Raw genomic sequence first — 57671 nt, 5'->3', positions numbered from 1 at the left:
CGGGCTTTTCCACGTAACACCATCAACGCCGGGTGTTTCCTTCCCTTTGTTGGTTGTCACCTTATGGACTGCCAGTACCTTCGCACTGTAGGAATGGGTCAATAACCATTGCAGTGCTCTTACCTTGTTGTATCTTTGTTGCTCCATCGCCTTTACCATACGCATCTGGAGCTTCTTCACCCGTTCTTTATGCTGCTCTATTTCCTTGCCGCTAAACATTGGATGGGAAGGTGCACACACCTTTTTCGTGTCCATTTGCTTTCCTCCCTTGGGAAGTTCCCCTATTGCAGAATTGCAATTTTGCATACTTGCAACGATTCTCTGGTAATCAATCACCTTACGTGAAAGTCAGCACACTTTCGTGTCAGAGCATTCGCTCCTATCCCCACCGCTACAACAGGGCATTCGCTTTTTCCACCATCTCATATCCACACCCCCTTCGGTACATCTTACGACTTCCTACTCCTTACAAGGAGAGCGATTTGGACTTACCACGTTTCCCATAGATGACTTATCAGGATGACTTAGGTTCTGTCTCTCCGCCGGCAGTTCTTCGTCCGTGTGTTCCGAGGATAAAGCAGAACAACCGACTGCATACCTTTTGGTTCAAGCGATTCAGCATCTTGCGCTTGTTCGTAATCACGGCGTTTATCAACAGTTCACATATGTTAACCTTATTATCCCACAACCTAGCTCCCTACCATCCGATGCTGACAGTTACGTCTTGACCTCACGGCTCAACTTAGAGGGATTCATTGTCACAACAGCTTAACGAAAGATTGTCACCAATCCTACATTGTTGCTAGGTTACTCTTGACGGAACAAGAGGTTCATAATATACTGGAATCACCAGTGTTTATCAGTGTTTCAGCATATCCAAACATTCATCTATGCGACCTCGTGTCGCACTTATCCTTTGACGGCTCCCGATGTCATGCCTTCCACAATATATTTCTGCAGACAGAGATATAAAATAACAATGGGCAATACTGTTATCACAAGTGCTGCAAATACATAATTCCAGTCTCTGGAATAAAGTCCGTAGAAATTAAAAATCATCATCGGTATGGTTGTCCGTTCTGAACTGCTCATCAGGTACAGCGGCACCTGGAAGTTATTCCATATTCCAATAGCTGCAATAATCAGGTTTGTAATGGTTATCGGTTTCATAATCGGAAGCAGTATTTTAAAAATCAGTTGAAAAGCATGGCATCCGTCCATGACGGCAGCTTCATCTATTTCTCTTGGAATTCCTTTTACATAACTTGAAAATGTCATTACGGCAAAAGGAAGGTTCACTGCAGCCAGAACCAGAATAACACTGAAGTAGGTTCCATATAAATGTAACTTCAACACTAATGCATATGTAGTAACCATCTGCATTGTAGCGGTAAGCCCGAATACAAAATAGTAATACAGGCCTCTTCCCTTATTATCATCCCGCCTGGAGATAATAATCCCGGTCATTGCGCCAAAGATAATAATCACTGCCACCGCCGTAACAGTAATGATCAGACTGTTGGCATACCCACGTAAAATCCCTCCGGTTTCAATTACATGCTTATAATTTTCAAACTGCAGCTGTTTTGGCAGGCTGAGATTCATTTGAAGCGCTTCTCCCTGTGTTTTAAAGGAACCGAATACCATCATAACAATCGGTATAATATACACGCTGGAAATGAGAAGCAAAATCAGAATTGTCACCATTTTTCCTATCTTTTTCTTTTTCACTAGGTATCCACCTCCCTGGATCTTAAGTATTTATTCAATGCAAACGTAATTCCCACTATGAAAAATGAAAGGATTAAGGCACATGCGCTGGATTTGCCAAGCAATCCCATTCCAAACGCCCGGAAAGTATAGGTGCTCAGCACCTGGGTATCGAATCCGGGTCCCCCTCCGGTAAGGGAGTAAACCAGATCAAATACTTTCAGTCCCCCCGTGATGTTCAAGGTTACCACAACCGTAAAAGACGGTGCCAGCAGAGGAAGCGTAATCCTTTTAAACTGCTGCCATTTTGTTGCTCCGTCTATCTGAGCGCTTTCATAATACTCACCCGGAATTGCCTGCAGCCCCGAGATAAACAGGAACATGGTAAATCCCGCCCACATCCATACTTCAATAATAATAATCCAGAGCATTGCAGTACCATAGCTTCCAAGCCAGTCTCTGGTAAGATCCGCCTGACCGATTGCCGTCAGAAAGTTATTAATCAGTCCGTCCTGCTTAAGTACTCCCGTAAACAAAAGCCCGACAATCATACAGCTGAGAACGCAAGGCAGATAGAACAAGGTTCTGAAAATACTGTTGCCTTTAAACTTCTGCACCACCAGCAGTGCCAGCAGCAGCCCAACCACTGTTTTAAATACAGTCGTGCTCAGTGCAAAGAGCATTGTATTCCAAAGGGAACGCAGAAATACTTCATCCTGGAATAAATTTATCACGTTTCGCAGTCCGATAAATTTGGCATTGTCCATCCGGTCCATGTTCCAATCCGTAAAGGAGTAAAAAAATGCAGTAATAATCGGTACAATAAAAAATATGGTATAAACCAGTGCCGCCGGTGCTCCCAGCCACATGGGATAAATTTTTGATAACTGTTTCTTATTAATAGCAACCACCTCTTTCTCAATCAAAAGGAGCTGCTATTGCAGCTCCTCTATTTTCTGTATCTTAGAATCCTTCTGCACCCTGATCAATCATATACTGTTCAAAGTCGCCCTGGAATTTCTCCATGATCTGTTTTCCATCCATATTACCTTTTGCAGGAGCATCCACGTAATATACATATAAAGTGCTTTCAAACAACGGATTTAAATCCATCACTGAGTAGTTAAACTCCGGAATAACCTTTCCGGCTTCAATATATTTTTCATTTACAGCTTTCAGGTATTCCGGTACTTCTCCGCCATTTACATCCTGGAAAGCCGGGAATGCCGGTCTTTCTTCAAAATACAAATCGGCATATTCAGGAGTTGACCAGAGATTCAGCACCTTCTTAACGGTATCCATATTCTTAGAATTTTTATAAACTACAAAACCAGCAGATGACATATTCTCTGTCATTACATCCACGCCGTCTTTCATAGACATTGCGAACATTCCTATCTTAGCTTCCGGATTAGCCTCCAGCACTGAGGCTGCAAAGAAATCACCGTTAAAATGCATGGCTGCTTTACCTTCGGCAACCGCAAGAATAGCATCGTCATAAGTAGCGGAAGCAAAATTATCGTTCATAAATCCTTTTTCATAAAGGCTTAAGTATTTATCAATTACTTCTGCAAACTCAGGAACATCCGTCCATTTTGCTTCATTTTTCATTATCTTTTCGCTGAACTCTTTCACTTTCTCATCACCAAGGGTCTTCGCAAAATTATCGGTCATAAGAACCTGGGGAACCCAAGTGTCCTTTGGCATAAAAATAGGTGTTACTCCGCTGTCCTTGATCTTCTGGCATACATCCAGGAATTCCTCCCAGGTATTTGGAACAGTCACGCCGCACTTCTGAAATACATCTTCGTTATAAGTAAATCCATGTACCCCTGGTACGGACAGGAACGGAAATCCATAAATTTTACCATCATCTGCTGTTACATTTTCCGGTATCTTTAATTTGCTTACCCATTCTTCACCGGACATATCTGCAAAATTAGCAGCCGGATCCACGATGTCATAAATAGCAGGCACATTGTAATCGATTAAGTCCGGACACTCACCGGAATTCAGTTTCATTTTAATCATGTTCAGTGACTCATCATCCGGAACCACCTGAACATCCACTTTAATATTCTCTTCCTTCTCTAACTTTTTAATCATATTCTGCAGACCCGAGAAATTCCTGGACTGCTGTACAAGTGCGGTGATCTTCTGTGTTTCACCCGTCTTACTTTCATCGGCCCCCTTCGTTTCTGAATCTGCCTGAGCCTCGGTAACCTCTTTGCCTGATGTAGCCGCCTTATCCGAATTATTATTGCCCGTACCGCATGCTGCAAGTGAAAGAACCATTGCTGCCGATAACAGAACTGCTGCTGCTTTTTTCTTTTTCATTTATAATACTCCTCTCTCTGATTTATATTTATAAAATAATACAATTTTAGGTTTTCGTACATGCCATATTTTAAAATGCTGCATGTCCTTTTTTTAAACTTTTTACTATTTATACCATCTGACATAATCCACTTCCATTTCAGCCGGAAGAAACTCATCTGCAATAGTACCAATCCAGCCCCCAAGTCCATAGCTTAAAATAAAGATTTCCGGAGTATTGGGCACATTATTTTCCTGTGTTGCCACTACCTCTCCGTCCAGCATAAAATGAATGTACTCAGGTGTCCATTCCATCCCAAACTTATGCCACTTATATGGATTCTTTATAGTTGGCTGTGTATGGTATTTCTCATGTGGATCATATGTATAGTTGTCATAATGCATGGTAATCCAGTATTTTTCAGCAAGTCCTGCATATTCCGGTGCGCCTTTCGGATGAGGCCTTTCCAGAATATCAATCTCGGCACCAAAATTCTTTTCATCTCCCCAGAGCCAGCCGCCATTTACTTCATCTGCCTGAGGCATTGTCCACACTGCCGGATTGCTTCCCGGTACATCCGGAATTTTAACCATTGCCTCTACATATCCATATTTTTCTTCTAATTTATCTCTTGTCTGCACCATCGCAGAACGATAATGGCTTGTCTGTCCGTCAAAAAACGTATCTTCTTTACTTCCAAGCAGCCGTAAGGTTCCTTCCTTTACATATGCATTATCAGGATGAACCGCAATCTCCGGTGAATTTCCGTAACGGAATAATCCCGACTCTTTTAAGTCTACACACCAGTTATTCCATTTTGTAAGATCCAACGCATCACCACTGAAGTTATCTTCAAATATAAGAACCTTTCCGGGAATTTCAGGTGCTGTTGCTGACGATACACTCACTTCACAGGATGCTGATTCTCCAGCTTCCGTATAACCGGTTATCGTTCCGGTTCCTTCTTTTATCCCCGTTACCGTACCGTCTTCTCCAACCGTTACTGCGCCGGGATTGCTGCTGTTCCATGTGATTCTCTGTCCGGTATATTCCGTTAACTGAAGTGTTTTACTCTCTCCTTCTGTCAACGCCATAGTCTGCTGGCTGATACCAGCCTTTTTAACGGTTTCATAAAAGGTAAACTCCGCCGCGGTTGCTGCTGTCTCTGAAACGCCACTCCCTAAACTGCCCTTTTTAATCTGAATCTGAACAGAGGACAGCGGAGCTTCCCCACCAAGTACTACTTCCTTATCCCGGGAATTATTTTCCCATGATCCCTGTTCCACAATGGTAACCGTATCTCCATCCTGTGTTGTCCCATATATGGAGTATTCCAGAATCTGCCCATTTGGATTGTTATCCTGCCTGGGTGTATAAACGAGCCTGGAAAGCATTTTAGGCACAGCAAAATCCACGTCAACTACAATGGGCTTTTCATTTAACCCCTTGTCCCCCGCTTCCCATGCGGCGTCCCAAAAAGTGTTCCTGTCCCGGTCAAATGCTTTTGCAATTTCAGCCCCTCTGTGCTCACTGTTTGCCGTAACACTCATTTCTCCTGAATCCACTTCCTGCTGGTAATCATTGCTTTTCCCGTTTTCCTTTGCCATTGCCAAAAACCCCGCAGAACAAAAAACCATTGCAAATGTCAAAGTACCATAAATGAATTGTTTTGATTTCATCTTTTTCCTCCCGTTCTTTTTTTAATACTATTATTACCTTATAGGAATCCTTCAGAATTGTACATGTACAATATTCAAATCTTATATGTACAAAATTCAGAAACAATAGACAGCATAAGTGCCCTGACGCAAAACTGCGGCCAGGGCACTTATGTTCTCATATCATTTCTTTCTTGTAAATACCACAAATTTGTGACCGTAATTACTCCAGACAGTACATGGCTCCTTTGCAAAATAAAAACTGCTAAACAGCGCCTCAGATTCGGAAAGCCGAAATGCCAGCTCAAACAACTCCTGTGTCATGGTAAAATAGATCTGATCCTCCTTTAAGCACAATTTCTCCAGATATTCTATTTCCTCGGGTTTTAACACTGTCTGAATACGATCTCTTTCATCCTGTTTTAAACTGCCATAATAAAAGTCCAGATAAGAATTCTCCATACCATTTTCTATGATTTTATCCTGAAGATACTGATACAGATCATCTTTGGATCCTTCTAAAAACACCCAGTCATAATCCCGGAATCCCTCATCTATATTCTGCATACAGATACAGCCCTTATCTATTAACTCCTCCACCGTCATAGGCACCGGTCCGAATATCTCCTTAGACATTTTCAGAATTTCCAGCATATGGCCGATATTGCCTTCCCCGGCAAACTTTTTCATGTTGAAGAAATTCTCTTCAAATCCCAGCCAATGCAGCGGATGCTTTTCCGGCTTGAGTGTGACATCATGTTTTAACACCCCAGCATATACTTCCATTCTCATATCCTGCAGGTGCCAGCAAAAGTCCATAAAGTAATACAACTCTACATCCTCCCTGCCGATACCGGTCTCTTCCTCCAGCTCACGGTAGGCCGCATCCTCTGAGGTTTCTCCCGGTTCTATTTTTCCTCCTACAAAATTAAACAGACCCTCATATGGATCATTCATTCTTTTACAAAATAGTACCCGGTCCTTTTCAGGATTCAAAATAATAATCGTATTATAATTACGCATAACTGCCCCCTATCCCTGTATTATTAAAGGCGTATCAGCTGAGAATCTTACTTTATAGAAAGTTAGCAAAAATCGAGGCTCCCACTACGGTTAATATACCGGAAACCGCAATTGACAAACTGCTCATTGCTCCTTCTACCTCTCCAAGTTCCAGCGCTTTTGATGTTCCGATTGCGTGTGAAGAGGTGCCCAGTGCCAGCCCTACCGCTATTGGTTCGTAGATGCGGAATAACTTGCACACCAGCTCCCCAACAATATTTCCAAGTACACCGGTTACAATAATAACAGCCACCGTAATTGTCGTAACTCCGCCTAATTCATCCGACACTCCCACTCCAATTGCAGTCGTGATAGACTTTGGTAATAGTGTAACATAATATTGATGTTCAAGTCCAAACAAATATGCCAGCGCCAGCACGCTGACTAAGCTGGACAGTACTCCGGACACGATTCCAAAAGTTACCGCCACCATATTCTTTTTCAAAAGCTCCAACTGCTGATATAGCGGTATCGCCAGACAGACCGTCGCAGGAGTCAGCAGATAACTGAGATATTTTGCGGATTCATTAAAACTGTCATAATCCACACCCAGGAGTTTAATCACCAAAATAACAAATATAATGGATATCAGCAACGGATTAAAAACTGCCTTCTTAAATTTTTTCCGTATCAATATCCCTAATACATATCCTAAGATACATACTGCAACGCCAAAATAAACGGATTCACATAGAAATTCTTTCACTGCTTTCCCTGTCCTTTCGCTGTTTTTGAATAATCTTCTGAGATGACTTTCCTGTTACCACCATAACAATAATCGTTGTCACAAATGTAATAACGACGATTGGAAGTAAAATCTTCTGCAGATCCCCCCAGACCACAATCAGGCCTACCGCGGCTGGAATAAACATGGGTGGCATAATATCCAGCAGAAAATGTGCTGCATTGATCACCCAGTGAAGTTTAATTATTTTCGTTGACAGGCAAAAAAGCATCAATACCAAACCATAAATACTGGCCGGTATCGGAAGGGATATAAAGTGATGCATCATTTCCCCTAAAAAGGTAACAATCAAAATAATCCCAAATTGACCCAGTAATTGCATAATCTCTCCTTTTCATACGTGATACCATGTTCTTTCAAACAATGATTTGCGCACTTTCATACGCCGGCTGGTACAGCAATTTCTAAAAAGCCAGTAATTCCAATGGCTGCTTAGAAAACGCCGCACATGACTACATTATCAGATACCAAATTATTGTATAATTGTATACAATCTTTGTCAAGTGTTATGCTGTAGGTAATTTATCTAATACCCCGGATAATTTTATGCAACTATACAAAGGATCTTTCCCTCACAGCATTATTAGTATCCATGCCAAAGCTTCATTCTTTGGCAATAGCTCTCTCCACAAGCCTTCGAAAAGCCTCTTCAAAACGAATATCGTCTTCCTCAGTCCTCTTCCTCGGGCCTTTCCCATGGAATTTGGATGAACTTCTCCGGGCCTTCTTAGACATATGCCGTTCAAACAACATCTGGTCTATATTCTCATTGGTATATTCTTTACCACTCTGGTGCATCACATACACCCCTTTGCCAAGGGCCATTGCCGCAACACCATAATCCTGTGTTACCACAATGTCCCCTCTGACAGACTTTCCGATCAGGGCAAAATCTGCTGAATCTGCCCCTTTGTCAACTATAATTACCTGTGCATAATCCGAACTCATTACATGTGAAGTATCACAAATCAAAATCAGCGGAATCTCCTTTTCCTGCGCCACTTTCTCTACAATTTTCACTACCGGGCATGCATCAGCATCCACTAATATCTTCATATCTTTCCCCATTGATGGTCACTTACTCCCTTTTATTATCCTTGTTACGTGTATCAAAATACCTCTGTCCGGACAATTATTCATACGCGTTTAATACCGGTTGTGGACATATTCAGCGAAACACATAAAATCTTTTATCTCAAGCGCTGTTCCATCATCCAGGACAGCCCGCCCTTTCATTTTTCCAAATACCTGATGCTGATCTGTACCCACCACAATTACATCCATCTTGGCAGCCCGGTCTATAACCGGCTCAAATTCCATTTCAAACCGCCCGTCACTGGATGTAAACGTCCAGTTTTTCATATAACTGTCAGATGGAATATGAAAGACAACGTCATCCAGTTTATGCCCGGTTCCATTGTAAAAAAGGATATTCTCTGATGCCGCACTGGTATCTCCGAATCCATATCCGATATTAAATCCGAATGGCTTCCCGTTAACAACACCATTTCCGGATCCCCAATACCAGTTATTATCATACGTCCAGACGCCCCGTCCCCAGTCCAGTGTTCCGAAATCCGTATCCGGGGAAAAGATAAATTCCCGATCCCCCAGCCGCATCCTGCCTTTTGCTCTCATACAATTTATTTTCTGATTATAATAAAAAGCTGTTTTCTTTTCCTTCCATGGAGTGGCAATTACCATAGAATCCTGTTGTGTCTCCTCCAATATAATATCACAGGAAAATTCTTTCCCTTCAAAAAAGCGGGGCCACTTACATCGGATTCTCCGCTTTCCATTCTGTACCTCGAAACGCATATGCATCTTTTTGTCATGATAACTGGTATTTCCTTCCATAGAATTAGAAGGCAGGTGCATCCTTCCCATGGTAAACGGCTTTAAGATCGTTTCGGTATGTTCCCAGGGTCTGGTGAAATCCAGAATCGACGCCGATTCAAGTCCAATATAACCATCATCCGAAATAGTAAATGCCGCAGCGAAATCCTGATTCAGAACCAAATAATAATCCCATTCCTTAATTCTGAATTTCGGAGCCTTAATTTTGCATCTGTCATAAATCTGAACCTGGAGTCTGGACCACCCTGGCTCCGTAAGACTGCCATCTTTCTGTAGAAGTGGTTGGCTTGCAGTAACTTCATGATTTCTCATACGCGCTCCTTTCCCGCTGGCATAACAAAATGGCAGCGTTAGAAAATAAATTTTTTACCAGCTATTTATTCCATAAACCCATGCTTTCCTCCCATACTACAGGACTTCCTGCCAGAATGGAGCAGGGTGCATCTAAGGTAATCGGAGTTCCATCCATTGTAGTAATGACTCCGCCTGCCTCTTCCAATATAACGGATGCCGCAGCGTAATCCCATGGCTGTAACAGCATTTCAAAATAAAGTCCATTCCTCCCGGAAGCAATCCGGCAGATGTCCAGGGTAGAAGACCCGCCATTACGTATTCCATGGCTCTGCAGATACAATTTCTTGGCAAAATCAAAGGAACGGTCCGTTTCTTCTGAGTTATACCTGGCACATCCGAAAGCCACAATACTCTCCTCAAGAGAGACATCCTTTACCGTCAGGCGCCCGTCATTGCAATATGCCCCTTCGCCCTTCTTAGCCCAATACATCTCATCCAGATAAGGATTATATACAACTCCGGCAAAACCCTTCCCCTGATATGCAACTCCAACTGAAATACAACTGTGATGATAATCATGAATAAAATTTGTAGTTCCGTCAATGGGATCAATGATAAAATAATACCCTTCCCCCAAAGGTTCCTGCATATGATTTTCTTCTCCGATAAAACCGGCTTCCGGAAAAACCGCTTTTAATCTTTCTACTAAAAATTCCTGTATCTGGCAATCAAATGCAGTCACAAAATTCGCATAACCACTTTTTTCAGATATATTTTTGCTTCCGGCATGGGCATTTCTCAGTATCTGCCCTGCTTCTTTTACAATCTCCCTGATTTCTGTCAGCATCCTGTCTCCTCTTTCTACTCCTGCCTGTCCTTATTTACGTCTTTTAAAAATACCAATATATTATCGCTGGAATCCTGTTGGGAAAAATAATAATCCAAACCTTTAAATTCTTTGATTTTGGATATTTCCCCCACCTGTTTTTCTGCAAGCCAGCGGACCATTTCCCCTCTTGCCATTTTTGCCTGGGTCCCTTTCACCCGAATTCTGCGGTTCTGATCACTTTCCACCGCTTCTCCAAATACACAGGTAACAAACCGAATATCGGGCTCCAGAAATGGTTCTACTGCTTTGCTGTATTCTTTGGATGCCAGGTTCAGTATTACCTTATCATCCTTAACCAGCTCCCGATAAATGCGTTTGCCCCAGAACTGATAAAGATTCTTCCCATCACCTGCCGCCAAAGCAGCCTGCATCTCCAGCCGGTAAGGATATACTGCATCCAGGGGCTTTAGTATCCCATAGAATCCGGAAAGAATACGCAGATTTTCCTGAACATATTCCCATTGGCGATCTGAAAACACCCGGGGTGCCATATATTGATACTGAATTCCTTCATATGTCAAAAGAGCCGGTGTCATACCGGTAAGTCCACGGCGTACATCTAACCGTTTCATATTCCGGTACCGCCTGAAATTTAACTCTGCAATTTTATCATTGCACTTCAATATCCCCTTCAGCTCTTCATAAGAAAGCCTCTTTAATATACTATGTAATGTCTCCGCCTGTTTTGAAAAAGCCGGAAAATCAGTAAATTCTATAGAATTTTCATCCTGCACCATTTTCTTTGCAGGAGATATTATAATCTTCATACTCAGCTCCTGATCATACTTAATGCAAACTTTTTAACGCCATTCAGATCCTCTTCATTCGGATGTCCCAAAGCCTGATCAAAATTTCGAATCAAAGCATCTGCCTGAGGCATGCCCTTTTCCTGCATTCCTTCATAACGCTTTCGTACAGACACCGGCATCTGGCCCGTACACATATAATTTCCTTCCACCTGACAGTCCTGGGGAAGGGCGGCCTTCACACCGGATAAGATCTTCTGGAAATATTCCTCTGACCCTTCAAATCCGGCCGTTCCAAACAGCGCAATCTTTTTTCCGCACAGCATTGGCAATACACCTTTTAATTTATCTGAGCATTGTCCTTTATCTGTCCAGAATCCAAGGAATATTATCTCCGAATCTGTAATCTCATCGCTTTTGGCATCCACGGCATTTCCACAGAACATCACATCCACAAGATTTCTGACCGAATTATATATCGTATCTGCTAACATTTTTGTATTACCAGTTTGTGAATCATATAAAATTGAAACTTTCATCTAAAATGCCTCCTTTTTATTCAATACATCTATTATAAACTCTTTGTAGCCGTTTTTCTACTATATCTTATACCCAATATACAGAATGACAGGAACTTACAGCACAAAAAAACCGGCAGGCCCGTCAATTAGCTCTGCCGATCTCTTTTTAAACTACTCTCGCACCAAATGGCATCAATGCCAGTTTTGCAATCTTAAACTGCTGTAATCCAAATGGAATTCCTACAATGGTAATGCACAAAACTGCACCGATAACTGCCGATTCAATTGCAAGGGGTATGCCGGATAGTATCAGCCACAATACATTTAACAATAAAGAGCCAACACCTCCGCCATATACAACCTCTTTTCCAAATGGAAAGAAACACAAGCCTGCAAATTTAAAACACTGGGTTCCAACCGGAATACCTACGATGGTAATACACCACAGGCAGCCAATCAAAAGCCAGCTGATACCTGATATAAATCCTCCAAAAATAAACCATAAAATATTTCCTAAACATCCCATATCCAATCCTCCTGAGTCATTTATTTACAATTGTCTTCTTTGCCGCTTCATTCTTTGCCGCTTCATTCTTTACTGCTTCATTCTTTCCAAGCTATAAAGTGCATTTTCTACACGCTCTATAGCCTCCTCAACCTGTTCTTTGCTCTGATTGATTTTGGACTGTACGTACCAGTCTGATACTATATTGTCCAAAAAGAAGTCAGCAAATACTGCGAAACTGCCAATATCAATATGCACCTCAGGATGCATACTTACATCCCGCAACTCTTTTTGAAATTTTCGCAGAAGCATTTTGGTATTTTCCATCTCTTCATTGGCACTGTCAATCTTGGAATGCTTGAGCATTCCGCTGATAAAACCGCCTCCCAGCATATCCCATATTCCGAATCCTTTAGCACTGGCTAATGACTGGTCTACACGGTTCAAACTTTGTAATGCTGCTCTTCCCGCCATTATTGCTTCTTCAATTTCCCTGTTATTTCTTTCTGCATTGTCCATACTCTTTCTCCTCTCTCGGCCTTTAGCGGCCTTAACTGGTGTCAGGTTACTGCAAAGACTGCCGGTTTCAGAGAGCAAAATAAAAAGACTCTTATCGCAGCAATCTTCGCTACAATAAAAGTCTTGCACATTTCATTCGATACGGATATAAAATATCGTATTGACGATTTCGAATCACCTTTCGGTTAGGCTACTCCCTTTTATGTAAATTCAATATATCATATGGTAATTTTTATGTCAAGAATACGCTTCTTAAATTTTTCTGACATTTAGTACTTTCTGCCGCACCTGCTGCAAAACGCATCTAGTTCCCCGCCTTCATTTCCACATGACGGACATAATTTCTTAGAGTTATCCACAATATCAGATTTTTCCGTGTATAACTTCTCTGATTCTGCCGTTTCAGCGGTACTACTTGTGGACAGAACCTCTTTTGGCGCCAGAGCCGCCGTGTTTGCTGCCGGTACTGTGTTTACCGCCGGTGCCGCCGTGTTTGCTGCCGGTACTGTATTTACCGCCGGTGCCGCCGTGTTTGCTGCCGGTACTGTATTTACTGCCGGTGCCGCCGTGTTTGCTGCCAGTGTCGCTGTGTTTGGTGCCAGTATCGCTGTGTTTGCTGCCGGAGCCGCTGTACTCATAACCGCCTGCGGCTGCATGATTCCGGTATTTTGATATACTGGCTGGCTCTGGGTAGCAGCCGTTTCACGCATAGCATCTTTTTGCGGATCTCTCATAACAAAATCTTCTTTTTTCGGCATCGGAGGAATTTCACACTCTTTAAACTGAGTCCTATGGTCGACACCGCCGCCCATTTTCTTATTAATTTCACTTACATTTCTGCAAATAACCACGATCATTAATGCAAATTCATAGAAAATACGAAGTATCAGATTGCCAAATATCAGTACTGCAAAACCAAGTACCATTTGCAGGCAGAGAATATTAAATACCCCCACCGTGGTGCAGACGCACGCCCCAAGTACATAAAAGAACTTTAACAGCCCTTCAATAATAAAATTTTTAAATTGCAGATAATCATAAAGCCAGCCAAAGAAACCATGAAAACGGTTTACGTTTTTCTTTGACATGAAGGCAAAGAATACTACAAACGACATAATAATACCAATAATTACACCAGCGACTGTCATAATGACCCCAAACTGTTTTAAAATCGACATATAATGATCCATTTCAAATCCTCCTGTCATCTAATACTATATTTCTTCTATTATAGCTCAGTTATTTCTTATTGTATACCTTTACGCCGCCTGCAAATTTAAACATTCTGTTAAAATATTATAAACAAATCAAGTCCGGATCTTTATTTTTACCCTCGCTGCTGCAAGCGATTTTCCGATAAATCTTTTTTAATAATATATGCGCTACGACAGCCGCCAATACCTCAGCAACCGGAAAAGCAATCCAGATTCCAAGAGCTCCCATAGATCTTGACAAAAGGTATCCCAGAGGAACCGTCACTACAAATTGTCTGAGCAGTGATACGATCAGGGACTCCTTCCCTCTTCCCAATGCCTCAAAAGTCCCGGAATTCACAATTCCTATAGATGATACCAGAAATCCCAGACTTATCACGCGCAGCGCTTCTGTACCAATCTTCATCATGTCATCTGTGGCATCAAACAACATCAGAATCTGCCTTGGGAACACCAGCGCACCGATTGTTCCAATCAGCATAACGCAAAAGACCACCAGGAGGCTTAAATGAACGGTCTGCTTCATACGCTTCTTCTCGCCTGCACCATAGTTAAAGCCGATGATTGGACGCATCCCCTGGACAACGCCATTCGCAGGCATATAAATGAAGGTCTGTAGTTTAAAATAAATACCCAGAACCGCCACATGCAGATCTGAAAACCTGGATAAGATACCATTTAATATACTGACCAGCAGCGACGGCAGCGCCATCATAATTGTTGACGGTATCCCCACCGAATAGATCTGTTTTATAATACCCTTATCAAAGCTTACATATTTAAGGGAAATCTTAATTCCAATATCTTTCTTTCTGTAAACCAGCACATACAGAAGAAATGCACTGATCTGTCCAATTACCGTTGCAATAGCCGCCCCTTTTACTCCCAGTGCCGGAAAACCCAGGAGTCCGAAAATCATAATAGGATCTAATATGATATTAATAATGCATCCGCTGGCCAAGAGTGCCATAGTAGTGACCATATCTCCCACTGCCTGAAATATTTTTTCCATACTAATCTGAAGCAGACAGCCAAATGCAAGGCAAAGCACGATATAAGAATACTCACATCCATATTGCAAAATGACAGCATTCTCAGTAAACATACTTAAAAATGGCTTTGTAACTACGATTCCGACCACTAAAAACAGTACTGCATGAATCACAGTAAGCAGCATTCCGATGGAAGCTGTCTTATTCGCCTTTTCAAAATCTTTGCCTCCTATACTAATGGATATTGCGGAACTGATTCCAACACCAATACCCACCGCCACGGAAACTACAATGTTCTGCAGCGGATATACCAGAGAAACTGCCGTCAGAGCCTCCGGTCCAAGCCTCGCCACAAAGATACTGTCCACAATATTATACAGTGACTGCATAAGCATAGAAAGCATCATAGGTACTGCCATAGACATCAGCAGCGGAAAAATAGCCCGGGTTTTCATTTTATCTTGATTAACTGCCATAATTACATCTTACCTCCTCAAATAAATCACAAAGAAAAAGCTATATATTTTCCTGTTTAATTCAGAAACAGGCAAACATATAGCTTTGAAAGCATTCTGTTTAATTGAAACTCAAAAAATCATATCATAAAATATATCATTTTGCAAGCAAACTTTCACAGACAGCTAATCGCTTTCTAAAATAATTTTTCTACCACTGCCCGGGAGGTCCCTTCATTATTGAACTTGCAGCTTTCATAATTTCTCTCATAAAACTCCTGATATAACAAGTCTATTAAATACAGCTGGCTCAGCTTTGCTGTCATGGAACCGCCTTCTAACGGACCTTCACTGGAACCGCATAATAAGATTGCATCCGAATATGATGTCAGCGGTGACTTCTGGAAATGCGTGATACACGCAATCTTTGCACCCGCCTCTTTCGCTACCTTTGCCACATGAATGTTGTCCTTTGTTGCTCCGGAATACGATATGATTACAATCAGATCCTCTTCAGTTGTCATAGACGCTGCCATGGCCTGCATATGAGGATCCGTAATGCAGATTACCTTGTTGGTAATTCTTAAAAATTTATTTCTTGCTTCTTCCGCAGTCAGCAGACTGTCTCCTATCCCAAAGAAGAAAACCCTCTTTGCCTGCTCGAACATATCCAGTATTTTGTCAAAATTATCTCTGCTCAGCAGCATATAAGTCTCTTTAATTGCAGCTAAATGTAATTGCAGAACCTTTTCTGCCATCTCTCCCAGGCTGTCATCAAACCTCCTGCTTTCCAGTACTGTCTTGGTACTGCTGCTGGAAGTAGCACCCTGGCTGAGTGACAACCGCATTTTGAATTCCTGGTATCCCTGCAGTTTCATTGTTCTGCAGAACCGATATACACTGGTATCACCCACCTTACAGGCATCTGCCAGATCTGTTATCGACATATACAATACCTTACTTTGATTCTTAATTACGTAATCCGCCACCTTTTTCTCCGCTTTTGTAAATTGATTATAAGATGACTGAATCTCTAAAACGATGTTTGTGTTATCCACCTATTCACCTCCTTGGTATTTATTCTCAATCTCCCTTTAAATCCAAGGCTATCTGTACAGCCCCTAATAATCCGGCTGTATTCCCTAACTGTGCCTGTCTAATATTTACGTCACGATAGCTCTCCATGACATTATTATACAGAATGTTACAGATTTTATCCAGTATGTATTTTTGTTTCATTACCCCTCCGCCTAAAATTATGCAGGAAGGATTAAATATGTGTGTAAGTGAAACCAGTCCCAGTACAATTTCTTCTATCCAGGCATCAATAATCTCTGCCACACTTTCCTCTTTTCGCCGTTCGAATATCCTTTTTCCATTACTAAGACTCTCATCCAGCAGCATTGCATTTTTTACTAGCGCTGTTGTGGAAGCATACCGCTCATAACAGCCGCTGAATATATCCTTTGATATTTCCCTGTCCCCGGGATGAATCACCATGCCTCCAAACTCTCCTGCCGAAAATCTGCTGCCCTTATAAACCTTGTGGTCAATAACAATAGCCCCGCCTACACCGGTGCCATAAGTCAGGCACAGAAAATCTGCAAACTCCCGTCCGGCTCCAAAATTTGCCTCGCCCAGTGCAGCAGCGTTTACATCATTTTCAACTGCTGCAGGGACATGGAAATTTTCTTCCATAATCCGCTTCACTTCCATTCCCGTATAACCCGGAATATTAGAATTGGCATAACGGATACAGCCTCTGGAAGAATCCACCTGTCCTGCAGTACTGATCCCAATCCTGTCAAATCCTTTGTATCCCTTGAGTATTTCCACTGCCCTTTCCATTACATAAGCCCCGCCATTTTGGGCATTGGTATCCGTTTCCTTTATATTACATAATCGTCCATCCATAAATTCACCTGATTTTATGGATGTCCCCCCTATATCCAGCACTGCTATTTTCATAAAGATTCCTCACTTTTCAAATATAATGCATTTAGCTAACTGCAGCCTTAATTACACATTTTTTTAGATATGGCTTTTCATCCTGCAAGATTCCCGGCTTATGCGGCTCCTCGCCCATACAAACGATAAAACGCCCCGGCCCCATAACGCAAGAAGCAGACCTGGCGCAGGAAACTGTGCCGAAATCTGTTTTTTCATTATAGCAATCCAATATTTCAGACTCCCCTAAACCAATCTGAATCATTTCCGTTCCTTCTATATCAATCTGAATATCCATATATTTTTTATGAATCTCAAATTTACCTTTTGATTCCTCCTGGGCCTGGGATTCCATCACATTAGCAAATACTTTCTCCCCCATAATTACTGTCTTTCCAAGGGGTAATAATTGAAGATCATTCATCGTTATAAAGTCAATGGCCTGGTCCAGGTATTGCGATATCCCGCGATATCGCTGTATATTCTCTAAATTATCATAGATCATTTTATAAGTCCTTTCTTTTGCTCTAAGGCGTGTTTGAAAATTGCTTTCTGACAGATGTGTGTCACAGTTTGTGGTAGATTTGTCCCGGATGAAGGGCGCGTAGCGGGCTACGCAACCTGAATTCGGGGCAAATATGCCGCAAAGTGGGGCGTGCAGATGGCAGGAGTGAATTTTAAAACACACTCTAAGGCGTGTTTGATATAAACAGACTGCAATTCAACGCAAGGAAAGGGAAACCATCCTGCAACACTATGATACTTCATCATATTCGTGTTTTTGATAGCTTCCCTTAAATTTTGCACCTTATCCCTTAACTGCTCCCATGGTAATTCCCTGTGTAAAATATTTCTGGAAGATCAGGAATATTACAACGATAGGAATTGCTGCCAGGGCTGCACCAGCCATAATCAATCCATAGTTTGTGGAAAGCTCTGCCTGCATGGTTGCAACACCAAGGGGGATTGTCAAATTCTTTCTGGAAGACAGCATAACTAACTGCATAAAATAATCATTCCATGTATTAATGAAGGTAAATATCGCCAGCGCTGCAAATCCCGGTTTTACAATTGGAAACGCAATGCTGCTAAAAGTACGAAGTTCGTTACACCCGTCAATTTTTGCTGATTCCAGTAACTCTGTGGGAATATTTTCACTAAACTGCTTCATCAGGAATACACCGAAGGGCCATCCAATCAGCGGAAGAATAACGGCAGCCATGGTGTCATGAATTCCCATCCAGCTGATCATATTTACCAGAGGAACCAGAATAACCTGCTTAGGAAGTGCCATTGCACCTATAAAAACCGTAAATAAAATCTTCTGTCCATAGAAACGTTTTTTAGCCAAAACATATCCGGCAAGTGCAGAGGTGAGGCAGACAGCCAGCATGGTAATAAGCGCAATCAAAACACTGTTTAACAGCCATCTTGCCGCCGGATTTTGCACAAGTAAACGCTGGAACTGCTCAATTGTAGGATTGGTCGGCCACCACTGGGGCGGAATCTTAACTGCGTCTCCCTGGGACTTGAATGCCCCTGTCATAATCCAGTAAAAAGGAAAAACAAAGATGACGGTCAATATGCTTAGAACGACAGTTGATACTATTGTAAATGGTGTAGATTTTTTCTTCATCTTTTTGTCCTCCCTCCTAATATTCTACATCGCTGCCCAGGAATTTAAACTGAAGCAGGCTGATAATACCGATAACTACCGTTAAAAATACACCCATTGCGTTTGCATATCCATACTCGGACAGCTTAAATGCTTTTTCATACAGATAATACATAATGGTTGTGGTAGCGAAGTTTGGCCCGCCGGAAGTTAATAACTGGATAAGCGAGAAGCACTGGAAAGAGTTAATCGTTGTGATTACTACTATGTATAGTGTTGTTGGAAGAAGACTTGGCCATTTAATTTTCCAGAACACCTGGAACTTGTTAGCGCCGTCAACCTCAGCTGCTTCCACCAATGATTTGTCAATATTACCCATTGCAGCAATATATAAAATAATTGGCTGTCCAACCGCAGTTGTCAACAAGATGATAATGATTGCCGCAAGGGCATATTTTTTATCTCCCAGCCACATAATATTCTGACTTATCACATGACCAGCCTTTAAGGTGTAATTTAAAATACCGGAAAGCGGATCATATATCCATCTCCAGACAACCGTTACGGCAACCGTACCAGTTACAACCGGAAGGAAAAATACACATCTGAAAAATGATCTTGCAAATGCCTTTCTCTCGTAAGTCTGTGAAGAAACAAATAATGCAAAAGCTACAACAATCGGAACAGATCCGATAACAATGATAAGTGTGTTGACCAGTGATTTCTGGAATGTTGTATCCTGAAACATTGTGATATAGTTATTTAATCCGATAAAAGTAAATTCCTTCATTGTATAACGAAAGAAACTGGTAAATACCCCCATTATCATAGGTATTAATACAAATATAATAAAAAATAATAATGCCGGAGCCAGAAAACAATAAGATACTATTGTTTCTCTCATTCTTAGCTTATTTACTTTTTTCATGTTTATACCTCCTGCATATCGCAGGCCTGTCTGCGATACTGCCTTAATAAGTAGTGTGAAAGTGCTTTTCTTTCACACTTAACACCATGAATAGCGCAAGCCTGCTTGTGCTATTCCCAAATCAGTAGTGTGAAAGTGCTTTTCTTTCACACTTGACACCATGAATAGCGCAAGCCTGCCTGTGCTATTCCCAAATCAGTAGTGTGAAAGCGATTTTCTTTCACACTTGACACCATGAATAGCGCAAGCCTGCTTGTGCTATTCCCAAATCAGTAGTGTGAAAGTGCTTTTCTTTCACACTTTCCCTTCAAATCCCATAAGTGTATATAGAAATAACTGTCTTTACAGACAAAGCGCTGCAATGTTGACTGCTAAAATCCCATTGCAGCGTCCCTGCTGATTTTTATTTCGCTGTTGTTGCAGCATTTGTAATAGATGCATCAGCCTGCTGCACAAATTCATCTGCAGCTGCCTGAGGATCTTTATCTCCGTTCATTACTGCCTGAAGCATTGGGAACCATAAAGTTCTCATTTCAGCAAATCCATCGATGGTGTTGTAATATGGTGAATAATATTTTGTCCAGCCTGCCAGAGTTGTCATTCTTTCATTATTATACAAATCTCCAAAGGACTGGCGAACCGGGAAAGAACCTGTTCTGATTACATTTTTTGGTCCCCATTCACTGTCATCACAAACAAATTGGATAAATTTCTTAGATGCTTCAACCTTTGCATCATCACCGTTATTGAATACGCAGAAACCATTTACCAGATACTCTAATGCAGGAATTCCATCATCTGATGGGAATGGAGCCTCAATATACTCAACCTTACTGGATTCTAATAACTCTTTCTGTGTTTCCGGCTGTGCTGGAGACCATAACAGAGTAAAAGAAGTCTGTCCATTTGCAAAGTTCTGAATATCATCACCGCCGTTGTAAGCGGAACCATTCATTAATGTGCCGTCATCAACTGCTTTTTTGATATATTCAAGAGCTTTTACACCATTTGCATCGTTAATTGTATATTTTGTAATAGCATCATCTGTGATCGCGCTGCTGTAGAGGTTTGAAACAAATGCACGGGTACCCTGATCGCCGCCCTGGCCGCTGCAGAATACTGATCCCGGATTATATCCTTTATCATGCAATGCAGTAATAACGGTTGTGAAATCATCGGTTGTCCAGCCATCTTTGATTAAATCAGCAACCCCTGCATCTTCTGCCATCTGTTTGTTAAATGCCATATAGAAAGGTGCGGAGCTGATTGGATACATGTAAGCTGTGTCGCCGGCTTTACATGCCTGAAGCAGCTGGTCATTTCCAACATCTTTTACGAAATCATCGGTAAACATATCATTTAATTCTGCAAGCTTGCCGCTCTTACCATAATCGATGATACGTCCCGGAGCATCAAATAACACATCACAGATTGTACCGCCTTCAATTGCTGTAACAATCTTTTCCGGTCCTGATGTAAAATCAATTGTCTCTAATTTAACTTTGATATCCGGATTGGCTGTCTCAAAAGCATCGATGATTTTCTGTTCGTAAGATCCAAATGCATCACCTGCATTTTCCTGTGTAAATGTAGGGAATGCCCACCAGGTGATCTCTGTTGTACCGCCAACGGAAGCTTCTTTTGTTTCCGCATCTGCCGCTGCCTGTGTCTCATCTGTCTTTGTCTCAGTCGATGCCGCTTCTGATTTTGCTTCTGTAGCCGCATCTGTCTTTGCTTCCGTCTTAGGTTCCGTTGTTCCTGAACTGGTTGATCCTCCTCCGCAAGCTGCAAGTGAAAGTGCCATAGTACAAGCCAGTAAAAGTGCTATTGCTTTCCTTTTCATATCTTTCTTTTCCTCCTTAAATAGATTGGTTTTAGTTTATGATAATTAACGGCCTTGTTAATTATTTCTGGTTAATTGCTTCCACATACCGCTTCGTAATATCCATCGGCCTTGTGATTGCTGTTCCAACAACTGCTGCGAATGCTCCGGTCTCTAACGCCCTTTTTAATTCTTCCGGGCACCAGATTCCTCCCTCTGCGATAACAGGCTTTCCGCTCTCTCTTGCGAGTATTTCCATCATTTCATAATTTGGAAGCTGAGTTCCTTCCGTATATGGTGTATAACCGCTCATTGTTGTCCCTATGAAATCGAATCCGATTTCTGCCGCATGCATTCCTTCTTCGATGCTGGAGCAATCCGCCATAAATAACTGTTCCGGATACTTTAACCGAACCTCTTTGAAGAATTCATCCAGCGTCACCCCCTCCGGGCGCAGCCTTACGGTGGCATCTGCAGCAATGATCTCCACCCCGCATGCTACCAGCGCATCTACTTCTTGCATGGTTGGTGTTATGTAGATTTCACACCCTTCATAATCTTTTTTGATAATTCCTATAACGGGAAGATCCACCAGCTTCTTAATCTCTGTAATGTCTTCCACTGTGTTTGCCCGGATTCCGGATGCACCTCCCAGCATAGCCGCATATGCCATGCGAGACATGATATATGAACTATACAGAGGTTCTTCCTTTAATGCCTGACAGGATACGATTAGCCTTCCATGGATCTGATCCATTATCTCCTTTTTGGTCATCCATATCCTCCTTTCCCTCTGCTCTCAAATGAGCAGATCTTAATTCTAAACTTTGTTGTTCTGTCTGATAAATAGACTATATCACATGCGGGTAAATTTTTCAATATCTTTTTTAGAAAAAAAATTTTTTCTTTTTTCATTGTTTTTTTTGTTCAACAATGATATAATCTCCATATAAAAGAAGTAACTGCTATCATAATTCAACAATATTCGACAAAGAAAGGGAAAATCATGTCAAAATACGATGTATCACGTTTCAAAAATGTAACTGTAGCTTTAAACACTCCTTTTACAGCTTCCGGAGATATTGATCTGGATGCTGCTAAAAAACTGACCCGCTACTATATTAATAAGGGTGTAAAGAGCCTGTACGTATGCGGCAGCACCGGTGAGGGCTTTCTGTTAGACAGCGGCGAAAGAAAAAAAGTCGTGGAAGCCGTAACCCAGGAAGCCGGAGATGAGATGACCATTATTGTTCATGTTGGCTGTGCAGATACCCGGCATTCCGCAGAGCTTGCACAACATGCTGAACAGGCAGGAGCTGCCGGAACTTCAGCCGTACCAAGTGTCTATTACCATGTGAGTGAAGAAAGTGTCTACCGCCATTGGACCGCAATTACAGAAGCTGCTGACCTTCCTTTCTTTATTTATAACATTCCTCAGCTCACCGGATTTAACCTCTCTATGGGTTTATTCCACCGTATGCTTGAAAACGAACGGGTTGCCGGTGTAAAATGTTCCTCTGACCCCTGCCACGACATTTTAAGGTTCAAACAGGCTGGCGGTGAGGACTTTATTGTGTTTAACGGACCGGATGAGCAGTTTTTAGCCGGAAGACTGATGGGTGCCGATGCTGCTATCGGTGGAACCTATGGCGCTATGCCGGAATTATATTTAAAATTAGATGAACTCATCCGCCGCGGCGATATTGCTGCTGCCCAGAAGCTGCAGGTCATAGTAACCATGTTCATTTACCGCCTGTGCTCCTTCCCCTCCATGTATGGAGCTTGTAAAACAATTATCCGTATGGATGGTGTGAACATAGGTGACCCACGCCTGCCATTCCTTCCGGTAGACGAAAAGGATCCTGAAATCAGAAAGCTGTATGAAGATATCCGCGCAGCCGTAGAAGAAACAAAGGGCTGGTAATATTCTCATTACAGGGTTTCAGCAGCAGACTCCCCGGTCATTTGCAGTGACGCATTAAAAAGAGCCATATACATTGAAGTAAAACTTCTCTGCATTATGGCTCTTTTGTCCCGATTATTCTCTTGTAACAGGGAACACCCCATGCTACACTAGAGCGAACAATTTCATCTTATATTTGGGTTTAGCTAAGAAAGGGACGCTTTGTAAATGGTGGGTAGTGTACGGAAAGAGCCATAAGCCATTTATTAGCGAAATAAAAGTAACTCATTAACCAATAGACAGAGAATGGATGAGCCAGCATTTATGAAGAAGAATCTTCGGAAAGGATGTTAAGAATTATCCTTCTGTCTGTTCAAAAAAAGAATAATTCTGTAAGCTGTTTTCCTTGCTTACAAATTTAAAGAGGAGGTTATATAGTGAAAAAACATATTGTATGCTTCGGAGATTCCAACACACATGGTTATTGTACCGAGACAAACGGACGCTTTTCCGAAGATGAGCGATGGACCTGCCTTTTGGGCAGATATCTTGGCGATGATTATCTGATTTGTGAAGAAGGACTGAGCGGAAGAACAACGGTCTTCGAAGATCCTCTGTTTGAGGGATTGAACGGTTTAACATCAATTTTTCAAAGTCTCATGACCCACGAGCCTGTGGATCTTCTGATTCTGATGCTGGGAACAAATGATACCAAGGAACGTTTCAGCTCAAACGCAGAAAATATCGCAAAAGGCATGGAGCGCCTTACGAAAAAAGCCCTCTCCGTTACCGATGCCTGGAAGAATAAGCCTAATATATTAATCATTGCACCCGCCTATATTGAACCTGGTTATGAAACTACGTTTATTGCTGACGAAATGGGAAAAGGCTGTGTAGAAAAGTCCAGAGCCCTGGCTTCCTACTATGAGGATATTGCCAAACGGCTTGACGTATATTTTCTGGATGCAGCAACCATACCGGGAATCCGTATGCATCCGAAGGACCATATGCATCTGGATCAGAACAGCCATATACTTCTGGCTAAAAAGCTTGCTTCCATGATCCCGGACCTGCTGTAGAAATTTTGGACATTAAAAAGCCCTGCTTCACGACTGCAGGGCTAAAAAGGAAGGAGTTATGAAAAAGTTTATATAACAATTCTTTGTTTGTTATGCTTATATCATAACTTCTAAATGTGTACTTTCAATGATGAACTATTGAACGTTCTATGAAAACTCTGAAAACATTTTATTCATATTTTATTCATAATGTGACATTATATTACCTTTACTGTAAGTTGGACACTTTTCTTATTGTAAGTCCGTACGGTTATATAAGTAACACCTTTTTTTCTTGATTTTACCTTTCCTCTGCTGTCTACCGTTGCCACCGCTTTGCGAGAAGATATATATGTAATCCGATTACTTTGGGAATTAGACGATATGATCGGTTTAATCTGATAAGTTTTCCCTTTTCTCAGTTTTACGGACTTTCTTCTTAATTTTACCTTTGCCGGTGCTTTTTTTACTTCAACAACACATGTGTCTGTCTTACCGCTGCCGGTAGTTACCGTAATCGTTGCTCTACCGGGCTTCTTTGCCGTAATTTTACCGGAAGAGTTCACCGTTGCCACTCTTTTATTGGATGTGGTATACCTTTTGGAATCCGTACATCTGCTGGGTTTTACAGAAGTCTTCAGCGAATAGGTTTCTTTTGCACCCAGAGTTATCTTAGAAGTGTTCAGGCTGATCCGCTCCGCTTCCATGAAAGAATAGTTCAGATCACAGTAACCTTTATCTGTATTAGCTCCCGGTACCTTTCCTTTGTCTGTATACTGCCACATATCATAGGACCCGGAAAAAGATGGCTTTTTAATCCCATAGCTTCCTACCCATATTCTGATTCCCGAAAGTTTGGACCAGTCAAAATCATTTGTTAAACGATAGTCGGAGGAATAGATCATAGGTGTGTAACCTGCCTTTTTAATTTTATCACAAAATGCCTTTGCGATCGCAGTGGTATTCTTTTTCCCCTTTTTGAACGTGCCGCTTTGTTCAATATCATAGACTACCGGATACTCCAGCTTCCTTCCTTTTAAAATCTTCAGACAGTACTCTGCTTCTCTTTTCGCTCCCGCTACAGTAGTGGTACAGCAAAAATGATAAACACCGCGCTTAATTCCTGCATTTCCCGCTCCATAGTAGTTGGCTTCAAACTGCTCATCCAGATCCTCTTCATAAGTTCCTGTCTGGGCGCCGTCCCCGGTCTTCAGCATGGCAAACGAATATCCCTGCTGCTTCACACTTCCCCAGTTAATTGTCCCATTATACCACGATACATCGATTCCTTTGATATTGGAGAACGCTGCCTCTGCAGTGAAAGGCAGCATAAGTGCCATCGCTGACACAAACAGAAATTTCATAAGATATCTCTGCACTTTTTTCATAATGATCCTCCTGTGACAACTGCATGTCCAGTCCATGTGCGTGTTAGAAAATTCATTCCGGCCTTCTGCATGTCCCGGTTTGCGGTATATCAACACCAGTCTCTCATACACATCGAAATATTACAGTTGTAGGTTTTTATTGTTATGGATATAATAACGCGTATTTACCTTTCTGTCTATAGTGAATTTTTACAAAACTCAGCGGAACTCACCAGGGGTCTTCCCTGTAACCTGTTTGAAAATATAATAAAATCTTTGCGGGTTATTAAATCCCGATCAGTCCCGTTCCACTCTTCCATCTCCTGCTTCGAAATCGTTTCCTGACCGAAGACTTCACGATATAGATTCTGATGGTTAGAACAGTGTAAAAAGCCCCAGTAAAAATAAAGGCATAAATAAAAACACCGTATCTTCATTATTTTCTTGAAAGATACAGTGCTTCTTCTATGGTGCTGTTATTTTACCGGTATCAATTTACCGATATTACTTTTCAGGAACTTCACATTTTTTCTCTCCGATACACTCTGCCATCTGGCGAACCGCCCGGTACACGATTTTTTTCACATCTGTAATGCTTTTCTGATCATGTATCAGATAGATCGGATCATCTTCTGTCTGGAAAAGCTCATTAAGACACATTCCCATAGGATACAGGCTCTTAATACAAACAACAATCAATTCGGTACAAATCTTTTTATTTATGGACAGCGAATTTTTCTTCTGTTCCGAAAACTCCTCATAAATCATATCCAGTACTTTCTCCGCTTCGTCTGCATCCCCGGCTTTCAAAGCATTCAGAAGCTGTCGCTCCCTTTTTATCGGTGAATGGTATTCCTCATCCTCAAACATCAGGTTGCTGATGGATACAATATTGTGATTTTCTTCTAAGGTTGTAAAAACCAAAGCATTCTTTGCCTGATTTGCACAACCATATACGCTTTCGAGACCTTTTTGTATTTCACTGATACCGATGGTACAAGATAAATGAAATTCCTCCTCCATCCGGTCCGAAACCATCTTTGTTACCTTTTTCATATTTTCGTTCAATATAATATACAACAGATTATCTGCAAGGTAGCTGATCACCAGCATGATTTCACCCGGCAGATAATTCACCGTAGCTGCTTCGAAATGATATTTCCGAAAACACTCCTCAATCATACTTACGATGGAATCTGAAACAACTTCCTGATCCTCTGCCCGTATTAATATTACCTGGTATTTCGTTCGCTCTCCGTGCCCCGTTAGTCTGCGGTAATCCTGAATTACTTCATCCTGGACAGGGATCTGCATAATCAGCTGCTGGAAAAGCCTGATAATCAACATATCCTGATCCTGATGAGGCTCCTGGCGCATTTCCTTTACCCATTCTATACGCCGTTTACTCTCTTCAATACGGCAGGATACCCTTTTTACCGCTTCCAATATCTGCTCCTCTGTTACAGGCTTTGGCAGGTATTCCTTCACTCCATAACGTATTGCCTCCTGAGCATTTTCAAATTCATTATATCCGCTTAAAACAATAAACTTGGTGTCTATTCCCATACCAACCGCTTTTTCCATCATTTCCAGGCCGTCCATAATGGGCATGTCTATGCTGGTAATCACGATATCCGGTATTTCTTTTTGGATGATATCCAGGCCTTGTTTTCCATTTTCTGCTGTGCCTACAATATTGACGCCACACTGCTCCCAGGGAAATGACTTCTCAAGCCATTCAAGAACAGATTGTTCATCATCTATCAAAGCCATTTTAATCATTTTTTATACTCCTATCTCATAACAACTAACAATTTACCTCATCCATAATACCAAAGATGACATAAAAATGCAAAAACATTCTTTCAATCCACCCAAAAATTAAGCTTATCTTCACTAAATGAAATCTTGCATCCTCTTTGTTCAAAAAAAGCATCCAGTACATGATACAAATCCTCGTACTGTATTTCACTACCATCATTTCCAACGGGTTCTATCCAGAACGACTGCTTGCCGCAGGCATCCCTTATATGTAGTTGAAATGCCAGTTCCTTTTCTCTCAGCATTTGGTTACAGTCAATGATATCCTGAAAAGATATTATTTTCATGTTCGCACCTCTTATCTATTGTCTCTCATCTCTTGTCTCTTATCTTTTGTCTCTTATCTTTTGTCTCTTATCTTTTGTATCTTATCTCTTGTCCTTATCTGTTATTTCCTATCTGTTAATTCCTATCTGTTAATTCCTATCTGTTATCCCTGATCTGTTATACTTCTTTTACCGCCGCCAGTTGGAATTCACACCAATTTGACAAAGCGCAATCCCCACACATAGGTTTTCTGGCTTTACAAACCGCTCGCCCATGCCGGATGAGCTGAATGTTTATGCGTATCCAATGATCCTCAGGAAGCACCTCCTGTAATTCCAATTCCACTTTCAAAGGATCAGAATGGTGCGCCCATCCCAGTTTGTTAGATATCCGGTTAACATGGGTATCTACCGTAATCTCGGGAACTCCATATGCGTCTGACATAAAAAGATTGGCTGTCTTTCTTCCGACTCCCGCCAGTTTCATTAAATCCTCTCGGTTGTCCGGAACCTGACCATTGTACTCAGCTACCAGCTGCTGACAGCATTTTTTCATATTTTTTGCCTTACTGTGGTAGAGTCCGATGGTTTTAATCATGCCTTCCAGTTCCTCAATGTCAGCATCCGCCATCTCTTCTACCTTCTGATATTTGTCATAAAGTGCAGGAAGTACCAGATCTACCTGGGCATCCGTACTCTGAGCGCTCATCATAATCGCCAAAAGCAGCTGCCAGGGCTCCCTGTGGAGAAAACCATCTTTATCCACTCCATACAGCTCATCCAGTTTATCTAATATTTTCTTTACCTGTAATTTTTTCATCATAATCCCATCAACGCTTCTCTATATACATTTTCGACCTTTTCTTTGGTTGGTACACCTTCATGAACCTTTTTATCCCCCACATAAAAAGTGGGTACATACCAGTAATCAAGAGAATCTGCAAGCTCTGTTTCTACCGATTCATCTGCGATTCGTACCTCTGCCTTACCATACTCCGGATGTTCCATTTTCAGTTCCTCCATAAGTGCCAGTGCCTTATGGCAATGCGGGCAGTCTTTTAAAATCATCATCAATACTTTCTGCATGGCAGTCTCCTTTTCATCTGTTTTCTTTCACTATACCATAAAGCGACTTTTTTCGCCATCATCACTTGATGAAAAAGTCTTCCAAAGTTTCATTTTCCTTATTTCATTACTTTAAACTAATAACGTAAAAAAGTACTTGACTTTTACATGGTATGGCGCTATTCTTTTTTTAGATAAGAAAATGTTTAGATTCTATGAAAAGAAAAAGTAGATTGTTTTCTGTTCCCAGAGAGTCAGCGTCCGGTGTGAGCTGATGTTCAGAATTCAAATGAAAATCATCTTGGAGAATTACAGCCCAAAGCCTGTGCAAGTAAGCTGTACCGGTTAGTCCCCGTTATCGGAGAACGTATAATATGTACGTTATGAGAGCTGTCTGTATCTTACAGATGGAATATGGGTGGTATCGCGGAATTGACTTCGTCCCTTTTTTATACGGGAGGAAGTTTTTTTATTGTCCTGAAACTCTTTCTTATCACATAACCAATAACAGGGAGGAAACATTTATGAACGTATTAAAAAAAACAAGCAAATTTCTATCAAAAAACACATCATTATTTGTAATCGCAGTTGCAGTAGTCACATTTTTTGTACCGCAGCTCTTTACCTGGGTCCGGGGCACTAACCAGACGATTATTATCGGAATCATAATGTTTGGTATGGGTCTTACCCTGACTGCAAATGATTTTAAAATTCTGGCAAAACGCCCACAGGATATATTTATTGGCGCACTTGCCCAATACACTGTCATGCCCCTGTTGGCTTTTGGCGTTGGAAAACTGTTACGTCTTCCGGATGGAATTGCGATCGGCCTTATTCTGGTCGGATGCTGCCCCGGAGGTGTTTCTTCTAATATTATGTCATTTCTCTGCCACGGTGACGTTCCTTATTCCGTTGGCATGACCACCGCCTCCACCTTACTTTCACCTATTTTAACTCCAATCCTGGTTCTTCTGTTAGCCGGACAGGAAATTAATGTGGATGCTATTGGTATGTTTCAGTCCATCTGCCAGTCCGTATTAATACCAGTTGCACTGGGATTTGCCCTGAACTATTTCTTCGGGAAGAAAAAAGCATTTATAGACGCTCAGGAGCTGATGCCCGGTGTATCCGTCACCGGACTTGCCTTTGTCGTGGGCGGTGTTGTATCTCTTCAGGGATCTAACTTCTTCCAGTCAGGAATTGTCATCTTTATAGCCGTATTGCTGCATAACAGTATTGGTTATCTTCTTGGATACAGCGTTGGACGCCTGTTCAAAATGCCGGTGGCTAAAAAGCGGACTATTTCCATAGAAGTAGGTATGCAAAATGCCGGTCTTGCCACGAACCTGGCAACCCTTCATTTCGCAGCACTTCCTCAGGCTGCTTTAATCAGCGCTGTATCCTGCGTATGGCACTCCATTTCCGGTACGATACTCGCAGGATTTTTCGCAAAACTGGATGAAAAAAAGGGAATTCCAAGTAACACAGTAGCAGAAGATGGCGAGGCAGAGAGTATTGCATAGAATAATAATTTTTTGGAGGTACTTATGAAACAGGTTGAAATCGTAACTGCAATTATAATGAAAGATCACAAAATCCTTACTACCCGCAGGGGGTACGGGCAGTTTATAAATCTTTGGGAATTTCCCGGCGGGAAAATTGAATCCGGAGAAACCAACGAGGAAGCTCTCATCCGGGAACTTCAGGAAGAACTAGCCGTCGAAATAATCCCTGAAAAGCTGTTTATGTCAACGGAATACGACTATCCTGATTTCCACCTGACCATGCACTGCTACGTTTGCAGTATAAAAAAAGGCACCATTACACTGCTGGAGCATAATGGTGCAAAATGGCTGGACAAAGATCATCTGGATACAGTGGAATGGCTGCCAGCTAATAAACCTGTTATTGATGGACTGAGGGAAATGCTTACTCTTTAATGGTTTTATACCTGTCAAATAAGGGTCTGTAAATGTAATAAGTTTCAAAATTACATTTACAGACCCTTATTTTAGAGTGAGCGCCTGCATCCGCATCTGCTCCGGCATACCTTTGCAACTTCTTATATAATAGGTGGTGGTAATTTGGAAATGCTGCGGTTGCTCCTTGGACATTACGACTATAATGTAACCCGTAATTATCTACATCTTGCTTACCAGTATATGATCCTAAATGCTGATATCTATAAATTAGACTCTGTATTTTTCAAAACTACCTATTAAAACAAAATGTATCCCACTTTTTCCAGCCGGCTTCACCTGGCTGCGAAAAAAACGGGATACATTTTTTATATTTCTTAGAGTCCTAGATTCTACTATATTCGACATTAAACCAACAAAAAACACCAGCCCCAAGGCCCATACGTCCAAAAAGCTAGTGTTTCATGCGCCTTCAGGGGCTCGAACCCTGGACACCCTGATTAAGAGTCAGGTGCTCTACCAGCTGAGCTAAAAGCGCTTGTCTTTATTTTGTTTGTGTTAAGGTAATTCCTCAACGCAAGGGATATTATATTATATAATTTCGAGAATTGCAAGTATTTTTTTATAAAAATATAAGAAATATTTTTTTGTATTCCCTTGATTGATTTTCACAAACCATTTATAATGGATATAGACTAGGGAAAAATACGCGTAAAGCGACATTTTTTTATAGAAATTATTAAGGGAATTTGAGGTGCACAGGTATATATGGACAATGAAAAGTCAACAAAGCATGAAGCTTCACAAGAATACAACAAGCATACACTATTAAGAAGGAAGCACAGAAAGAAAACCGATGATATCGCTGCTTCATCCGATCAGGAAGATTCTGGTTTGGATAATTTTATAGCTGATGGATCACAGAAAAATGACAGTGATAATCAGGATGAATCAGAAATGAAAAATAGTACCTCAAGTAAAAATGAAAATAATTATAACCTTCCACATGAACCTTATGATCCGGAATATCCAAACAGAAAGTTTCATGCCAGCAACCGCTATTTTACCATATGTGTTTATGCTATAGCCGTTATTTTCTTTGGTGCCATTATCGTCAAGATTTTTGTTTCGCTGGATGGTACATTAAAATTTTTAAAGGATGTCACAAACATTCTGATGCCATTTTTCATTGGTGCATTAATCGCATTCATATTGAATCCGGCAGTGAAAAAGGTATATGAGTTTTATCACAGAATTTGCAGAATCAACAAAAAGTCCGTATGCCTGGGGTTATCCATTGCTACTACATACATTCTGCTTCTGGGACTGATTATTGTCACGCTGCTCTTTGTAGTACCGCAGATCGTAGAAAGTATTACAGAATTGGTAAATTACGTTCCTACAACGGTGGATAACGTCTACCACTTCTTTGATAACCTGGAGGAACATTTCCCAAATCTGGACGTGGAAGTAATCCGAAAAGCAATTAATGATGCCATACCGAACTTTATAACCTATTTAAAAGATTTTGCCACAAACCTTGTTCCGGCACTATATACCGTATCCGTTTCAATTTTACAATGGATTTTAAATGTAGTAATTGCCATTATTGTATCGATTTATATGCTTTCTGACAAGAAACCGCTGCTGAACTCCATAAAAGGAATTATTTATGCATTTGTTCCGGTAAAGCATATCAGTTCTACTATTGATACGTTAAAAACCTGCAACCAGCTGTTCAGCAGTTTTATTATCGGAAAAGCGATTGACTCCCTGATTATCGGGCTGCTCTGCTTTGTAATCATGAGCCTTTGCCAACTTCCATATGCCGTTCTGATCAGTGCCATCGTAGGCGTAACAAACATGATCCCTTATTTCGGTCCATTTATCGGTGCGGTACCAGGAGTTTTAATCATGTTATTGGTCAGTCCGATTAAAGCCCTGATCTTTGCAATACTGATATTGGTACTGCAGCAGTTTGACGGTTTAATCCTGGGACCCAAGATTCTTGGAGATTCAACCGGTTTGAAGCCGCTGTGGATTATATTCGCCATTACCATAGGCGGAAGTATTGCCGGTGTTCTGGGTATGTTCCTGGGCGTTCCTGTCATAGCCGTTTTAAGATATCTTCTGAACCGTTTTCTACAGTACAGGCTTGAAAAAAGGAATTTTAAGGACAGTCATAATTTTAATATTGAATAGAAAAAGGGTAATCCGCCAAACGGCAGATTACCCTTTCTTCTTATCTTCACCTTTTAATTTTTTGTTCACTTCATCAACGGATTTCTTAAGTGCCAGAAGCTGGCGGTCCATTGTTGTTTTATCATTGAAGAACATTCCCACTTTTTGTTTCAGGCTTTTATTCTTTATCATGCTTTCACATCCATAACAAGCATTTACTATAGTATATTCTTACTCTTTAATCCTGTGCAGGATCATTTTTCTCTCTGCACACAATCATTTTATGAATTGGATTGCCAAGGGCCGAGAATTTTTCTTCATATTCTGTCATTACATTCCCCTCTGACAAAACCCCATCGTGATGAAGATCGAAAGTACATGCTTTGAGGATCCATCCCGCAGGTTCTACTTCTTCTAAGGCAAAATCAAAGAGTCCTCTGTTGTCCGTCTTAAATTCAACGGTCCCGTCCGGCACCAGAATCTTGTCATAACGGCTCAAAAACTCTCTGGAGGGGAGTCTCCTTTTAGCATGCCGGTCCTTAGGCCACGGGTCAGAAAAATTCAAATAGATGCGTTCCACTTCATTTTCTGCAAAGATTTCAGGCAGTTCTCTGGCATCAATACACAGGAAAAATAAATTCTGAAGTTCAGTCATAGTTTCTCTTTTTTCCAACGCCCGGAGAAGAACACTGGAATACCTTTCGATTCCCACATAATTTATTTCAGGATGATCGAATGCCATCTGGGTTATAAATCTGCCTTTCCCCATTCCAACTTCTATATGAATCGGGTGATCGTTGCCAAATGCTTGTTTCCATGCGCCTCTCACCGTTTTAGCATCTTGGATTACATAACTGCTCTCTGCTATAATTTCATCTGCTCTTGGAATATTTCTCAATCTCATAATTTCTCTGCATGAAATTCATGCTTCTCCTTACTTTATTATTTTTTTCTGATGTTTTTAAAATTGTCTTTTGTAAACATTTCACAGTTGTCAAGCCTTCTAAGAAGCACTTTTACTGTATAGCCAAGAATGATTGTAACACAAAACTTAATAATATACAAAAAATAAATTATATTTTTTTTAATTTTGGTAAATTTATTATAGATTTTTTTTGAAAATGGTGTATGATTATATAATGAATATTGAATAGATAGGAGGGCATGAATTATGGATATGGTTGTGAACCGATTATCTGAAATCGAGGCAGCATCTGTCAGGATTATCGATGAAGCAAACGCTCAGAAAAAAGAACTGGACGATGAGCTACATGACGAATTACAAAAATATGATGCCGAAGTAGATGCAGATACCGAACAAAAGCTCAAGCAGCTGCAAGCAGATCTTCAAAAGGAAATGGAAAAAGACCTTGCCAAGCTAAAAACTGAGACTCAGCGTTTGGTAACGAATCTGGAAGCTGATTATAATGTAAACCACAAAAAATTAGCTGCCGGGGTATTAAAAAAACTAGTAGAGGGGTAATCATATGGGAAACCTGTTAGCTTACAGCGGGACCACCACCAAAATACGTGCAATCAGAAGTCGTCTGTTTACAGAGGAAAATTACCGTGAACTGGCTTCTATGGCAACTGTCACCGATGCCCTTAGCTTTATAAAGAAGCATCCCGGTTATCACGATTTGTTTGCGCACGCGGATGAAGCGTCTCTGCATCGTAACGACATTGAAAAAATACTGCAGAATGCCGTATATGTGGATTTCCAGAAAATCTACCGGTTTGCCACCGTGTATCAGCGTAAGTTCCTGGATATGTACTTCAAGCGATATGAAGTCGCTATATTGAAGAGTTGTCTGAGAATGGTATTTGACCGCCGTGACATGGAACTGGATTTAACGATTTTCAAAGATTTCTTCGAAAAGCACTCTGACATTGACATCACCAAATTATCAAATTGTACCACATTGGAAGAGCTGGTTTCAAATTTAAAAGGAAGCATGTTCTATGATTGTCTGAACAGGCTGTCCAATGTTTCAAATCCAACTCTTTGGGATTATGGCATGGCATTGGATTTGTTCTATTTTAAGAAGTTCTGGAAAGAAAAAGACAAACTTCTGAAAAAAGATGCATTGAAAAGTGTAACCGCCGCCTATGGCACCAAGATGGACTTACTTAATATAGAATGGATTTTCCGTTCTAAGAAATATTATAATATGTCAGGTCCTCAGATCTATGCATTACTGATCCCTGTTCAGTATAAACTGAAAAAGGCAGATATCCATGATCTTGTCGAAGCACCCACAATGGATGAATTCGATACAGCCCTTAAGAAGACTTATTATGGAAAGCATTATGAAGGCTATGGCGTAAGAACAATTGAACCGATGTACAACAAAATACGTATGAAAGTTCAGAGGGGAAACGCTGAAAAAGATCCATATTCAGTAGCAACCATCATCTCCTATCTCTATGAGAAAGAGCATGAAATTGACAAACTTACAACCGCTTTAGAGTGTGTCCGTTACGGTATTGATCCAAACGAGACACTAGACTATATTCTTTAAAAGCAGAGGAGGTGTAACTTGTGATTGTCAAAATGAAATTTTTGAGTATTACGGGACCTAAGGCTGATATCGACCGCGTGGTAAACGAATACTTGTCCAAATACGAAATTCATTTGGAGAACGCCTTATCTGATTTAAAAACGGTTGAACATTTAAGGCCATTTATGGAAATCAATCCATATCGTGAATGGCTCATAAAAGCAAATGAATATGCTGAGCTTGTGAAAGATCCGCATTTTACGACTACCAAACATATCACCCTTGAAAAAGCATTGGATGTTGTGAATGAACTGGATACCAAAATTGGCGATATCCGCACGAAACGAAATGAACTGGATGCCAAAAGGGAGTCCTTAAGAGCCTCCATTCAGAAAATCGAGCCATTCTTAGAATTTCAATATAACATACATGCCGTATTGGAATTCAAATTTATTAAGTACCGATTTGGTAAAATTGCCCATGACTACTATACGAAATTAGAAAGATATGTCTACGACGATTTTGATACGGTATTTTACAAATGCCATACGGATGAAGATTACGTATGGGGTGTCTACTTTGTACCTGCCGCCCAGGCATCCAAAATAGATGCGGTTTACTCTTCCATGCATTTCGAACGTATTTATCTTCCTGATGATTATGCCGGAACGCCAAAAGAGGCATATGATGACCTTAAGGCAGATATTGATAATTACAGTAAAGAAATTGCGAAATGCAATGAAGAAATTACCCGGGCCCTTACAGAGCACAAAGAACTGCTGCTTCTGGCTCAGGCTAAGTTACAGGCACTGTCCACAAACTTTGATGTCCGCAAGCTTGCAGCCTGCACCAAGGAATCAAAACAGATATTCTATATTTTATGCGGATGGATGTCGGAAGAAGATGCAAGATCCTTCCAGCAGGATATCTCAGAGGATGAAAATCTATACTGTATTGTAGAGGATGACAATAACAATATTGTTAATTCTCCTCCCACCAAATTAAAGAATCCTAAGTTGTTCCGGCCATTTGAAATGTTCGTCCGAATGTATGGGCTGCCGGCTTACAACGAAATAGACCCTACAATATTCGTAGGCCTTACCTATGCCTTTATCTTTGGCGCCATGTTCGGCGATGTAGGTCAGGGATTATTACTTTTGATCGGTGGATTTTTATTGTACCGATTTAAAAAACTGGATCTGGCAGCGATCATCAGCTGTGCCGGATTTTTTTCCACGGTATTCGGGTTCCTGTTTGGAAGTTTATTCGGATTTGAAGATGTTTTAGAGCCCATATGGCTCCGTCCGGTAAACCATATGTCAACGATACCATTTATCGGAAATTTAAATACCGTATTTATCGTAGCAATTGCATTTGGTATGTTCCTGATTATTGTAACAATGATCTTTCATATTATTAATGGTATTAAAGCAAAAGATGCTGAAAACACCTGGTTTGATACAAACGGTCTTGCAGGACTGGTATTCTACGGTGCAATCGTTGCAGTGATCGTGCTTTTCATGACAGGAAACACCTTACCGGCAGGTATCGTATTAGTCGTTATGTTTGTCATTCCGCTAATTCTGATTGCTTTAAAAGAGCCTCTCTCCAAACTGGTTGAGAAAAAGACTGACTTTTTGCCAAAAGAAAAAGGTATGTTTATTGTTCAGACCATATTTGAAATGTTTGAAGTGCTTTTAAGCTACTTCTCAAATACACTTTCCTTCGTCCGTATCGGCGCATTTGCAGTCAGCCACGGAGCTATGATGGAAGTTGTACTTATGCTTGCCGGTGCAGAAAACGGCGGATCGCCGAACTGGCTGGTTATCATACTCGGTAACCTGATCGTATGTGGTATGGAAGGTTTGATCGTAGGTATCCAGGTACTGCGTCTTGAATATTATGAAATGTTCAGCCGTTTCTACAAAGGTACCGGACGTGAATTCAAACCATTTTCAAAAAAAGATAAGGCCGCCTAAGATAAGACGCCAAACAAATCTAAATCAAAAATTGCCAAAGGCACTTTTTTGAATATAAAAACATTTTTTTATTTAGGAGGATAATATAATGACAACATTAACATCAATCGTATTAGTAATTGCATTGGTTCTTAGCATCATCGTACCTTTCGGAGCATTTTTAATCGGCGAGAGAAATAAAGGAAGATATAAAACTTCTTTAGGTATCAATTGCTTCTTCTTCTTTGGAACTATGGTTCTCGGTGCTATTATAGCATTTGGCGGCGACGGATCTACAGCAATGGCTGCAGAAGCTACCGGTGAAGCTATTCCCGGATTATCCGCAGGTCTTGGTTATCTTGCTGCTGCATTAGTTACCGGATTATCCTGTATCGGTGGTGGTATTGCCGTTGCTAGTGCTGCTAGTGCTGCCCTTGGTGCAATCAGTGAAGACCAGAGTATTCTTGGTAAATCACTTATCTTCGTAGGTCTTGCAGAAGGTGTCTGCCTCTATGGTCTGATCATCTCCTTCATGATCTTAGGTAAATTATAATTCTATGAAGATGTATTTAATCAGTGATAATGTAGATACTTATACCGGTATGAGACTAGCAGGAGTGGAAGGATGCGTTGTTCATGAGAAACCCGAAGTAAGGGAAGCCCTGGAACGCACGGTTGCCAATAAAGAAATTGGCATCATCCTGCTTACAGAGAAATTCGGCCGGGAATTCCCGGAAATTATTGACGATGTAAAGCTAAACCGAAGACTTCCACTTATCATTGAAATACCGGATAGGCATGGTACGGGACGTAAGCCGGACTTTATCACTTCTTACGTAAATGAAGCCATTGGAATAAAATTGTAAAGAGGGTGAAGATTTTGACAACCGAAGAAAAGTTAAAACATTTCGAAGAATCTTCCTTAGAAAATGCCAGAGAACAGGCAACTCAGATTATATCAGAACATAAAACTGCTCTTGAAAAAATCAAAACTGAGCATGTGACTGCTAAAAAACGGCAGGCTGCCCTTCAGATAAAAACTGAGACAGAAAGCTTAAAACGAGCAAACAATATGGCTCTTTCAAAGGAACAGCTTCAAATAAAACGAGAAATAACCAAAAAGCATAATGAATTAAAAGAAAAGCTTTTTGTAGAAGTCAAGGCAATGCTGGAGGATTATATGTCTTCTCCTGCCTATGATAAATTATTAGTCAATCAGATTCATGAAATAAAAGAACTCGCTGGAGACGGAAGCGTTATCATTTATATTGACCCTGCCGACTCTTCCAAGCAATTAAGTCTGGGCGCCTCAACGAATGAGCAGGTTTCCTTATCTGAATATTCGTTTATGGGCGGTACAAGGGCAGTTCTTGCCGACCGGCATATATTAATTGATAATTCCTTTGCAACAAAATTAGAAGAGGCAAAGGCAGAATTTACATTTGACGGAGGTATGACCCATGACTAGAACAGGCATTATATATGGTATCAACGGACCTGTTGTCTATTTAAAAGGCAACACCGGCTTCAAAATGGCTGAGATGGTTTATGTTGGTAAGGAAAAATTAGTTGGTGAGGTCATCAGCTTAACAACCGATACCACTACCGTGCAGGTTTACGAAGAAACAACCGGTATGAAACCGGGTGAAGAAGTAATCGCCACCGGCGATGCAATCTCCGTAACACTGGGACCTGGTATTCTGAATAATATTTTTGATGGTATTGAACGTCCTCTTAGTGAGATCGCTAAAAACTCGGGTAAATATATTAACCGTGGTGTAAGTGTTGATTCTCTGGATACTTCAAAACTGTGGGACGTACATATCACAGTAAAACCGGGCGACACCGTAAGCGGCGGTACCATTATCGCTGAAGTACCGGAAACTCCTGCTATCACACATAAATCAATGGTTCCTCCAAATATGAAGGGTACTATTTTAGATGTTGTGAAAGACGGACAATATACCATTACTGATCCAATCGTTACCATTCAGTTACCGGATGGTACGGAAAGAAAATTATCCTTAGCACAGAAATGGCCGATTCGTGTTCCAAGACCAACCGAAAAACGTTATGCTGCAAGCAAACCTTTAATTACCGGACAACGTATTATTGATTCTATGTTCCCGATTGCAAAAGGTGGTACGGCTGCTGTTCCCGGCGGATTCGGAACCGGTAAGACCATGACACAGCATCAGATCGCAAAATGGTCCAATGCCGACATTATCATCTATATCGGCTGCGGTGAACGTGGAAATGAGATGACACAGGTTCTGGAAGAATTCTCGGAACTGGTTGACCCCAGAAGCGGCAATCCTTTGATGGACAGAACGACTCTGATTGCAAATACATCCAACATGCCTGTTGCTGCCCGTGAAGCTTCTATCTACACCGGTATTACACTGGCTGAATATTATCGTGATATGGGTTATGACGTTGCAATCATGGCCGATTCAACTTCTCGTTGGGCAGAAGCTCTTCGTGAATTATCCGGACGTCTGGAAGAAATGCCTGCTGAGGAAGGTTTCCCGGCATATCTGGCATCCAGATTATCTGCTTTCTATGAAAGAGCCGGACTTATGCAGAATTTAAATGGAACAGAAGGAAGCGTATCTATCATCGGAGCTGTATCTCCTCAGGGTGGTGATTTCTCCGAACCAGTTACACAAAATACCAAACGTTTCGTAAGATGTTTCTGGGGACTTGATAAATCCCTTGCCTATGCAAGACATTTCCCCGCTATTCAATGGCTGACCAGCTACAGTGAATATCTGACAGACCTTGGTCCATGGTACAAAGACAACGTAGATCCAAACTTTGTAGATAACCGTAATCAGATTATGGCTATCTTAAACCAGGAAAGCAGTTTAATGGAAATCGTTAAACTGATTGGTGGTGACGTACTCCCGGATGACCAGAAGCTTACATTGGAAATCGCAAGGGTAATCCGTCTCGGTTTCTTACAGCAGAATGCTTTCCACAAAGATGATACCTGCGTTCCGATGACCAAACAGTTCAAAATGATGGAAATTATTCTTTACCTGAATAAAAAAGCAAAAGCCCTGGTTACTATGGGAATGCCAATGTCCATCTTAAAAGAAAGCAACATTTTTGACAAAATTGTTTCTATTAAATATGATGTTCCAAACGATCATCTGGAGAAATTCGACGACTACAAGAGAGAAATCGACGAATTCTATAATGAAGTTTTAGCTAAAAATGCATAGGAGGGTTAAATCATGTCAATTGAATATTTAGGACTTAGTCAGATCAACGGCCCCCTTATTGTATTAGAAGGAGTCCAGAATGCTTCTTTCGAAGAAATCGTTGAGATTACAGTAGAAGGAACCGAAAAGAAACTGGGCCGTATCGTAGAGCTGTATGAAGATAAAGCAATCATTCAGGTATTTGAGGGAAATGAGAATATGTCCCTGAAAAATACCCATACAAAATTAACCGGACATCCAATGGAGATCGCACTATCTCCAGATATCCTGGGACGTACTTTCAACGGTATCGGTCAGCCGATCGATGACCTCGGAGAAATTACACCCGAAGTTAAATTAAATGTTAACGGTCTTCCGTTAAACCCGGTAACCCGTGAATATCCGCGTAACTATATCCGTACCGGCGTTTCTGCAATTGACGGACTGACCACACTGATCCGTGGACAGAAGCTTCCTATTTTCTCAGGAAACGGACTTCCCCATGACAGACTGGCGGCACAGATCGTAAAACAGGCTTCTCTTGGTGATAACTCAGATGAAAAATTCGCTATCGTTTTTGCCGCTATGGGTGTTAAATATGACGTAGCAGAATTCTTCCGCAAAACCTTCGAGGAAAGCGGTGTTTCCGATCACGTTGTTATGTACTTAAACCTGGCTAACGACCCGGTCGTTGAACGTCTGATCACACCGAAGGTTGCTCTTACTGCAGCTGAATATCTGGCTTTTGAAAAAGGCATGCATATCCTGGTTATCTTAACGGATATGACCTCTTTTGCAGAAGCAATGCGTGAGGTTTCCTCATCGAAAGGTGAAATCCCAAGCAGAAAAGGCTTCCCTGGCTACTTATACAGTGAACTGGCAACGATTTATGAAAGAGCCGGAATTGTACAGGGCATCAGCGGTTCTGTAACCCAGATCCCGATTCTGACCATGCCAAATGATGATATTACTCATCCGATCCCTGACCTCACCGGTTACATTACCGAAGGACAGATCGTATTGGACCGTGAGTTACATGGCCAGGCAATTTATCCGCCTATCAACGTCCTTCCTTCTCTGTCCCGTCTGATGAAGGATGGTATCGGAGCCGGATATACAAGGGAGGATCATCAGGACGTAGCCAACCAGCTCTTCTCCTGCTATGCAAAGGTTGGAGATGCCAGAGCTCTGGCAAGCGTTATCGGTGAAGACGAACTGTCTCCTCTCGATAAAATTTATTTAAAGTTTGGTAAATCTTTTGAACAGGAATTCGTTGGACAGGGCGAAAACGAAAACCGTTCCATTATCGATACCCTGGAAAAAGGCTGGGAACTTCTTGGAATGCTTCCTAGAGAAGAACTTGACCGTATCGATACAAAGGTTCTTGATAAATACTACAAACCTGCCGAGTCAGAGGTGATTTAATGAATCCAAATACATTTCCTACGAAGGGTAACTTAATATTAGCTAAGAACTCTCTGGCTCTTGCAAAACAGGGCTTCGATCTGATGGATAAGAAGAGAAATATCCTGATCAAAGAGATTATGGGGCTGATTGACCAGGCGCAGGATATTCAATCACAGATTGATGAAACATTCCGTACCGCCTATGCTGCTCTCCAAAGAGCTAATATCGAGCACGGTATCAACTATGTACAGGAGATTTCTTTCTCCGTACCGGTTGAGAATTCCATTCGTATAAAAACGCGAAGCGTTATGGGAACTGAAATTCCTCTTGTGGAGGCAGATCCCATCGTAAATGAACCAACATACGCTTATTATACGACGAAACGGTCACTGGATGAAGCAAAGGTTTCCTTCGAGAAAGTAAAGGAACTGACGATCAGACTTTCCATGATCGAGAATTCTGCATACCGGCTTGCAACCAATATCAAGAAGACACAAAAACGTGCCAATGCTTTGAAAAACATTACAATCCCTACTTACACCGAACTCACAAAGAGTATTCAAAATGCATTGGAAGAAAAAGAACGTGAAGAATTCACAAGACTGAAAGTCATAAAACGTATGCATTCCAAATAATACTAAATATGACAAATATTACTTCGTCATAGCATACAAAATCAGGCGTCCATATCTGTGCAACATACATAGATATGGACTTTTCTTTTGCTTTTTCATGAATAAATGTTGACATTTCCTTCCAGATGGGCTACTATTTTAAATGAAGTGTAATATATTTGTAACGTATATACACACACTCGCAATATTTAAAAGAGAATGAAAATATCAAAGGAGTATAGGATGAAGAAAAAAATTCTTGTAGTGCTTTCCCTGGTAGGAATATTAGCTACGTCTATACCTGCCCCTGATGTTCAGGCGGCCTGGAAAGTGACGGATCAGGGACGACAGTACACAACGAATTCTACACTTGGCTATGCAACTGGCTTTAAGAAGATAAAAGGAAATTGGTACTATTTTGATAAACAGGGTATCATGAAGACCGGATGGGTTTACACAGACCGCCAATGGTACTATTTAAGAGCCAATGGTAAAATGGCCAAAAATACGTGGATTGGTAATTTTTATGTAACGGCTGACGGGTCTATGGCACGTAATACCAGAGTAAACGGCGTAGAATTTGACGCCTATGGAAATAAAGTACTATCCTCCAGCGGAGATTCCGGTACAAGTTCCTATTCAAAAAAGAAGAAAAATGGCTGGTATCAGTCCAAGAGCGAAAAGACCTGGTATTATTATAACGATCAGGGTGTGAACGCCAAAGGCTGGCTCACTCTTCCAAACGGGAAATATTACCTGGATCCTGATACCGGAGCGATGGAAACCGGATTTACAAAGATCGGCCGGTCTTCATACTATTTCAATAAATCAACCGGTAAAATGCAAACGGGATGGTATAAAGTAGGTCGCAAGCGCTACTACTCCTCTAAATCCGGTATTGTAAAAAAGAATCGCTGGTTAAGTAAAAAAACTATGTACGCCGGTAAAAAGGGCGCTATGGTAACCGGATGGGCAACCATTAAAGGGGAACGGTATTATTTCAGCCCTTCAACTGCCAAGAAGGTTACCGGATGGCAAAATTTAGACCGCAACTGGTACTTTTTTGATGAAAACGGTGTTATGGTGAAAAGTAAATGGATAACCTATGAACCAACTGGAAAAAGATGTTACCTTCAGAGCGATGGCAGCATGGCTTCTGACCAGTGGATAGGTAAATACCATGTGTCAGCAAGCGGATATCGGGATGGACAAACACGCAGCAAAGGTCTTTTTTATGAAAACGGGAAAACTTATTATAACAATAAAAAATATAAAAAAGTAGCTGGCTGGGTAACGGTTGACAGCAAACGGTATTATTTTGGCAATGACTATGCCGCAGTAAAAGGATGGCAGACAATTGATAATAAGAGATTCTATTTTGACTTAAACGGTGTCATGCAGACAGGCTTAATAGATATTGGAACCCATACATATTATTTCAATACAGACGGTTCCATGGTTTCATCAACTACAATTATGATTAACGGCATTGCATATTCATTCGATGCTGACGGCGCATATATTGATCCGGATATTCCTGCAGATGCTACAAAAGGTGAACAGATCGCCGCTTATGCCAAGAAATTCCAAGGCAACCCATACGCATGGGGCGGCATCAGTCTGACAAATGGCGCGGATTGTTCCGGTTTCACTATGAGTGTCATGAAACACTTTGGCATTTCCATTCCACGAGTTGCAGAAGACCAAGCAAATGGTTATTCAGAATGGGGCGGTATTTACAACAAAGCAAAATCTGTAAAGCCAACTGTCAGTCATCTTTTACCAGGAGATCTAGTATTCTACCGTAGTCCAGTAGGGCATGTTGGAATCTACATCGGTAATGAGAAAATAATTCATGCAAGCAACTCAACAGACGGTATAATAATATCTAAATTTGACTTTGATAAGCCGGTTTCGGCAATGCGCTACTGGGCATAGCCAACGACAGATCATTAAATACGAAATATTCCGGAACCAACTGTTAATAACAGTTGGTTCTTCTTTTATTTCATCCAAAGAAACGCTATTCCATTTCTCTACACTTTAATCGCCTCATATGCCCTCATTTTGAGTATTGGTGATGACTTTTATGCCTTGCTCATAAATTGCCTTAGAACAGGCAATCAGAGCGATATAAATCATAATATGCCAGCGGTATTTACCTGCATTCTGCATTTCATCCAGCTTAACTATTTTACTTCTTAAATCGTCTATTTCCTGAATCCCCCCACCTTCTAAGCAACCTATTCTTATACATCTCAACACATCTTGTTTCCTCTCTTAAACTCCGTCCCATATACTCCTTTACCCAGATACCCGCCCTCCATAATAATTAATACACAATTATCCATATTATCTGAAAATGGCAATCATCTTCATTTTTTCAAAACCATATTAAGACGATAAAAAAGTCAATACCCAATCAGCTCTTTTTCCACATAAAAATACGAATTATCACATTTTACAAAACATTTGTTCCTAAAAAATACTATGTAAACCTGTGAAAATTCGATCTTTTATGTGGATAATGTGCATAACTTAGTGTATAACTCCATTTTGCCACTATTTCCGACATTTTCGATGTGGATAACTCGACACAGTTATACACACGGATTTTACACTTCTCACCAAGTTTCGACAAAATTTGTGCATCTTGTATAACCTTTGAATTGTGAGGAATTTTTTGAATTGTATTAAATTTTTTCCCTTGCCATATTGTAGCAAATATTAAATCATTCCACTCTCCCCTCGTCTGCTCTCAGGAATATGCTCAAGGCAAACCGGTTTTATCTTATAAAACAAATCCATGAATAAACAGCCGCATATCAAAAAAACCTCCACTCTTTCGAGTGAAGGTCCTAATTCAAATTAATCTAAGTAACTTCTTGCACTGCATGGCTGTCTGTAACCCATATCAGATACGATAATTCCTGTTGTAGAACTGCTGGCATGAACTACCTGATTGTTACCAATGTACATAGATACATGTCCAATTCCACCATCGCCATTGTAGAATAACAGGTCGCCTGGCTGAATACTTCCAAGATCTACTGCTCTGCCGCTGCCTGCCTGAGAAGCTGCAACTCGAGGAATACTGATACCGAAGTTCGCCAGAACAGACTGTGTAAATCCTGAACAGTCAGCTCCGTTTGTTAAGCTTGTACCGCCCCATACATATGGATTTCCAACGAACTGTAATGCGAAACTTACAACGCTTTGTCTAAGCCCAGATGCGTTTGAAGACTGTCCTGCATCCGGTGTCTCTGTAGATCCGCCTGTTGTATCACCAAACTGCTGTTCCTGATTATCTGCTGTATTTCCACCAGACTGACTTCCGTCTGTCTGAGGCTGCTGCTGTTGCTGCTGTGCTGCTGCATCCGCTGCTGCCTGTGCATCTGCTGCCGCTTTTGCCTGTGCATCCGCCTGTGCCTGTGCATCTGCTGCTGCCTGTGCTGCCGCCTCTGCCTGTGCCTGTGCGTTTGCTGCTGCCTGCTCTGCTGCCGCCTGATCAGCTGCTTCCTGAGCTTTCGCTGCTGCATCCGCTGCTTCCTGCTCTGCTGCTGCCTGCTGTGCTGCTAATGCATCTGCTGCGGACTGTGCGTCTGCTGCTTCCTGCGCTGCCTGATTTGCTGCTGCCTGTTCCTGAGAATCTAAGTACTCTAACCAGGCTTTATCTTTTTCTGCCTGTTCAGCTGCTGCCTGTGCTGCTGCTGCTTCGTCAGCTTTTCTTGCTTCTTCTACTGCCGCCAGATAAGCCGCTTCTTCTGCTGCTATTCTCGCTTCTTCTTCTTCCTTTGATTCTGCTTCCACAAATTTTGTATCGCACTCTACATAGTCTTTTGCTACATATCCTACAACATCAGAATCTACCGAAACTTTTACCCAGTCACCCAGATCTTCTTCTACCTGAAGTTTTTCTGCATCACCAACAAGTGTAACAACATCAGAATCTGTATTTGGATCCTGGCGTACCATTAATGTTGTTGTGTTAACAGTAGCAACTTCTTCCCCTACCTCTTTGGCAAGTTCTTCTGCTTTTGCTCCTGTTGCAAAAAAATCTTTGCTTACATATCCTGTTACAGAGCCTGATTTAATTAAATACCAGTCACCTTCCTGACCGAGAATTTCAGCTGCTGAATTATTATAAAGTTTACCAAGTACTTTTCCATCTTCCGTACTCGCTGCATCTCTGATGTTAACATATGCATCATCATTTACCTGCGCAATAGCAAGTCCATCATATTTACTTGGCTCGGCTGGGGTAGTATTCTCAGTTGACTGGCCTGCATCTTTATTTTCTTCAACTTTAGCCTGTAATCCTGCTAAAGGTACATCTGCACCAGCAGCCATTGTTAATATCCCAGTACTTCCAAAAGTTATAGATGCTGCCATTAGACAGGCTGCAATCTTCATCATCCTTTTCTTCATTACTTATCCTCGACCTCCAATATATCTTATCTTTCAATTATTATTTATTACGAAATTATTAAAATTATTACATTGCTATCATAACAAATATTACATGATTTGTCAATGCCGATAATATATTTTTTAAATCTGTAATAATATAATGGAAGGCCAGATGCTCTGTTTATGCGTATATAAGGTAGTTTTGTACGGAAGTTACGGCATTTGCACCATCCGCTGCTGCTGTAATAATTTGACGTAACATTTTTGTACGAATATCTCCTGCTGCAAAAATTCCTTTCTTATTTGTAACACAATCTTCATTAGCTACAATATATCCATGCTCATCTGTTTCCACGATATTCTGAAACACCTCAGAATTAGGCAGAATTCCTACTGCTATAAACACACCATCCACAGCAACTCTCTCTTCTTTTTCATTTTTAATATTAGTTACTGTTACAGACTCTACATTTTCTTCTCCGTTAATGCTGTTAACAACAGAGTCCCAAATGACTTCTACATTACCACATGCAAACAACTTCTCCTGCAAAATCTTTGCTGCACGCAGCTCATCCCTTCTATGAATAAGGAATACTTTCTCACATACTCTTGCCAGAAAAATTGCATCCTCTACGGCAACATCACCGCCGCCTACAACGGCAACTGTTTTGTTTTTAAAAAAAGCACCATCACAGGTAGCACAATAGGATACCCCCATGCCAGCCAGTTCTTCTTCTCCCGGAACTCCTAATTTACGGTGTCTTGCCCCAGCAGCTAAAATAACCGTTTTTCCAATGAATTCACCCTGATCCGTAACAACTTTCCGATCCGTTTCTTCTATTATAATGTCACTTACTTCTGCAGTAACAAATTCTGCTCCCAAAGCGTCTGCGTGCTCTCTGAACTTTGTGGCCATATCAAAGCCATTGATCCCTGGCAGGCCCGGATAATTATCAACTTCATAAGTATTGATTACCTGACCGCCGCTTACATAATTTTTTTCAATAATAAGACATTCTAATTTTGCTCTTTCTGCATAAATTGCCGCAGCCAGCCCTGCCGGTCCGGAGCCGATTATAATTGTATCAAATTTTTTTTCCATTGTTTGCTACTCCTTATTTTGTATTTACAGTATTTACCTTAATATTAGTATTATACCGCAGTTCTGTAAAATATGTCACCCTTTACTTATTTTCACTTAAACGGTCTCTTTTTATCCCATACAAAAATCAAATAATACCGGTTCACTCTCCTTCTGATTCATTTATACTCAAATCAGTAAAAAACAAGGCAAATCAGGCATAATTTGATATAAACTGATCAATAAAACATTTGACAAATGTTAAATAATCATATACAATAAAATCAGTAACCGTTATCATTATTATAAGGAGGTGAATCATGGCTACTCTAAAATACAGTAAACAACGGGAATCTATTATAGAGTTCTTAGCAACCAGAAAAGACCACCCCACTGCCGACACTGTATATATGAACATCAGGGAGCAATTTCCAAAGATCAGTCTGGGAACAGTTTATCGTAACCTTGCCCTGTTATCCGATTTGGGAGAAATCACAAAAATTGTAACAGGAGACGGCGCAGACCGCTTTGACTATAATACAAACCCACACAATCATTTTGTCTGCACGAAATGCCACAGTGTGCTCGATTTAGAAATGGATAATATTGATGAAATCGTCAATGTCGCACAAAAGGATTTTTCAGGTAAAATAGACGGCTATATTACACATTTTATGGGAGTTTGTCCGGATTGCATCAAAAAATCATAATTTCACAAAAAAAGCTTGACTTCATGTAAGAGTTATGATAAATTAATATCAGTAATCGTTACTGATTTCTAAAATTCAAAATACAAACTAATTATTCATCGATCCGGTATTCTACTGCCGGGTCGGTACAAAAAATATTTATATAAGATAAGGAGATTGAAAAATGGCTAAATTTGTATGTAATGTATGTGGTTATGTTCATGAAGGAGATTCTGCACCGGAAGTCTGTCCAATCTGTAAAGCACCTGCTAGTAAGTTTACAAAACAGGAAGAAGGCATGAGCTGGGCTGCTGAACATGTTGTTGGTATCGCACAGGGCGTTTCTGAAGACATCTTAGCAGACTTAAGAGCAAACTTTGAAGGAGAATGTTCTGAAGTTGGTATGTACCTGGCTATGTCCAGAGTTGCTCACAGAGAGGGCTATCCTGAAATCGGTTTATACTGGGAAAAAGCTGCTTATGAAGAAGCAGAGCATGCTGCAAAATTCGCTGAATTACTTGGTGAAGTTGTAACTGACAGCACAAAGAAAAACCTGGAAATGAGAGTTGCTGCTGAAAACGGCGCTACAGCAGGTAAATTTGATCTTGCAAAACGTGCTAAAGCTGCTGATCTGGATGCAATTCATGACACTGTTCATGAAATGGCAAAAGACGAAGCTCGTCACGGTAAAGCTTTCAAAGGTTTATTAGAAAGATATTTCGGTTAATCACGATAACATTTCACTATACTCTAAATATAAAAGTATGTATTCTTGTTACTAAGGATACATACTTTTTTTATTTTTTGAGCTTTTTTGACACACAATATTTGAAGTCAGCTCATGTTTCATAAAATTTACATTATTATCATTAATTTTTTATAATAACAGATGACAATTCCCGCAAAATAATGCATAATATTGGTAAGCGCTAAAACATATCTATTTTAAAAGGAGAAAACAACCTATGAAAGTACTGTACAAAAATATGGATCAATTATTAAGTGTCATGGATGTTAACAAAGCAGAATATCTTATGGATGAAGAAATTTTAGAGTTTTGTGGACCGGAAGAAGATTTTGGAATAAAAATATCCCTTCCATTGGCTGAAAAAATCATTTCTGCCCTTTATCAGGACGATAAAGCAGATGTGACTCAATTTACATATTGCGAAATTGATTCATTTTACGAGGATGATGACGAGGACGAAGATGATGATGATTTTGATGAGGACGACGACGAAGATTTTATAGATGAAATTCTGGATTCTATGGAGCAGAATAAAATTCCGGGGTCCCGCAGAATTACTTTTCCAAGAAAATAATTCTATCGAAATACCATAACCACTATTAAGATAATCACAGTCACAATAATTTGAAATTTTTTCCAAATACCTATTGACAAATGACCTGTTAAGGAGTATATTGATATCAGTAACAATTACTAATATTAAATAAGGGTTATAAGAAAACCCCATAAAATAAAAAGGAGATTGATAAAATGGCTAAATTTGTATGTAATGTATGTGGTTATGTTCATGAAGGAGATTCTGCACCGGAGGTATGTCCAATCTGTAAGGCACCTGCAAGCAAATTCACAAAACAGGAAGAAGGCATGAGCTGGGCTGCTGAACATGTTGTTGGTATTGCAAAAGGTGTTTCTGAAGACATCTTGGCAGACTTAAGAGCAAACTTTGAAGGAGAATGTTCAGAAGTTGGTATGTACCTGGCTATGTCCAGAGTTGCTCACAGAGAAGGCTATCCTGAAATCGGTTTATACTGGGAAAAAGCTGCTCATGAAGAAGCAGAGCACGCTGCAAAATTTGCAGAATTACTTGGTGAAGTCTTAACCGACAGTACAAAGAAAAACCTGGAAATGAGAGTTGCTGCTGAAAACGGCGCTACAGCAGGTAAATTTGATCTTGCAAAACGTGCAAAAGCAGCTGATCTGGATGCTATCCATGACACTGTACATGAAATGGCCAGAGATGAAGCTCGCCACGGTAAAGCATTTAAAGGTTTATTAGAGAGATACTTCGGCTAATATTCCCTTGTGTTAAGATTAATAGCATCAACTGGCAGGCATGCCCTATTGGTGAAGTAATAAAAGCCATTGAAACTTTCTTTGAAGGAGGTTTCAATGGCTTTTTGCTGCTCTTCCAAGAGTTAGGTAGTACTGCCTGTATAACTAGTACTATTGATATCCTCTACACAAAAATTTCCGTCTTGATATATTATTTTTGTTATACTGGCATTTTCTACTTTGGCTACTTCAGAAATACGATGTCTTGCGTAAAGATATACTATCGTTTTTATTATAAACGCATGTGTAACAATTAACACTTGCCCACCACCAGTAGCAGATACTTTTTCTGCTATATCTTTAAAAATAGAACTAATTCTGTTTTCAATTGTTCCAAATGGTTCTGCAAAACCTATAGTGTCAGTTTTTACGATAATTTCAGAAATCTGCGGTAAGTAGTCAGTAAGGTGCTCAAACCCAATATCAGGCGGCAGCCCATTCAGGATCGTATCCATAAACCAGTTATTAGATTCCCCCTCCAAACTTCCAAATCCCCACTCCCTTAGACGTTTGTCATGATTAAACTGTGGCTGAATATGTTCATTCTGGTTAAGGATTAGCGTGGCTGTTTCACATGCACGTCCGCTATCGCTCGTATAGACAGACTCAAATTTAATTTTTTTCATAGCATTCCCAAGAAGGTTTGCGGTTTGAATGCCTTGCTGGGTTAGTGGAGTATCTGACCAGCCCTGCACTTTATCAAGAAGGTTAAACAAAGTTTGCCCATGTCTGGTCACGTAAAATATTACTTTTCCGTTCAATATATTACCAGCCTTTCATCTTTCATATTTTATGACGCCATTAGCATTAAGCTGCTTGATCTTATCACTGCAGCCGGTTTCTTCATTCTACTACAGTATATTTATGGTTATAGTGCCTACATCCAGTTAAGTCTGTGATCTGGTAAGTTCACCATGCTGAGATGAGAAAACCAACCAGCTTTGTAGCAGTAAACGGAATCTCGGAAAGAAGAGAGTGGGAAACTTGCAGGGAGTCTCTATTTTAAGTAATGACTCATAAGATTGTTTGGAATATTAATCCGTTTATAAACAGTTCGCTGTAGTTCTAGTATACCAAAAATATTGACCAAAATACACTCTAAACTTATTGATTCCTATTTCACTAGTAAATACCGTTACGCTGTTACATATTCCCGTTTGTTGGATGGCGTATTTAATGTGAATTCAAACCTCTTGTATCACGAATAAGATTTATCGGATGAAAAATAATTTTAAAAATATAGAATAACCTGTTGACAAATTCTATCATTTGTAGTATATTAATATCAGTAACAATTACTATTATTAATAACAAAAGGAATTTTATTTCCTAAACTAAATATAAAGATGAAAAGGAGATTTTAAAAATGGCTAAATTTGTATGTAATGTTTGTGGTTATGTTCATGAAGGAGATTCTGCACCGGAGATATGTCCTATCTGTAAAGCGCCGGCAAGTAAATTCACAAAACAGGAAGGCGATATGAGCTGGGCTGCAGAACATGTTGTTGGAATTGCAAAAGGTGTTTCTGAAGATATTTTAGCAGATTTAAGAGCAAACTTTGAAGGAGAATGTTCTGAAGTTGGTATGTATCTGGCAATGTCCAGGGTTGCTCACAGAGAAGGCTATCCTGAAATTGGATTATACTGGGAAAAGGCTGCTTATGAAGAAGCTGAACATGCTTCCAAGTTCGCAGAACTTCTTGGTGAAGTTGTAACTGACAGCACAAAGAAAAATCTGGAAATGAGAGTAGCGGCAGAAAATGGAGCTACTGCAGGTAAGTTTGATCTTGCAAAACGTGCAAAAGCTGCGGATTTGGATGCTATTCATGATACTGTACATGAAATGGCAAAAGACGAAGCCCGCCACGGTAAAGCTTTCAAAGGTTTATTAGAAAGATATTTTGGTTAATTAATCCTTCTCCTAAAGAAGCAGGCATCCCGATGTGGATACCTGCTTCTTTTCTATTCTTTAAAATAATGCCTTTAAACATTATACCCTTAAGTATTATACCCTTAAGTATTATACCCTTAAGTATTATACCTTTAAGCATTATACCCTTAAGCATTATACCCTTAAGCATTATTCCTTTAAGCATTAAACCTTTGCTGGTTGAACTAGCAATCCCGCTTTACCCAGTGCCGGACGTAAAGCGCTATATAACACTGCTACCAATATAGTGGATACAACTGCATTTACAAATGTAGTCGCCGTACTCCATTTTGCCAAAACGGATGCCATTTCCTGAGGCTGTCCCAGTATGATCTGTTTGTAGAAGTATCCGGCCAGCGGGTCAAAGATTACATTAAATCCTAATCCGCATACGGAAGCGATAGTGCTCCACTTTAAAATATATTTTTTATTACTGGTTTCTCCAATTTTTGCTATACGGTGTGCCACAAGGCCTACAATCAGCCCAATACAGAGTTTTAAAACAAATGTCTTGGGAGCTCCTACAATATATATAGGATCCATCAGATCCGCAATCGTCATGCCTACAGCTCCTGCAAGGCCACCGTATCCTCCGCCTAACAGCAATGCCGCCAGTACACAAAAAGCATTTCCAATATGAATGGACGTTGCATCGCCTCCCGGCATCGGTATTTTAATTTGGAAAAAAGTAAATGATACGAAGCACAGTGCCGCTAACAGCGCTGTCTGTGCCAGCTTCATAATAGTTTGATTTTTATGCTGCATGATATTCCCTCTCCTCATTTTGAATTTGGGAATATCATAGCACTATACTGGTTATGTTAAAACAGCCAGTTTCATATTTTTTATCCATGCCAGTTTACATATCAGTTTATTTTTGATTTGCCGGCTCCACATTTACCATTTTGCCTTTAATCTTTGCATGATCCATTGCACTCAATACCTCTTTTGCACGGTCTGTAGGTACTTCTACAAAAGTATACTTATCGTACATGTCGATACTGCCAACTAATTTACCCGGCATACCTGATTCCCCGGCAATCGCACCAAGAATATCCCCAGGGCGAACACCCTGTTTTTTACCGATATTAATGAAAAGACGTACCATGCCTTCTTCTGCACCAGTATTGCCAAAGTCCATACCCATACTTTTTTCTTCTTCCATGGCTTCTTCATTTCCCATGGAAATCTTCAGAAATGCAGCTGCAATATCCATTGCTGTATAATCTTCTTCATTCAGATGGTTTTCCAGCATATCGATCATATCTCTTAAATCTTCATTAGCAATAATCTGATTTACATTTTCCAGTATTTTTTCTACTTTTATAGCTGTTACGTCATCCAGTGACGGAATCGGCTGTGCATAGATCTTTGTTTTACAATATCTCTGAATGTCTTTCAGCTTATATACTTCTTTACCTACAACAAATGAGAAAGCTTTTCCGACTCTTCCTGCACGGCCTGTTCTGCCGATACGGTGTACATAGAATTCATCATCCTGAGGGATATCATAATTAAATACTGCCTCTACGTCATCTACATCGATTCCTCTGGCTGCAACATCTGTTGCGATCAGAATCTCTGTTTTTCCGTTACGGAAGCCGTTCATGACACGATCACGCTGAGACTGTTTCAGATCTCCGTGAAGACCCTCTGCAAAATATCCTCTTCCCTGCAGTGCCGTTGTAAGCTCATCTACTTTTCTTTTTGTATTACAGAATACAAGGGAACGCTTTGGATTATACATATCCAGAAGTCTGGACAATACTTCTTCCTTGCTTTTCTGTTTTACTTCATAATAATATTGATCTATATTTTTAACGGTAAGTTCTTTTTTTACTACCTTAACCAGTTCCGCATCTTTTTTCTGGTATTGGTTGGTGATATCCATAATCGGTTTTGGCATTGTTGCAGAGAAAAGAACGGTCTGTCTTTCATCCGGTATTTCTTTTAATACGGTCTCGATATCTTCTCTGAATCCCATATTTAACATTTCATCTGCTTCATCCAGGACAATGGTATGCACCTGATCAAATTTAATCGTTTTCCTTCTCATATGGTCCATTACTCGCCCAGGAGTACCTATGATCAGTTGTACGCCGCTTTTCAGGGAACGTATCTGTTTCACAATATCCTGTCCGCCATAAACCGGAAGTACTTTAATCCCATGCATGAATTTTGACAATTTACGTATTTCTTCCGCCACCTGAATTGCCAATTCTCTTGTAGGGCATAAGATAATTCCCTGAAGTTTCTTGCTCTTCGGGTCAATCTTTTCCAGAAGTGGTATTCCAAATGCTGCTGTCTTTCCAGTTCCTGTCTGTGCCTGGCCTATCGCATCTTTTCCTGCCATAAGTACCGGAATTGCTTTTGCCTGGATCGGACTCGCTGCTTCGAACCCCATTTCTGTTACTGCCTTTAGTATCTGGTCACTAAGACCAAGTTCATCAAATCTAACTGTTTCCATGTATTAATGTTTCCTTTCTATTTGCCTGTTCCTCAGGCTGCCTTTATATCTGCACTTCCCACACGTCGCTTCGTGCCATGAAATCGCATAAAAAAGCCCTGTAACATGACTCTTATGTACAGGGCTTTAACCTCAATATTTTACATTGTTGCTATACTGACACGATATTACGAACCTTATCGTACCATAGTTTCGGTTCCCTTGTCAAGGGTGGAACCATATTTATCCCATTGTATATCACAAGATTTGTTGAGATACTGCCCAAATAAGGAGTGTAAAAGCGGTTTTCTTCTACGATTTAACCCTGAAGCTGCAAGAGCTTGCCCTTGAGTTCCCCTTCTAATCTCTGCATTTCGGCTTCTGCTTCCATACGTTTCTGGTGTCCTTCTGACTGGATACGCATTACTTCGTCCAAAGTAGATATCAGAGACTCATTGGTGGTCTTCAATGTCTCAATATCTACAATGCCGCGTTCTGACTCTTTCGCCGTTTCCACAGTAGCCATCTTGAGTGTCTGTGCATTTTTCTTCAGCAGTTCATTGGTCATGTCTGTGACTTCTCTCTGTGCCTTTGCCGCATCTGCTGAATGTGCAACGCCTAAAGCCAGTACCATCTGGCTCTTCCACAGTGGTATTGTATTTACGATCGTTGACTGTATTTTCTCTACCATCAGAGTATCATTGCCCTGAACAAGACGGATCTGGGGAGCTGTCTGGAGAGAAATCATCCTGGTTAATTCCAGATCATGCAGTTTCTTCTCAAAACGGTTACACAGTGAATCCAGATCTTTGGCTGCCTGAGCATCTTCCGGAAGTCCGGAATTATTTGCTTTTTGTACCAATGCGGGAAGGTCCTCTGCACGGATCTTGGCCAGTTTCTTCTTGCCTGCCAGAATATACATGGATAATTCTTTAAAATAAGACTGATTAAGTCCATACATCTTGTCCAGTACTGCAATATCTTTTAACAGCTGTACCTGATGACTTTCCAGTGCCTCACAGATACGGTTGATATTCACTTCTGCTTTATCATATTTTGCTTTCATTGCCGTAATCTTATTACTGCTTTTCTTGAAAAATCCAAGAAATCCCTTTTCCTGTTCTTCCACTTCAAAGCTTTTTAACTCGGTTACAACTCCGGAAAGCATCTCACCTACTTCACCAAGATCTTTTGTCTTAACATTGTCAAGCGCTGCTTCAGAGAAATCAGCCATTTTCTTCTGTGCTCCCGCACCGTACTGCAAAATAGCATTAGAATCTGTCAGATTAATCTGTTCCGCAAAGCTGTTAACCATCTTTCTCTCATCTGCTGAAAGCATGCTCTCGTCAAATTCCGGTTTTTTCGGCTCTTCAACCACTGTTCCTACTGTCTGTGCCGCCTGAAGCTGAGTATCATTTTTTTCTGATTGAAATGGATCCAGCGTTAAAGTAGGTGCCGGTGCCGATGCAAAGTCTTTGAATTCATCACTCATATCTTAATCCTCTTTTCATGTAAAATTTAGCATTTGATTTCGTATCCGCGTAAGCTTCAAACACTCCCTGGAGAATTGCCGGGTTCTTGTGCATGGCAGCTCACTTGTATTAAAATTTTAATTTGATTTCATCATTTTTTTCCGGATCCAGTTCTTTCTTTGCGGTACTCTCCATGGCTTTCTTAAAATCCTGTCCGGTCAGACCTTCCTGTGCAAACATTGTCTGGAGCACGGATATATCGGAAGAGATGTCCCAGGAAGTATCCTGGAAGAATCCATCTAAAAGCTTTTCAAATGCCATATTAATTGTATCCAGCGTATCTTCTATTTCCCGCTTGGAAGTCATAATATTTTCGCCCTGTACCGGCTGTCTCTCTAACTCTTCATACGCATCTAACAGCTTAACGGTAGTCGGCAGATAATACTCCATGAATTTACGCAGATCCGGGATATGCTCCGGATGCTGCTCCACACGCTCGAA

Annotated in this window: 63 protein-coding genes, 1 tRNA gene, 1 pseudogene and 1 other annotated feature (2 of these 66 cut by a window edge); of the genes and pseudogenes, 23 read left to right on the top strand and 42 right to left on the bottom strand. The window is 40.7% G+C overall.

Annotation, left to right across the window (positions count from 1 at the left end; all coding sequences use genetic code 11):
* The 20 genes from ltrA to CD03_RS0123045 form a co-directional block, all read right to left on the bottom strand.
* Positions 1 to 255, bottom strand: the beginning of a protein-coding gene (gene ltrA, locus CD03_RS0123145) for a group II intron reverse transcriptase/maturase (protein WP_027295662.1). 1404 nt of this gene lie to the left of the window's left edge; only the first 255 of its 1659 coding nucleotides appear in the window; the start codon lies at positions 253 to 255; the stop codon falls past the left edge of the window.
* Positions 256 to 909: 654 nt separating this feature from the next.
* The gene (locus CD03_RS0123140; RefSeq protein WP_027295661.1) at positions 910 to 1731 is read right to left on the bottom strand and encodes a carbohydrate ABC transporter permease; all 822 of its coding nucleotides are present in this window, start codon (positions 1729 to 1731) and stop codon (positions 910 to 912) included.
* A complete protein-coding gene (locus CD03_RS0123135) occupies positions 1731 to 2636 on the bottom strand; it encodes a carbohydrate ABC transporter permease (RefSeq protein ID WP_330377347.1) in 906 nt (301 codons plus the stop codon). The genes CD03_RS0123140 and CD03_RS0123135 overlap by 1 nt, the downstream gene beginning before the upstream one ends.
* 37 nt (positions 2637 to 2673) lie before the next feature.
* Positions 2674 to 4047, bottom strand: coding sequence for an ABC transporter substrate-binding protein (locus CD03_RS0123130; RefSeq protein WP_027295659.1), 1374 nt, complete (start codon positions 4045 to 4047; stop codon positions 2674 to 2676).
* A 105-nt stretch (positions 4048 to 4152) separates the two neighbouring features.
* The gene (locus tag CD03_RS0123120) at positions 4153 to 5706 is read right to left on the bottom strand and encodes a discoidin domain-containing protein (protein ID WP_027295658.1); all 1554 of its coding nucleotides are present in this window, start codon (positions 5704 to 5706) and stop codon (positions 4153 to 4155) included.
* A gap of 162 nt (positions 5707 to 5868) precedes the next feature.
* Entirely contained in the window at positions 5869 to 6708 is an 840-nt protein-coding gene (locus tag CD03_RS36800) for an NUDIX hydrolase (protein WP_063837257.1), read from the bottom strand.
* Between the two features lie 52 nt (positions 6709 to 6760).
* The gene (locus CD03_RS0123110; protein WP_027295657.1) at positions 6761 to 7453 is read right to left on the bottom strand and encodes an LrgB family protein; all 693 of its coding nucleotides are present in this window, start codon (positions 7451 to 7453) and stop codon (positions 6761 to 6763) included.
* Positions 7434 to 7814, bottom strand: a complete 381-nt coding sequence (locus CD03_RS0123105; protein ID WP_027295656.1) for a CidA/LrgA family protein — start codon at positions 7812 to 7814, stop codon at positions 7434 to 7436. Before CD03_RS0123105 ends, CD03_RS0123110 begins: the two co-directional genes overlap by 20 nt.
* A gap of 281 nt (positions 7815 to 8095) precedes the next feature.
* Positions 8096 to 8548 carry a YaiI/YqxD family protein gene (locus tag CD03_RS0123100; RefSeq protein WP_027295655.1) on the bottom strand — a complete coding sequence of 151 codons (453 nt, stop codon included), beginning with the start codon at positions 8546 to 8548 and terminating at the stop codon, positions 8096 to 8098.
* Between the two features lie 90 nt (positions 8549 to 8638).
* Positions 8639 to 9661 carry a DUF2804 domain-containing protein gene (locus CD03_RS0123095; RefSeq protein ID WP_027295654.1) on the bottom strand — a complete coding sequence of 341 codons (1023 nt, stop codon included), beginning with the start codon at positions 9659 to 9661 and terminating at the stop codon, positions 8639 to 8641.
* A gap of 61 nt (positions 9662 to 9722) precedes the next feature.
* The gene (locus tag CD03_RS0123090; RefSeq protein WP_027295653.1) at positions 9723 to 10490 is read right to left on the bottom strand and encodes an inositol monophosphatase family protein; all 768 of its coding nucleotides are present in this window, start codon (positions 10488 to 10490) and stop codon (positions 9723 to 9725) included.
* Positions 10491 to 10504: 14 nt separating this feature from the next.
* Positions 10505 to 11299, bottom strand: coding sequence for a peroxide stress protein YaaA (gene yaaA, locus CD03_RS0123085; RefSeq protein ID WP_027295652.1), 795 nt, complete (start codon positions 11297 to 11299; stop codon positions 10505 to 10507).
* A 2-nt stretch (positions 11300 to 11301) separates the two neighbouring features.
* Positions 11302 to 11817, bottom strand: a complete 516-nt coding sequence (gene bilS, locus CD03_RS0123080; protein ID WP_027295651.1) for a flavodoxin family protein BilS — start codon at positions 11815 to 11817, stop codon at positions 11302 to 11304.
* A 148-nt stretch (positions 11818 to 11965) separates the two neighbouring features.
* A complete protein-coding gene (locus tag CD03_RS0123075) occupies positions 11966 to 12325 on the bottom strand; it encodes a YccF domain-containing protein (RefSeq protein WP_027295650.1) in 360 nt (119 codons plus the stop codon).
* Positions 12326 to 12394: 69 nt separating this feature from the next.
* Positions 12395 to 12823 (bottom strand): hypothetical protein, encoded by a 429-nt coding sequence (locus tag CD03_RS0123070; protein WP_027295649.1) that lies wholly within the window; start codon positions 12821 to 12823, stop codon positions 12395 to 12397.
* A gap of 269 nt (positions 12824 to 13092) precedes the next feature.
* Complete coding sequence (locus tag CD03_RS0123065; RefSeq protein WP_027295648.1) at positions 13093 to 14013, bottom strand: hypothetical protein; 921 nt, start codon at positions 14011 to 14013, stop codon at positions 13093 to 13095.
* A gap of 106 nt (positions 14014 to 14119) precedes the next feature.
* A complete protein-coding gene (locus CD03_RS34510) occupies positions 14120 to 15505 on the bottom strand; it encodes an MATE family efflux transporter (RefSeq protein ID WP_044289611.1) in 1386 nt (461 codons plus the stop codon).
* Between the two features lie 176 nt (positions 15506 to 15681).
* A complete protein-coding gene (locus CD03_RS0123055) occupies positions 15682 to 16542 on the bottom strand; it encodes a MurR/RpiR family transcriptional regulator (protein WP_027295647.1) in 861 nt (286 codons plus the stop codon).
* Between the two features lie 25 nt (positions 16543 to 16567).
* Complete coding sequence (locus CD03_RS0123050) at positions 16568 to 17452, bottom strand: ROK family protein (RefSeq protein WP_027295646.1); 885 nt, start codon at positions 17450 to 17452, stop codon at positions 16568 to 16570.
* A 31-nt stretch (positions 17453 to 17483) separates the two neighbouring features.
* On the bottom strand, positions 17484 to 17936 hold the full coding sequence (locus CD03_RS0123045; protein WP_027295645.1) for a YhcH/YjgK/YiaL family protein: 453 nt from the start codon (positions 17934 to 17936) through the stop codon (positions 17484 to 17486).
* A gap of 54 nt (positions 17937 to 17990) precedes the next feature.
* Between CD03_RS0123045 and CD03_RS40135 the strand changes: the two genes are divergently transcribed.
* Together CD03_RS40135 and CD03_RS40130 are read left to right on the top strand one after the other, a co-directional pair.
* Complete coding sequence (locus tag CD03_RS40135; protein WP_394910230.1) at positions 17991 to 18056, top strand: DUF6783 domain-containing protein; 66 nt, start codon at positions 17991 to 17993, stop codon at positions 18054 to 18056.
* Between the two features lie 36 nt (positions 18057 to 18092).
* Positions 18093 to 18140, top strand: a complete 48-nt coding sequence (locus tag CD03_RS40130) for a hypothetical protein (RefSeq protein ID WP_442969746.1) — start codon at positions 18093 to 18095, stop codon at positions 18138 to 18140.
* Between the two features lie 99 nt (positions 18141 to 18239).
* On the opposite strand, the gene CD03_RS0123040 is transcribed toward CD03_RS40130, so the two are convergent.
* The 4 genes from CD03_RS0123040 to CD03_RS0123025 all read right to left on the bottom strand — a co-directional run bounded on the left by CD03_RS0123040 (position 18240) and on the right by CD03_RS0123025 (position 22571).
* Positions 18240 to 19067: a carbohydrate ABC transporter permease gene (locus CD03_RS0123040; protein WP_027295644.1), complete on the bottom strand. Its 828-nt coding sequence runs from the start codon at positions 19065 to 19067 to the stop codon at positions 18240 to 18242.
* Positions 19068 to 19083: 16 nt separating this feature from the next.
* Positions 19084 to 19974: a carbohydrate ABC transporter permease gene (locus CD03_RS0123035; protein ID WP_027295643.1), complete on the bottom strand. Its 891-nt coding sequence runs from the start codon at positions 19972 to 19974 to the stop codon at positions 19084 to 19086.
* 403 nt (positions 19975 to 20377) lie between these two features.
* On the bottom strand, positions 20378 to 21817 hold the full coding sequence (locus tag CD03_RS0123030; RefSeq protein WP_027295642.1) for an extracellular solute-binding protein: 1440 nt from the start codon (positions 21815 to 21817) through the stop codon (positions 20378 to 20380).
* A gap of 61 nt (positions 21818 to 21878) precedes the next feature.
* On the bottom strand, positions 21879 to 22571 hold the full coding sequence (locus CD03_RS0123025) for an N-acetylmannosamine-6-phosphate 2-epimerase (RefSeq protein ID WP_027295641.1): 693 nt from the start codon (positions 22569 to 22571) through the stop codon (positions 21879 to 21881).
* A 231-nt stretch (positions 22572 to 22802) separates the two neighbouring features.
* On the opposite strand from CD03_RS0123025, the gene CD03_RS0123015 reads away from it, so the two are divergent.
* Both CD03_RS0123015 and CD03_RS0123010 read left to right on the top strand, forming a co-directional pair.
* Positions 22803 to 23720, top strand: a complete 918-nt coding sequence (locus CD03_RS0123015) for a dihydrodipicolinate synthase family protein (RefSeq protein ID WP_027295640.1) — start codon at positions 22803 to 22805, stop codon at positions 23718 to 23720.
* Between the two features lie 416 nt (positions 23721 to 24136).
* On the top strand, positions 24137 to 24778 hold the full coding sequence (locus CD03_RS0123010) for a GDSL-type esterase/lipase family protein (RefSeq protein ID WP_027295639.1): 642 nt from the start codon (positions 24137 to 24139) through the stop codon (positions 24776 to 24778).
* A 197-nt stretch (positions 24779 to 24975) separates the two neighbouring features.
* Here CD03_RS0123010 and CD03_RS36395 read toward each other — a convergent pair whose 3' ends face one another.
* The 6 genes and pseudogenes from CD03_RS36395 to CD03_RS0122980 form a co-directional block, all read right to left on the bottom strand.
* Positions 24976 to 26145, bottom strand: a complete 1170-nt coding sequence (locus CD03_RS36395) for a GH25 family lysozyme (RefSeq protein WP_052377934.1) — start codon at positions 26143 to 26145, stop codon at positions 24976 to 24978.
* A gap of 198 nt (positions 26146 to 26343) precedes the next feature.
* Positions 26344 to 26412, bottom strand: a pseudogene (locus tag CD03_RS40125) (hypothetical protein); the annotation flags it as partial.
* A gap of 216 nt (positions 26413 to 26628) precedes the next feature.
* Positions 26629 to 27906: a response regulator gene (locus tag CD03_RS0122995; RefSeq protein WP_027295638.1), complete on the bottom strand. Its 1278-nt coding sequence runs from the start codon at positions 27904 to 27906 to the stop codon at positions 26629 to 26631.
* Between the two features lie 83 nt (positions 27907 to 27989).
* Positions 27990 to 28232, bottom strand: coding sequence for an RDAC family protein (locus tag CD03_RS0122990; protein WP_027295637.1), 243 nt, complete (start codon positions 28230 to 28232; stop codon positions 27990 to 27992).
* Between the two features lie 157 nt (positions 28233 to 28389).
* Entirely contained in the window at positions 28390 to 29034 is a 645-nt protein-coding gene (nth, locus tag CD03_RS0122985) for an endonuclease III (RefSeq protein ID WP_330377345.1), read from the bottom strand.
* A complete protein-coding gene (locus CD03_RS0122980) occupies positions 29031 to 29297 on the bottom strand; it encodes a thioredoxin family protein (protein WP_027295635.1) in 267 nt (88 codons plus the stop codon). Before CD03_RS0122980 ends, nth begins: the two co-directional genes overlap by 4 nt.
* Positions 29298 to 29482: 185 nt before the next feature.
* Positions 29483 to 29725, top strand: a binding site (T-box leader).
* A 75-nt stretch (positions 29726 to 29800) separates the two neighbouring features.
* On the opposite strand from CD03_RS0122980, the gene CD03_RS0122975 reads away from it, so the two are divergent.
* The 3 genes from CD03_RS0122975 to CD03_RS40120 all read left to right on the top strand — a co-directional run bounded on the left by CD03_RS0122975 (position 29801) and on the right by CD03_RS40120 (position 31498).
* On the top strand, positions 29801 to 30799 hold the full coding sequence (locus tag CD03_RS0122975; RefSeq protein WP_027295634.1) for a bile acid:sodium symporter family protein: 999 nt from the start codon (positions 29801 to 29803) through the stop codon (positions 30797 to 30799).
* 24 nt (positions 30800 to 30823) lie between these two features.
* Positions 30824 to 31216, top strand: coding sequence for an 8-oxo-dGTP diphosphatase MutT (gene mutT, locus CD03_RS0122970; RefSeq protein WP_027295633.1), 393 nt, complete (start codon positions 30824 to 30826; stop codon positions 31214 to 31216).
* Positions 31217 to 31300: 84 nt separating this feature from the next.
* Positions 31301 to 31498, top strand: a complete 198-nt coding sequence (locus CD03_RS40120; RefSeq protein ID WP_081820350.1) for a tyrosine-type recombinase/integrase — start codon at positions 31301 to 31303, stop codon at positions 31496 to 31498.
* 162 nt (positions 31499 to 31660) lie between these two features.
* Here CD03_RS40120 and CD03_RS0122965 read toward each other — a convergent pair.
* A tRNA-Lys gene (locus CD03_RS0122965) sits at positions 31661 to 31733 on the bottom strand.
* A gap of 230 nt (positions 31734 to 31963) precedes the next feature.
* Here CD03_RS0122965 and CD03_RS34500 point away from each other — a divergent pair.
* Positions 31964 to 33397, top strand: coding sequence for an AI-2E family transporter (locus tag CD03_RS34500; protein ID WP_052377933.1), 1434 nt, complete (start codon positions 31964 to 31966; stop codon positions 33395 to 33397).
* A 27-nt stretch (positions 33398 to 33424) separates the two neighbouring features.
* Here the strand turns inward: CD03_RS34500 and CD03_RS38030 are convergent, their stop codons facing one another.
* Together CD03_RS38030 and trmB are read right to left on the bottom strand one after the other, a co-directional pair.
* Positions 33425 to 33568, bottom strand: a complete 144-nt coding sequence (locus tag CD03_RS38030; protein WP_156043000.1) for a hypothetical protein — start codon at positions 33566 to 33568, stop codon at positions 33425 to 33427.
* A gap of 46 nt (positions 33569 to 33614) precedes the next feature.
* A complete protein-coding gene (trmB, locus tag CD03_RS0122950) occupies positions 33615 to 34280 on the bottom strand; it encodes a tRNA (guanosine(46)-N7)-methyltransferase TrmB (RefSeq protein ID WP_027295632.1) in 666 nt (221 codons plus the stop codon).
* Between the two features lie 267 nt (positions 34281 to 34547).
* Between trmB and CD03_RS0122945 the strand changes: the two genes are divergently transcribed.
* The 10 genes from CD03_RS0122945 (at position 34548) to CD03_RS38640 (ending at position 45000) form a co-directional block, all read left to right on the top strand.
* Complete coding sequence (locus tag CD03_RS0122945) at positions 34548 to 34859, top strand: hypothetical protein (RefSeq protein WP_027295631.1); 312 nt, start codon at positions 34548 to 34550, stop codon at positions 34857 to 34859.
* A 4-nt stretch (positions 34860 to 34863) separates the two neighbouring features.
* Entirely contained in the window at positions 34864 to 35898 is a 1035-nt protein-coding gene (locus CD03_RS0122940) for a V0D/AC39 family V-type ATPase subunit (protein WP_027295630.1), read from the top strand.
* A gap of 20 nt (positions 35899 to 35918) precedes the next feature.
* The gene (locus tag CD03_RS0122935) at positions 35919 to 37856 is read left to right on the top strand and encodes a V-type ATP synthase subunit I (protein ID WP_027295629.1); all 1938 of its coding nucleotides are present in this window, start codon (positions 35919 to 35921) and stop codon (positions 37854 to 37856) included.
* Between the two features lie 88 nt (positions 37857 to 37944).
* Positions 37945 to 38388 (top strand): ATP synthase subunit C, encoded by a 444-nt coding sequence (locus CD03_RS0122930; protein ID WP_027295628.1) that lies wholly within the window; start codon positions 37945 to 37947, stop codon positions 38386 to 38388.
* Positions 38389 to 38392: 4 nt separating this feature from the next.
* The gene (locus CD03_RS0122925) at positions 38393 to 38701 is read left to right on the top strand and encodes a V-type ATP synthase subunit F (RefSeq protein ID WP_027295627.1); all 309 of its coding nucleotides are present in this window, start codon (positions 38393 to 38395) and stop codon (positions 38699 to 38701) included.
* Positions 38702 to 38706: 5 nt separating this feature from the next.
* Positions 38707 to 39303 carry a V-type ATP synthase subunit E gene (locus CD03_RS0122920; RefSeq protein ID WP_052377932.1) on the top strand — a complete coding sequence of 199 codons (597 nt, stop codon included), beginning with the start codon at positions 38707 to 38709 and terminating at the stop codon, positions 39301 to 39303.
* Complete coding sequence (locus CD03_RS0122915) at positions 39296 to 41062, top strand: V-type ATP synthase subunit A (RefSeq protein WP_027295625.1); 1767 nt, start codon at positions 39296 to 39298, stop codon at positions 41060 to 41062. The genes CD03_RS0122920 and CD03_RS0122915 overlap by 8 nt, the downstream gene beginning before the upstream one ends.
* A 12-nt stretch (positions 41063 to 41074) precedes the next feature.
* Positions 41075 to 42466: a V-type ATP synthase subunit B gene (locus CD03_RS0122910; protein ID WP_027295624.1), complete on the top strand. Its 1392-nt coding sequence runs from the start codon at positions 41075 to 41077 to the stop codon at positions 42464 to 42466.
* A complete protein-coding gene (locus CD03_RS0122905) occupies positions 42466 to 43083 on the top strand; it encodes a V-type ATP synthase subunit D (protein ID WP_027295623.1) in 618 nt (205 codons plus the stop codon). Before CD03_RS0122910 ends, CD03_RS0122905 begins: the two co-directional genes overlap by 1 nt.
* Positions 43084 to 43305: 222 nt before the next feature.
* Positions 43306 to 45000, top strand: coding sequence for a C40 family peptidase (locus CD03_RS38640; protein ID WP_027295622.1), 1695 nt, complete (start codon positions 43306 to 43308; stop codon positions 44998 to 45000).
* A gap of 114 nt (positions 45001 to 45114) precedes the next feature.
* On the opposite strand, the gene CD03_RS0122895 is transcribed toward CD03_RS38640, so the two are convergent.
* The 3 genes from CD03_RS0122895 to trxB all read right to left on the bottom strand — a co-directional run bounded on the left by CD03_RS0122895 (position 45115) and on the right by trxB (position 48574).
* Complete coding sequence (locus tag CD03_RS0122895) at positions 45115 to 45324, bottom strand: hypothetical protein (protein ID WP_197041690.1); 210 nt, start codon at positions 45322 to 45324, stop codon at positions 45115 to 45117.
* 606 nt (positions 45325 to 45930) lie between these two features.
* Positions 45931 to 47490 (bottom strand): C40 family peptidase, encoded by a 1560-nt coding sequence (locus CD03_RS36390; RefSeq protein ID WP_027295620.1) that lies wholly within the window; start codon positions 47488 to 47490, stop codon positions 45931 to 45933.
* A 163-nt stretch (positions 47491 to 47653) separates the two neighbouring features.
* A complete protein-coding gene (gene trxB, locus CD03_RS0122885; protein ID WP_027295619.1) occupies positions 47654 to 48574 on the bottom strand; it encodes a thioredoxin-disulfide reductase in 921 nt (306 codons plus the stop codon).
* A gap of 299 nt (positions 48575 to 48873) precedes the next feature.
* Here trxB and CD03_RS0122880 point away from each other — a divergent pair, with 299 nt between their 5' ends.
* The 4 genes from CD03_RS0122880 to CD03_RS0122865 all read left to right on the top strand — a co-directional run bounded on the left by CD03_RS0122880 (position 48874) and on the right by CD03_RS0122865 (position 51283).
* The gene (locus CD03_RS0122880) at positions 48874 to 49263 is read left to right on the top strand and encodes a Fur family transcriptional regulator (RefSeq protein ID WP_027295618.1); all 390 of its coding nucleotides are present in this window, start codon (positions 48874 to 48876) and stop codon (positions 49261 to 49263) included.
* 163 nt (positions 49264 to 49426) lie between these two features.
* Positions 49427 to 49969, top strand: coding sequence for an NADH peroxidase (locus CD03_RS0122875; RefSeq protein WP_027295617.1), 543 nt, complete (start codon positions 49427 to 49429; stop codon positions 49967 to 49969).
* 238 nt (positions 49970 to 50207) lie between these two features.
* Positions 50208 to 50564, top strand: a complete 357-nt coding sequence (locus CD03_RS0122870) for a hypothetical protein (protein ID WP_027295616.1) — start codon at positions 50208 to 50210, stop codon at positions 50562 to 50564.
* A gap of 176 nt (positions 50565 to 50740) precedes the next feature.
* Entirely contained in the window at positions 50741 to 51283 is a 543-nt protein-coding gene (locus CD03_RS0122865; protein WP_027295615.1) for an NADH peroxidase, read from the top strand.
* Positions 51284 to 51405: 122 nt separating this feature from the next.
* On the opposite strand, the gene CD03_RS0122860 is transcribed toward CD03_RS0122865, so the two are convergent.
* Positions 51406 to 52083 carry a histidine phosphatase family protein gene (locus tag CD03_RS0122860; RefSeq protein WP_027295614.1) on the bottom strand — a complete coding sequence of 226 codons (678 nt, stop codon included), beginning with the start codon at positions 52081 to 52083 and terminating at the stop codon, positions 51406 to 51408.
* A 605-nt stretch (positions 52084 to 52688) separates the two neighbouring features.
* Here CD03_RS0122860 and CD03_RS0122855 point away from each other — a divergent pair.
* The gene (locus CD03_RS0122855; protein WP_027295613.1) at positions 52689 to 53231 is read left to right on the top strand and encodes an NADH peroxidase; all 543 of its coding nucleotides are present in this window, start codon (positions 52689 to 52691) and stop codon (positions 53229 to 53231) included.
* Here CD03_RS0122855 and CD03_RS0122850 read toward each other — a convergent pair.
* The 5 genes from CD03_RS0122850 to CD03_RS34490 form a co-directional block, all read right to left on the bottom strand.
* The gene (locus CD03_RS0122850; protein WP_027295612.1) at positions 53200 to 53418 is read right to left on the bottom strand and encodes a hypothetical protein; all 219 of its coding nucleotides are present in this window, start codon (positions 53416 to 53418) and stop codon (positions 53200 to 53202) included. The genes CD03_RS0122855 and CD03_RS0122850 overlap by 32 nt on opposite strands.
* A complete protein-coding gene (locus CD03_RS0122845) occupies positions 53418 to 54017 on the bottom strand; it encodes an ECF transporter S component (RefSeq protein ID WP_027295611.1) in 600 nt (199 codons plus the stop codon). The genes CD03_RS0122850 and CD03_RS0122845 overlap by 1 nt, the downstream gene beginning before the upstream one ends.
* 106 nt (positions 54018 to 54123) lie before the next feature.
* Positions 54124 to 55719, bottom strand: coding sequence for a DEAD/DEAH box helicase (locus tag CD03_RS0122840; protein ID WP_027295610.1), 1596 nt, complete (start codon positions 55717 to 55719; stop codon positions 54124 to 54126).
* Between the two features lie 298 nt (positions 55720 to 56017).
* Positions 56018 to 57190, bottom strand: a complete 1173-nt coding sequence (locus tag CD03_RS0122835) for a toxic anion resistance protein (protein ID WP_027295609.1) — start codon at positions 57188 to 57190, stop codon at positions 56018 to 56020.
* A gap of 109 nt (positions 57191 to 57299) precedes the next feature.
* Positions 57300 to 57671, bottom strand: partial view of a 5-bromo-4-chloroindolyl phosphate hydrolysis family protein gene (locus tag CD03_RS34490; protein ID WP_044289610.1) — the final stretch only. The gene runs 978 nt beyond the window's last position; only the last 372 of its 1350 coding nucleotides appear in the window; its start codon lies beyond the right edge, outside the window — the gene reads right to left on this strand; its stop codon occupies positions 57300 to 57302.

Origin of the sequence: Robinsoniella sp. KNHs210 (assembly GCF_000686105.1) — a bacterium.
In the GTDB taxonomy this organism is placed as follows: Bacteria; Bacillota; Clostridia; order Lachnospirales; family Lachnospiraceae; genus Robinsoniella; species Robinsoniella peoriensis.
Note: the sequence above shows the minus strand (reverse complement) of the source record. Positions and strands in the feature narration are given on the sequence as shown.

Excerpts from the sequence above, each read along its gene's own strand:
- nth (WP_330377345.1), bottom strand. The coding sequence starts at position 29,034 with ATGATGAAAAAATTACAGGTAAAGAAAATATTAGATAAACTGGATGAG.
- CD03_RS0122910 (WP_027295624.1), top strand. The coding sequence starts at position 41,075 with ATGTCAATTGAATATTTAGGACTTAGTCAGATCAACGGCCCCCTTATT.
- CD03_RS0123095 (WP_027295654.1), bottom strand. The coding sequence starts at position 9,661 with ATGAGAAATCATGAAGTTACTGCAAGCCAACCACTTCTACAGAAAGAT.
- trxB (WP_027295619.1), bottom strand. The coding sequence starts at position 48,574 with ATGGAAAAAAAATTTGATACAATTATAATCGGCTCCGGACCGGCAGGG.
- CD03_RS0122995 (WP_027295638.1), bottom strand. The coding sequence starts at position 27,906 with ATGATTAAAATGGCTTTGATAGATGATGAACAATCTGTTCTTGAATGG.
- CD03_RS0122975 (WP_027295634.1), top strand. The coding sequence starts at position 29,801 with ATGAACGTATTAAAAAAAACAAGCAAATTTCTATCAAAAAACACATCA.
- CD03_RS0122850 (WP_027295612.1), bottom strand. The coding sequence starts at position 53,418 with ATGCTTAAAGGAATAATGCTTAAGGGTATAATGCTTAAGGGTATAATG.
- yaaA (WP_027295652.1), bottom strand. The coding sequence starts at position 11,299 with ATGAAGATTATAATATCTCCTGCAAAGAAAATGGTGCAGGATGAAAAT.
- CD03_RS0123070 (WP_027295649.1), bottom strand. The coding sequence starts at position 12,823 with ATGGACAATGCAGAAAGAAATAACAGGGAAATTGAAGAAGCAATAATG.
- bilS (WP_027295651.1), bottom strand. The coding sequence starts at position 11,817 with ATGAAAGTTTCAATTTTATATGATTCACAAACTGGTAATACAAAAATG.
- CD03_RS0123075 (WP_027295650.1), bottom strand. The coding sequence starts at position 12,325 with ATGGGATGTTTAGGAAATATTTTATGGTTTATTTTTGGAGGATTTATA.
- CD03_RS0123105 (WP_027295656.1), bottom strand. The coding sequence starts at position 7,814 with ATGCAATTACTGGGTCAATTTGGGATTATTTTGATTGTTACCTTTTTA.
- CD03_RS34500 (WP_052377933.1), top strand. The coding sequence starts at position 31,964 with ATGGACAATGAAAAGTCAACAAAGCATGAAGCTTCACAAGAATACAAC.
- CD03_RS0122915 (WP_027295625.1), top strand. The coding sequence starts at position 39,296 with ATGACTAGAACAGGCATTATATATGGTATCAACGGACCTGTTGTCTAT.
- CD03_RS0123040 (WP_027295644.1), bottom strand. The coding sequence starts at position 19,067 with ATGAAGAAAAAATCTACACCATTTACAATAGTATCAACTGTCGTTCTA.
- CD03_RS36390 (WP_027295620.1), bottom strand. The coding sequence starts at position 47,490 with ATGAAGAAAAGGATGATGAAGATTGCAGCCTGTCTAATGGCAGCATCT.
- CD03_RS0123015 (WP_027295640.1), top strand. The coding sequence starts at position 22,803 with ATGTCAAAATACGATGTATCACGTTTCAAAAATGTAACTGTAGCTTTA.
- CD03_RS0123030 (WP_027295642.1), bottom strand. The coding sequence starts at position 21,817 with ATGAAAAGGAAAGCAATAGCACTTTTACTGGCTTGTACTATGGCACTT.
- CD03_RS0122880 (WP_027295618.1), top strand. The coding sequence starts at position 48,874 with ATGGCTACTCTAAAATACAGTAAACAACGGGAATCTATTATAGAGTTC.
- CD03_RS0122840 (WP_027295610.1), bottom strand. The coding sequence starts at position 55,719 with ATGGAAACAGTTAGATTTGATGAACTTGGTCTTAGTGACCAGATACTA.
- CD03_RS0122925 (WP_027295627.1), top strand. The coding sequence starts at position 38,393 with ATGAAGATGTATTTAATCAGTGATAATGTAGATACTTATACCGGTATG.
- CD03_RS0123100 (WP_027295655.1), bottom strand. The coding sequence starts at position 8,548 with ATGAAGATATTAGTGGATGCTGATGCATGCCCGGTAGTGAAAATTGTA.
- CD03_RS34510 (WP_044289611.1), bottom strand. The coding sequence starts at position 15,505 with ATGGCAGTTAATCAAGATAAAATGAAAACCCGGGCTATTTTTCCGCTG.
- CD03_RS0122865 (WP_027295615.1), top strand. The coding sequence starts at position 50,741 with ATGGCTAAATTTGTATGTAATGTATGTGGTTATGTTCATGAAGGAGAT.
- CD03_RS0122845 (WP_027295611.1), bottom strand. The coding sequence starts at position 54,017 with ATGCAGCATAAAAATCAAACTATTATGAAGCTGGCACAGACAGCGCTG.
- CD03_RS0123025 (WP_027295641.1), bottom strand. The coding sequence starts at position 22,571 with ATGACCAAAAAGGAGATAATGGATCAGATCCATGGAAGGCTAATCGTA.
- CD03_RS0123120 (WP_027295658.1), bottom strand. The coding sequence starts at position 5,706 with ATGAAATCAAAACAATTCATTTATGGTACTTTGACATTTGCAATGGTT.
- trmB (WP_027295632.1), bottom strand. The coding sequence starts at position 34,280 with ATGAGATTGAGAAATATTCCAAGAGCAGATGAAATTATAGCAGAGAGC.
- CD03_RS0122945 (WP_027295631.1), top strand. The coding sequence starts at position 34,548 with ATGGATATGGTTGTGAACCGATTATCTGAAATCGAGGCAGCATCTGTC.
- CD03_RS36800 (WP_063837257.1), bottom strand. The coding sequence starts at position 6,708 with ATGCGTAATTATAATACGATTATTATTTTGAATCCTGAAAAGGACCGG.
- CD03_RS0122930 (WP_027295628.1), top strand. The coding sequence starts at position 37,945 with ATGACAACATTAACATCAATCGTATTAGTAATTGCATTGGTTCTTAGC.
- CD03_RS0122940 (WP_027295630.1), top strand. The coding sequence starts at position 34,864 with ATGGGAAACCTGTTAGCTTACAGCGGGACCACCACCAAAATACGTGCA.
- CD03_RS0122835 (WP_027295609.1), bottom strand. The coding sequence starts at position 57,190 with ATGAGTGATGAATTCAAAGACTTTGCATCGGCACCGGCACCTACTTTA.
- CD03_RS0122855 (WP_027295613.1), top strand. The coding sequence starts at position 52,689 with ATGGCTAAATTTGTATGTAATGTTTGTGGTTATGTTCATGAAGGAGAT.
- CD03_RS38030 (WP_156043000.1), bottom strand. The coding sequence starts at position 33,568 with ATGATAAAGAATAAAAGCCTGAAACAAAAAGTGGGAATGTTCTTCAAT.
- CD03_RS0123035 (WP_027295643.1), bottom strand. The coding sequence starts at position 19,974 with ATGAAAAAAGTAAATAAGCTAAGAATGAGAGAAACAATAGTATCTTAT.
- CD03_RS0122905 (WP_027295623.1), top strand. The coding sequence starts at position 42,466 with ATGAATCCAAATACATTTCCTACGAAGGGTAACTTAATATTAGCTAAG.
- mutT (WP_027295633.1), top strand. The coding sequence starts at position 30,824 with ATGAAACAGGTTGAAATCGTAACTGCAATTATAATGAAAGATCACAAA.
- CD03_RS0122990 (WP_027295637.1), bottom strand. The coding sequence starts at position 28,232 with ATGAAAATAATATCTTTTCAGGATATCATTGACTGTAACCAAATGCTG.
- CD03_RS0123045 (WP_027295645.1), bottom strand. The coding sequence starts at position 17,936 with ATGATCTATGATAATTTAGAGAATATACAGCGATATCGCGGGATATCG.
- CD03_RS0123050 (WP_027295646.1), bottom strand. The coding sequence starts at position 17,452 with ATGAAAATAGCAGTGCTGGATATAGGGGGGACATCCATAAAATCAGGT.
- CD03_RS0123065 (WP_027295648.1), bottom strand. The coding sequence starts at position 14,013 with ATGGATCATTATATGTCGATTTTAAAACAGTTTGGGGTCATTATGACA.
- CD03_RS36395 (WP_052377934.1), bottom strand. The coding sequence starts at position 26,145 with ATGAAAAAAGTGCAGAGATATCTTATGAAATTTCTGTTTGTGTCAGCG.
- CD03_RS0122980 (WP_027295635.1), bottom strand. The coding sequence starts at position 29,297 with ATGCAGAAAGTATTGATGATGATTTTAAAAGACTGCCCGCATTGCCAT.
- CD03_RS0122875 (WP_027295617.1), top strand. The coding sequence starts at position 49,427 with ATGGCTAAATTTGTATGTAATGTATGTGGTTATGTTCATGAAGGAGAT.
- CD03_RS0123130 (WP_027295659.1), bottom strand. The coding sequence starts at position 4,047 with ATGAAAAAGAAAAAAGCAGCAGCAGTTCTGTTATCGGCAGCAATGGTT.
- CD03_RS0122870 (WP_027295616.1), top strand. The coding sequence starts at position 50,208 with ATGAAAGTACTGTACAAAAATATGGATCAATTATTAAGTGTCATGGAT.
- CD03_RS38640 (WP_027295622.1), top strand. The coding sequence starts at position 43,306 with ATGAAGAAAAAAATTCTTGTAGTGCTTTCCCTGGTAGGAATATTAGCT.
- CD03_RS0123090 (WP_027295653.1), bottom strand. The coding sequence starts at position 10,490 with ATGCTGACAGAAATCAGGGAGATTGTAAAAGAAGCAGGGCAGATACTG.